Source organism: Streptomyces viridochromogenes, assembly GCF_001270495.1.
Taxonomy (GTDB): domain Bacteria; phylum Actinomycetota; class Actinomycetes; order Streptomycetales; family Streptomycetaceae; genus Streptomyces; species Streptomyces viridochromogenes_A.
Map to the genome: position 1 here is coordinate 175,086 of NZ_LGUR01000002.1, position 55,848 is coordinate 230,933.

A 55,848-nucleotide genomic window follows, 5' to 3' on the forward strand; every position below is an offset into this window, starting at 1 on the left:
AGTAATCTCAAACCGAGGGGATCGATCATGGAACTCAAGGGAAACCTCATTCGACTCGCCGGAGCGGGCGCGGCGATCGCATTCGGCTCGACGCTCCTGGTCGGCGGCGCGACCTCGGCGCAGGCGGCGCCGGTGAACTACCAGGTGATCAACGGCAACAGCAGCAACTCCTGCCTCCAGGTGAACATCTCGGGAGGCAAGGGAAACCTTGTCCTCGGCAACTGTGACCGCAGCGCGAAGCAGGTGTGGCAGATCGCCGGTGGCGTCTTCAGGAACCCGGCATCGGGCCACTGCCTCGACGGAAACGGCGCGGACGTCTACACGTTCCCGTGCAACGGTGGCGCGTATCAGAAGTGGACGACCACCTCCGGCAGTCCGAAGTCCATCAAGCACAACCAGAGCGGCAAGTACCTGGACGCGAACGGAACGGTCGGGGCCCAGGTCGTCTTCCAGCCCACCATCGGGACGGCGTCCCGCTGGGTGATCGACCAGGTGTGACGAACCGGCTGACCTCGTGAGTGCGGCGGGCCGGATCGTGATGGTCGGTCAGCCGGTCGTACCTGGACCGGATCGACTGCCGTCAACGGGGCGATCCGGTTCCGGCGTCACATCAGGGATCACTCCCGGAGGTGTCCATCCGGTCGGCCGTCAGTCGGCAGGCGGGAAGAACTGCTCCGTATGTTCGCCCAGTTCCGGCGGTGGCAGGTGGTAGCGCGCGGGTGAGGCACTGAGCCTGACGGGGTGGGCGACCTGTGGGAGACGGCCCCGGTGGATGGGCTCGGAGGAGCCACGATGCCGGGCAGCCCCAGCCGTTCCGCGTAAGCGAACGCCTCGTCGAGGGCGTTGACCGGGCCGGCTGGCACGCCGGCCCGCAGCAGGGCGGCGCACCAGTCGTCCGCACCCACGCCGGCCCGGCTCGCGGATGCCTGCGGTTCGGCAAGACCGTCATCTCCTGCTGGAGCGTCTCACCGCGGCTACGAGGGCTCGGCCGAGTGGGGCAGGTCCAGGAGGGCTCGCAGTGGAGCTGACGAGTGTGGGCCGGAGCGCCAGACCAGTGCTTTGGCGTAGGGGATGCGGGGCGTCACGGGGACTACGGCGACCCGCGGATCCCCCGTGATGCCCCGGGCCGCGCCCGCCGCGAGGGCGATGCCGACGCCGGCGGCGACGAGTTCCAGCTGCAGCGCGACGTGGTTGGTGGCGTAGGCCGGCCGGAACGGGACGTCCGCCTCCTCGAAGGCCGTGCGCAGTCGGGGGTACAGGCCGCTGTCCGGGCCGTAGGTGATCAGCGGAGTGGCGCGGACCTCGCTCAGGGACAGCGCCGCCTGTTGCGCCTGCGGCTGGTCGGAGGCGACCAGTGCGACGATCTCGTCGCGGACGAGGACCCGGTGTCCGAACCCCGGGTCGAGTCCCTCCGGCGGGACGGCGACGAACACCGCGTCCAGGGAGCCCTGCCGCACCTGGGGTACCAGGCCGGCGCTCGTCCCCTCGACGAGGTGCACGGTGACGCCGGGGTACAGCCGGTAGAACGTGCCGAGCAGCGCCGGGAGGCTGCTGCTCTCCACCCCGTCGGCCGCGCCGAGCGAAAGCGTCCCGGTGAGCAGGCCGGAGCGCGCGGCGAACTCGGCCTTCGCGGCGGCGACGGCCGACTGGTCCTTCGGCTTCGGCCGCGCCCAGTACGTCGAGGGCGACCTGGGAATTCCCGCTGCGGCGGCCGCGTCCCTGCAGTCAGCGGTTTGATCGTTCCGCCGACCGCCCGGGTCCGTCGACGAAGGCACCAAACGGTGCCCGCGGAGCTGCCAGCCTGTCAGCCCGCCAGCCGAGCCTTCCAGATCTCCTCGCTGGGCCATTGATGGGCCCAGTCGGCGGACACCTCCGCATAGTCGCGGTGGGCAGGCCGGGGTGCCTGAACCTCAATCAGGTCCTCGACGACGAATCCGCAGGACCGCAGCAGCCGGAGCATCTCGCCATGCGGCAGGATGAACTGCACGTGATTCCCCCACTCCAGCCGGGTCAGTCCGAACTGCTCCCGGAACAGGCGGGTGGATGCAGCCCCCTCGGGCGATGCGCACAGCGCGAACAGCGGTGAGTAGCGCATGAACACCAGCCGGCCGCCGGGAACGAGAAGCCGGGCTGCCTCCGGAATCCACCGGTAGGGGTCGCACCACAACGAGGCGCCGTATTCGCTGATCGCCAGGTCGAACGAGTCGTCCTCGTAGGGCACCTTCTCAGCATTGCCCAGGACGAGGGGGAAATCGAGGCCGAACTCCTCCTGCATCGCGCGAGCAGTGGCGAGTTGCTGCTCCGAGAGGTCGATCCCGACCGGTTGGGCCCCCGCTCTGGCCAGCCAGGCGGAAACGTAGGCCGTACCGCAGCCGAGCTCGATGGTGCGCATACCGGCGATGCCGTCGGGAAGTACGGTGACCTGCGGCTCAGGGGTGGCCCACAGTCCCCAGGACGGCTCCGTCCGCGACCAGTGATCACGGGCGAGCGGTGCGTGCCACGCAGCCGCCTCGTCATCCCAGAAGCGTCGGTTCTGCTCCAGATGGTCCGCCGGGCCGTCATGAGTCATGGAGGCATTCGATCGAAGGAGCAGGTGTTCCGGCAACGGAATTGGAGTTCCGGACATCGCAGGTATCGCTGGTCGGCCACCCCGGTCGCGGAAGCCTGGCGTCGCATCCGGCCACGCCCATGGGGTACGCGGGGCGACCGGACCGGCGGGGGCCTCCAGGCGCTCGCTGATAAAATAGGGGCACGCTTCGACATCGCCGGGGCCCGTACCAGCGAGGTACGGGCCCCGGACCGTTCCGGGGCGCCAGATCAGGAAGGCTCCCCCATGAACGCGAAGCCGTCGGCTTCTGGACACTCCCGTGCCGGTGCACCGCAGCGGGCGCCAGGATCGCAGGGCGAACCTTCGACGCCGCGGACGGTGTCCCCGGGCCTGCCTCCGGCCGCGTCCTTCGACGCACTCGGGCTGCCGTCGGAGCTGATGGAGACGATGGTCGGCTTCGGGGTGACGGAGCCCTTCCCGATCCAGGCGGCCACCCTGCCCAACGCGCTGGCCGGCCGCGACGTCCTCGGCCGCGCGCGGACCGGTTCCGGCAAGACGCTGGCCTTCGGGCTGCCGCTCCTCGTCCGGACCGCGGGCCTGCGAGCGGAGGCGAAGCGGCCGCTCGCGCTGGTCCTGGTGCCGACCCGGGAACTCGCACAGCAGGTGAGCGACGCGCTGGCCCCGTACGCGCACAAACTGAACGTGCGACTGGCGACGGTGGTCGGCGGGCTGTCGATCAACCGGCAGCAGGCGCTGCTGCGAACGGGAGCGGACGTGGTCATCGCGACACCGGGGCGGCTGGCCGACCTGGTGTCGCGCCGGGACTGCCACCTGGATCAGGTGCGGATCACGGTGCTGGACGAGGCGGACCAGATGTGCGACCTGGGTTTCCTGCCGCAGGTCACGGAAATCCTGGACCAGGTGCGCTCCGACGGGCAGCGGCTGCTGTTCTCGGCCACGCTCGACGGCAACGTCGACCAGTTGGTGCGGGACTACCTTGATGACCCGGTTCTCGCGTCGACCGACCCGGCGGCGGGGTCGGTCACCACGATGGAACACCATGTGCTGAACATCCACGCCGCCGACAAGTACGCGACCGCGACCGAGATCGCCGCGCGGGACGGTCGGGTACTGATGTTCCTGGACACCAAGGCCGGCGTGGACCAGTTCACGCGTCATCTGAGGGCAAGCGGAGTCCGGGCCGGCGCCCTGCACAGCGGGAAGTCGCAACCGCAACGCACGCACACGCTCGGCCAGTTCAAGGACGGTGAGATCACCGTACTGGTGGCCACCAACGTCGCCGCGCGGGGCATTCACATCGACACGCTCGACCTCGTCGTCAACGTCGACCCGCCGGCTGACGCGAAGGACTACCTCCACCGTGGCGGGCGCACGGCACGCGCCGGGGAATCCGGGACCGTGGTCACCCTGGTCACCCCCAACCAACGACGCGATGTGAACCGGATGATGTCCGACGCCGGGATCCGGCCGACGGTCACACAAGTGCGCTCCGGCGAGGCGATACTGACCACCATCACCGGCGCGAAACGCCCGCCGAACGGGACGAAGACCAACAGCGGCAACCTCCCCTTCCGCGGCCTCGGATCCCGTACGGGCCGCCCCGCGAAGGAGTCCCGCAAAGCCGCCGAGGCGCGCAAGGCGGCGGAAGCCCGCGCGGCGGCCCGGGTACGCAGGGGCCGCTGACGCCGGTCCAGCCGCTCGTGCGCCGGCCCCGTGGCGGGCTTCAGTCGGTGATGTACGACCCGTCCTTGATGTACTTGAAGGGTGCGCCGGGGCTCTCGCCCTTGCGGACCGCCTTGGGTGGGTCGAGACAGGAACCGGCTGCGGTCTCCGTGGTGGCGTGTTCCGGTCCCCCGTGTCCCGGGCAGGACACCCGGCCTGACGTCACTGGGAACCGACGTGCTGACGGCCGTACGGCGCTGACCGGGCGCACCAGAAGCCCACGGCTGCGCACACGCGTCCCTTTCCCGCTATCCGCGCTGCACGTAGCGCCGCCACTCGCGGCCGCCGTCGCGCGAGACCCACAGCCCTTCACCCGCCACCAGGTCATACGTCGCCGTCGTCGCGTCCGCGATGCCGTAGAGCGTCGTGCCGTCGACGCTGAACGACGTGAATTTCGCAGGCGTCCTCAACTCATGGAAGGCGTTGTTGGTGCGGTCGTCGGCGAGCCAGTAGCGGCCGCCTTCCTCACCGACGAGCAACCGTCCGTCGCTGAGCAGTTGAAGGACCAGTGCCTCGGGGCCACGCTTCAGGTCCCCGAAGGCAATGCCGCCGCCGAGAACCGTCTGCCAGTGCCCGCCGCCGTCCGTCGTCACCAGCAGGCCGCGCACGCCCTCGCCCCGGGTGAGGGACAGCGCCGCGGTGCCGCCCCGCGCGACGAGGTCGCCCCCTGTGTACTGCTTCGGGACGGCCCTGGAGCCAAGGGTGCGACCGTCGCGCTGCCAAACGACTCGGTTGGGTTCTTCGGTCAGGGGCTGGTCCAGGCTCCAGACGGTGCCCCGCTCGTCTACGGCGAGGCGGATGGCATCGTCCGGCACGTCGGCCGGAGGTGCGACGGTGTGCGTGGCGGGGCGGTAGATGAGGGTCGGCTCCGGCTCGGCGAGCAGTACGTCGCCAGGGCGGGTACGCAACGGGGAGTCGGCGATGACGACCGAGTGCCGCTTGCCGCGCACATCCAGCGCGTACGCTCCCTCGGTCCCATCGCCCGGGGGCACCCGCACAAAGCCCCCGCTCACCCCCTTGAAGGCGGCCAACGGCGCCTCCGCGTCCCCGTGTTCCGCGTGCTCGGCGACCGTCCGGCCGTCGGGGCCGACGATGCGCCAGGCCGAGGCAGCCGGCCCCTCGTCGTCCTCGACGTTGCCGGCGTCGTACGTCAGCAGCAGCGAACCGTCGCCGGCGCGGACCACTCCGGTGGGTGCGCCGGCCGCCTCGATGACGTCGGCCGGGCTCGGGTGCGGGTATTCGATGACCCGCTTGTATCTCGCCTCGCGGTCTGCGGAACGGCCGTCATCGACACCGCCGCCTGCCCGGCAGCCGGTCAGCGCAAGCGCCGCACCCGCCACGGCCACGAGTCCGACCGTCCGCTTACACCGTTTCGTCAGCCGCACCATTGCGACATCCTCACATGAGGGGGTGCACTACCCGCCCGAGGTCACGCTGCGCGGCTGGTCGGATCGGCTCGCTCAAGGGCCGGGTTCAGCCGGGTGTGATGCGGCCACGCCAGCCTCCGGACTCGCTCCCACGGTGCTCCACGTAGTCCTTGAAACGCCGCATGTCACCCTTCACACGCCGGTCGATGGTCCCCAGCATGTCCGCGGCCTTCTCCGCGGCTCCGCTCGGTTCGACGTCCATCACGAGTTCCACCCGGGTGTGGGTGTCGTCCACGCGCTGGAAGCGGACCGTGCCCCTCTGCCGGGTGTCACCACTGGTGGTGCGCCAGGTGATCCGCTCGTCGGCGAGCTGGTCGACTATCTCGGTATCGAACTCACGCCGAACCCCGCCGATGCTGGTGGTCCAGTGATTGTGGCGGTCGTCGAGCTGCGTGACCTCCTCCACGCCCTCCATGAAGTTCGGAAACTCCTCGAACTGTGTCCACTGGTTGTACGCGGTGCCGACCGGAACCTCGACTTCCACCGCTTCCTTGACCGTGCTCATATCGGTCCTCCTTTCACACCGCCGCGAGTACCCAGCAGCAGCCCACCTATCAAGTCGCCGACCGGGGAAGTGCGGTCTCAGGCAAGCGCAGCCATCTCGGCGTCTGCTACGACTCGCGCAGTGCGGCTCCGGAGAACGGGCGCGCCGCGGCGCCTTCCTTCGGCACCGATGGCGGCGTCCCGTACATGTGCCACGAAGCGGGAGAGCGGCTCGCTGGGGCCATCGCGGTGGCCCGGGGCCGACCGACCCGGCTGACCCGCCCCGGCAGGCCGACTCCCGTCCATGTCTTCTCAGCCCGCGTGCAGGATCCGGAAGCGCCCGGGTTCGACCGGATCTCGGTCAACGACCTGGATCGGCGGCCCCGCCCACTGCCAGACGCTGATGTCCGGCGTGCGGGAGAACTGGATCTTCCCTCGGGTGCCTTCGACTGCGACGTGCGGCCAGGATTCGGCTGTGCGCGCCCGGTCCGCGCCGTGTGAACGCAGCATCTCGGCCAGGACGGTGACCGTGTCGTAGCCCTCGAAGGCGACGAAGGAGGGCGCTTCCGGCAGCCGCTCGCGGAGGGCCGTCTCGACTCGGGCGCCGAGTGGGCTGAGGCGCTCGGGCAGGTAGCGCAGGAACGGGATCGCGGTGCCGTCGTCGCCCAGCAGCGTCGCCCATTCGGTGAACTCCGGTTGCCCGGCCGGAGCACCGATCATGATCTCGGTGAGGCGCTGGTCGCGGCGGACGGCCTTGACGATCGGCACTGCCGGCTCCGGGTGGCCGACCAGGAGAAGGAGGGCTGTCGCACCGTTGTCGACGAGTTCGTCGCACACGTCCGTGGGGGCGAGTGCCCGCATGTCGAGTTCGATGAGGGTGCCGCCGCGTGGAGCGAGGTAGTCCCGCAGGATGCGGGCCCCAGCTGCCCAGTAGGCGCTCGGCTGCGCTGCCACGGCGATTCGGCTGTGGCCCGCGCCGAGGAGGAAGTCCGCGTAGAGCTGCCAACCGCGGGACTGCGGCGGGGAGAGGCGCGCGACCCATCTCGTCGGCTGCTCGGTGAGGGCGTCGAGAACCGCTGACGAGCAGAGAAACGGCAGGCCGAGGGCGTCTGCCCTGGTGGCAGCGGTGCTGGCGACGACACTGTGATACTCCCCGGCCAGGGCGGCGACGCCCAGGCGAGCCAGTTCGTCAACGGCCGCCGCGGCCCTCTGCGGATCAGCCGCGGTGTCTCGGACGAGCAGCTCGAGTGGTCTTCCGCCGATCCCGCCGGCGTCATTGACGTCGCCGACGGCGAGTTCGAGTCCGGCGAGCAGGTGCCGGCCCGCCTCGACCCAGCCAGGCCGGGTCAGCGGAGCGAGAGCGCCGATCTGGACGGACGACCCGTCAGCCCGCTCCGCTCCAGGTGGCGCTGATGGCGTCTTCATGCGCTGGCGTCTCCCGCGTGCGGACTCGGACTCGGTGTGCCCGGATCGCGGAGTGGCAAGGCGCGGTGGTCCGCGTTCATCTCGTTTCGCCGGTCATTTCGCCGTGGCGAGCGCGTCTGGGTGATCATGCCGGACATTGCATCCACGACCATCGCTGACAGGCAACCCGTTATTCGGCCGATGCCCCTCCGAGGCGGGGCGGGCGCTGGGGGCTCATCGCCCAGCGGATGGTCCGGGTGAGGGCCTGGCCGGTGGGGCGTACGGCGAGGTCCTCGACGACCGGCACGCGGGGCAGCCACAGCATGCCGCGGGCCCAGGGCGGGAGCAGGACGACGGCGTTGGCGGCCAGCCCGCCGTAGAAGGGCCGCACGGCGAGGGGCAGGGGAGGTTGGAAGAGGAGGAAGCGGGCGGCGGCCCTGGCCTCGGGGGTGGCCCGCAGTTCCGGCCGGTAGGCGGTCAGGCGTTCGGCGAGTTCCTCGCGGTCGCGTGGGGGGTCGAGCACGCCCAGCGCTTCGGCGACACGCGCGGTGTCGGCGACGTAGGCGTCGTAGGCGGGGCCGTCCAGTGGGTGGGCTCCATAGCGTTGGTGGGCGCGCAGGAAGCTGTCCGTCTCGGCGGCGTGCACCCAGCCGAGCAGGTGGGGGTCGGCCGCGTGGTAGGGCACGCCCTCGGTCGTCGTGCCGCGGATGTGCTCGTGGATGGCGCGGACGTGGTCGACCGCTCGCTGAGCGTCGGCGGCGGTGCCGTAGGTCGTCACGGCCAGGAAGGTGCTGGTTCTCTGCAGCCGGCCCCAGGGGTCGCCGCGGTAGCCCGAGTGCCCGGCCACCGCCGCCATGGCGAGCGGATGAAGGGACTGCAGGAGCAGTGCGCTCAGCCCGCCGATGAACATCGAGGTGTCACCGTGCACCGTGCGGATCGGGCGGTCCGGTCCGAACCAGCGTGGGCCGGGGCTGTGATGGATGCGGGCGCGTGTCGCCGGGCCGTCGGGGCCGGCGACACGCCGGAACAGGGCCTGGCCCAGCTGTTCACGGACTGCGGTCAGCACGGTCGGCCTCCCCTCTGCTGTCTCCTGCGGCCAGTGTCCGCGATACCGGCTCGGATGCGGGCACGGTGGCGTCGTTCACCGGGCGGTGGGGGCGTGGCGGCGTGGGCCACGGTCCGATGTCGGCCATACGTAGGGCAGGTCGTCGGGTACGCCCGGGAACAGGCCGGCGTACACGTCGCGGTCCTTGCGGAGCAGTGCCGAGCGGTGGCTTTCGTGGAAGGCCTCGTCCCCGAGCCAGGGCGGCAGCTCGCCGACGGCGGCCAGTTCCGCCTGGTCCCGCACGCCATCGGTGGGCCGGTGTTCGGCCAGTCCTGCGACCAGGGAGGCGGCGCAGCTGTCCTGGTGTCCCTGTTCCCGCCAGACCCGACAGATCTCCAGGCCGTAGCGGACGAGTGCCTCCTCGTATCCGGTCCACATCCGTACGGCCGGATGGCGGCGCCACCCGTAGCCGGGCACGGTCAGGCCGCGCAGGACCTGCAACGCTTCGACGCGCTGCTTGCCCAGCCGACGCCGGTCCAGGAGCAGGGCCGTCTCACGGAAGTCGGGGCGGGGCAGGAAGGTCTGCATCAGTCACCGGCTCGCTTCTTGCGCAGTGCGGCCGACGGCCCCGGCGCGTCGGGGCCCGCTGCCTGTGCCTGTACTCGTGCGTGTACTCGTGCCTGTACTCGTGCCCGTCGGTCACGCCCGAGTGCCCTCTCCTCACAGGTCCAACCAGCGCTGTAGGTCCTGATCGACGCCGCCGCGGCCCGTGCACGCGCCGGAGCAGTCACCTCGCTGTCACAACAGGGCGGCGACCTTCGAGCGAACGACGTCCCAGGCGGCGGACGAGAGGTCGATGAGCTCCGTGCCCCGTAGCGCGTGCAGGGTCTGCGCCGCGTCGGCGGCACACATGGCGGTGCCGCTCAGCACGTCGTAGCCGTCACGGACGGCGACTCGAAGGCTGTGGTTTCCGTCATCGCCGGCGTGTACCGCCGCGGCGACCACGAGGGGCGGCGAGCCGCCCGCCTCTCCGGCCAGTTTGAAGAACGTGCTGGCGACCGGCTCACGCCAGCGGAGGCTGAGCAGGACGGGACGCTTGGCCACCACCTCGGACAGGTCCGTCTCGTGGACACCGTCGCCCTCCAGAACCGTCGCCCTGGCGTCCAGGACGATGGCCGCGGGCAGCAAGCAGCGCAGCGTGCTGCCGACGAGGTTGCCGCCGACCGTCGCGCTCCGCCGTACCGCCCCGGTGCCCACCTGGGCTGCGGCCAGACGCAGCGCGTCCGGAACCCGGTCGTCTATTCGATGCAGCACCACGGCGCCGCCCACGGTCGTGCGCTCCAGGACATTGGCCTCGGGCACCTCGCGCAGCGACATCGCCGTTGCGGGGAAACCGTCCCGCTGCCAAGTGGCCCAAAGGAGCGTCGCCCCACCGATCGGCACAGCCCCCTCGGCCAGGCACTCCTGTGCTTCGGACACAGACGTGGGCAGACGCAACAGCACGGACACCACCCTGCCTTCCTCAAGACTCGGAGAGAGGCGACAGGTGGTGCGTTTCGGCCACCCGCCCCGCGGTAAGACAATCTCTCCGCCGGGGGGCGCGTACAGGGCTCACGCAAGCACACGCGGCTTGCGCCGCCCGGAACCTGATGGATCTGAGTTGTTCCGTCTGAGCCGCGCGCTGTGGGGAACACGATGCGAATGAGCGATTCCGAGATTCCGCATGGCGACGGCCGGGCCGTGGACGTGTACCTGGACCTCCTGCGCATCCGGATGGACACGGAGGATTACCGCCTCCTGCTGCGCGCGGTGGAACCAGTCCTGAAGGCGATCGACGAGGAGCGCCTCTCCAGCTCCGACCTCGCACTCGACCCAGGGGCCGTCGACGAACTGCCCCAGGAGGTCCGTGACGAGGCCGCCCTCATCATCGCCACCGCCGTCACCGGCCGCCTGGACAACGAAGTGGTCGAGCTCGACGTCGACGAGACCGGCCCGGTCAGGATCGTCACCGATGCCACGACCGCCTCCGACCCCGCACGCCTCGGCGAGATCGCCGACTACATCAGGGAACGGCACAGGGAGACAGAAGAGCTACGGGGCATCGCCGAGGCGAGCGGGCTGCCCACGGACTTCTGAGCTGCCGCGGCAGCGGCTCGGCCCTGGTCCAGGCATCGCCCAACGACTTGATAGGCAAGTGAACACTTGCCTATGCTGGGGGCGTGGCCGACGACCTTTTCAAAGCCTTGGCCGATCCCACCCGCCGCACCATCCTCGACGAGCTCACGGAGAGATCGGGTCAGACGCTCTTCGAGATCTGCTCGCGGCTGAGCATGAAGCATCAGCTCGGCATCTCGCGCCAGGCGGTCTCCCAGCACCTCGCCGTGCTGGAGGCCGCCGGGCTCGTAGAGGTCAGGCGGGAGGGCCGCTACAAGTTCCACGACCTGAACACGGCCCCGCTGCGGCAGATCAGCGAGCGATGGCCCCTGCCCGACCCACCCGGCCCCGAGGAGAGCACCCCATGAGGATCCGTCTGACCAGCGTCTTCGTCGACGACCAGGCCAAGGCCCTGCACTTCTACACCGAGATCCTCGGCTTCGTGAAGAAGCACGACGTTCCGGTGGGCGAAACGGACCGGTGGCTGACCGTCGTCTCGCCCGAGGATCCCGGCGGCACCGAACTCCTCCTCGAACCCGTCGGCCACCCGGCCGCCAGAACCTACCGCGACACGCTCGTCCTTGACGGCATCCCGCTCGCCCAGTTCGCCGTCGACGACGTGAACGCGGAGTACGAGCGCCTGCAGGGCCTCGGCGTCCGCTTCATCCAGGAACCCCTGGAGATGGGCCCCGTGACCACCGCCGTCTTCGACGACACCTGCGGCAACCTGATCCAGATCGCGACACAGCCGGAGTAGGCGGTCGCCGACCTGGCGCTCGTGTCCAGACCGCGCCTATCACTCACCGGCAGATCAGTACTCGTTAGTACTCAGTACTCGTTGCGGCGCCGCAGCCCGAAGGGACGGCCGTCCGGGTCCACGAGCAGGCGATGCAGAGGCGTGCAGAGGGTCTTGGTCGTACGCGAAAGGCTCGGTGGGTGATAGGTGCGCAGGCGCCCTGGTGGCCTGGGGCCGCGGTGGCCGTTGTCGTGCCAGTCGTCCAGTGCGGCGGCGCTCGCCGCGAAGGCGTCGAAGGCGGTCAGGGGGTCGCAGAGCGAGTCCGGGGTGCGCGAGGTCCGGGGTGCTTCCAGGTCCAGGCCCAGGTCCAGGTGCTCGTGCGCGAGTTCCAGGCGCAGATTCCTGGCGAAGCCGCGTGCGCCGTCCCCGAGGCCTCCGGGGTCGCGCGGTTCGCGTGGGTCTGTGGTCTCGTCCAGGACGGCGCAGGTGAGTTCGGAGTCGTGGGTCCAGGAGCGGAGGTTGATGTTGTCCGATCCGACCGAGGCCCACACGTCGTCGATCACGCACACCTTGGCGTGGACGTACACCGGTGTCCCGACGTGGTTCTCCAGCCCGTACACCGCGACGCGCCCACCAGCGGCGCGGCGCAGGCTGTCCAGGGCAGTGATCCGGCCGACCAGGTTCATCGGGAGGGTGAGCCGGCCGTCTTGTTCGGGGACGGAGGGGATGACCGCGATCAGACGCAGGCCGGGGTTGGCGGTCAGGGCCTCGGCGAAGGCTTCGACCACGTGCGGAGACCACAGGTACTGGTCCTCCAGGTAGATCAGCGCCCGGGCCCGTCGCAGCGCCTTGCGGTAGCCGCGCGCGATGCTGCGCTCACCGTCAGGGGCGAAGTCGTAGCCGCGCAGCAGTCGGTTGGGGTAGGTGCGCAGGACCTGGAGGGTGTGGGTGCCGCACGGCTCGGGGTCGGGTGCCTCCGGTGGCAGCGTGTCGGCGCGGGTGTCCTCGCCGTGAGCGAGTTCCCGCAGGCGGACGAATGGGCTGCGGGTGAGCGGCGCGGGGTCCTTCCAGCGCTCGCGGAAGCAGGCCTCGATGTCGCCGACGGCCGGCCCGTGTATCGCGAGCTGGATGTCGTGCCACGGTGGATGCGGTCCGTACGCGGCGGCGATGGGCAGTGACTGCTGATCGCCGCGGTGCGTCGCGTCGTCATGGCGGTTGTGGCACAGGTCGATCCCGCCGACGAACGCGACGTCGAGCTCGGGGCGGTCCGGATGCCGGAGCACGACGAGTTTCTGGTGGTGGGAGCCGCCAGGGCGGACCCGCATGTCGAGCAGGCATTCGCCGCCTCCCGCTTCGACGGCCTCGCCGAGGTGGCGGTTCTCGGCCTCACTGAACTGGAAGCGGTCCAGATGGGAACGCCAGAGCAGCCCCTTGACGATCACTTGGCGTGCGGCGGCCTCGCCGAGGACGGTGCCGATCTCGGTGCCGGGGCCGTCAAGGCGCTCGTCGGGGTCGCCCCGCCAGTCGGTGAACAGCAGTTGGTCACCCGGGCGCTGCGCTCGGATCGCACTGAGGAGTTCCGGGAAGTACGTCGCGCCATGGATGAGGGGCCGCACCAGGTTTCCGTGCGACCAGGCCGCTCGATCCGAGCGGCGGCTGTCCAGACGTGTCGCGCTGTTGCCGCGTTCGCCCGGGGTCAGCAGCCAGTCGGTGAGTTCCAAAACCAGGTCCTCCAGAACCAAGTCCCCCGGAACCGGGCCCATGAGAACCGGGCATCCAGACAACACAAGCGGGTACCCCGTTCGCGGCTCCTCATCCTGGAGGCAGGATCCATGGGGCACCAGCAGGCCGGCGGGCCGGAAGGGCCTCGTGGCGGGAGCCGGTGGCGGACGCAGCCGTACTGATCGTGGGCGCGAGACCGAGCCGGACTACGCAGAGCGGCCGTCGGATGCCGCAGCGCCTGGTACACCGACCACCCCACGGCCACGAGAGGTACGGCCACCACGGCACCGATCACTCCCGCCGCGACCGCTCCGCCGACGACCGCCGGCGCGACCACCACCGGGTGCAGGCGGACGGCCCAGCTCATCACCACGACCTCACCCACAAGGGCCAGCCCACCGAGGACCAGGACGATGCCACCGATGAGCGCGGCGGCGACCGCGAGCGGGCGAGGCATGAATCGCGCCAGGAGGCCGGCCAGGGGACGGAGTACGGCCGTGACGACCAGACCGAGGAAGACGGCGACGGCGATCCGGTGAAACTGTCCGAGCACGGAAAAGGCAACCCGGACGACGACGCCGACGGCGATGATCCGCCATGCGTACGCAGCCGCGGTCCGCAGCGCGTCCGGCCCACGAGACTCGCCGCCGTTCACGCGTCCGAACGGCGAGACGGGCGGATCAGGGGCGCGGACATCTCATGCCCCTACCACCCTCCGGCCCGCGGCCCGCCCGGCCGCCCCCCCCATTCCCCCGAAGGCCGGTACTCACCGGGCAGGACAGACGCCGGGTCTCACCCCGCTCCGCCGACGCGCCGTCCGACGGTCGATCACGGCACGGTGCTGCGGACGCTGATCAGGTCGGTGACCGCCTGGAGGCCTCCGTCGGCGAGGGCGGCGCGTTGGCGCTCGGCGCCGGTCCCGTTGCGCAGGAGGCGGTGCACCAAGGCAGTCACCTGCCGGGTGTCGCCGGACGCGTCGAGTGCGGGAGCGACGTACCCGAGGAGCTGGTGCAGCATGTCGCGGGCAGAACGAGAGGCCCCGGCCGGGTCGACCAGGGTGCCGCAGAGCCCGTGGCGGGCGGCGTGCCACATGGCGGCCCGCAGCAGTTCGGGGTCGTGGTCGGACACGGGGTCCCCGGCTGCCGTTTCCGCCAGAGCGGTCTTCACGAGGGCCCGGATGATCCCGGCGAGCATGACCGCTTCGTCCGCGCCCAGCTGGACGTCCGCGCACCGTATCTCGACGGTGGGGTAGCGGGACGAGAGGCGGGCCTGCCAGTACACCTGGCCGGTGTCGGCGAGCAATCCGGCATCCAGCAGCCGTTGCACGCGCCGGTCGTAGTCGGCGGCGTCGTCGAAGAACGGGGGCATGCCGCTGACCGGCCAGCGGCCGAAGAGCACCGTGCGCCAGCTCGCGAAGCCGGTGTCCTGACCGTCCCACAGCGGGGAGTTCGCGGACATGGCGGTCAGCGTCGGCAGCCACGCCCGGATCCGGTTCAGGACCTGCACACCCTCCTCACGGCCGGGCACGGCGACGTGTACGTGCATGCCGTTGACCAGCTGCTCCGCCACGAGCTGGGGCGCCTTGTCGACCATGGCCCGGTAGCGGGCCTCGTCGGTGACGGCCACGGGACGACCGCGGCGCAGGGGTGATGCCCCGCAGGCAGCGATCCGGCAGCCATGTTCCTCGGCGGCCACCGCGACGGCTTGCCGCAGCCGCAGCAGGTGCCCTCCGGCCTCCTCAAGGGTGTCGCACACCGGGGTGGCCACCTCGACCTGCGACTGGAGCAGCTCGTGCTGCACCTCCCGGTCGGCCGCGAGGTCCCCCAGGCCCGCCGCGACCCGCACCTCACCCCCCTGGGGCACCGGCAGGCCGGTGGCCGGGTCGAGCAGCAGGTACTCCTCTTCCACGCCGATCGTCGTCATCGACCGCCCTCTTGTTTCCGCCCGGCTGCCGGGCCGGCTCCCGATGCGTCCGGCCGACGCACCTCACGCAGCGATGTTCACCGCGCGAGGCGGCACATACGTGGCCCTCCGAGTGCCGCGGCGAAGGCAGAACAAACCATGAGACAGTCCGGGACGCCGCAGCCGCCTGGAGCCACCCGTCAGGGCAGGATGGAGTCGACGTACCCGCCGTCCACGCGCAGTGCTCCGCCAGTAGTGGCCGAGGCCTGATCAGAGCTGAGGTAGACCACCATGTGGGCGATCTCCTCCGGTTCGATCAGGCGTTGCAGCAGGCTCTGCGGGCGGTGCTCCCGCATGAAGGCGCGCTGGGCCTCGTCCCAGGGCACACCGCGGTCCACCAGCTCGTAGACGAAGTCCTCCACACCGCCCGTGTGGGTGGGCCCGGCGATGACGGAGTTCACCGTCACGCCCGTGCCTGCCGCCTGCTTGGCGAACCCCCTGCTGACCGCGAGCAGCGCCGTCTTGGACATGCCGTAGTGGATCATCTCGGCCGGGGTGACGATCGCCGAGTCGCTGGCGATGTACTGCACACGCCCCCAGCCACGCTCGGTCATGCCCGGCAGGAACAGCCGCGTCAGGCGTACGGCGGACAGCACGTTCACCTCGAAGTAGCGCCGCCATTCCTCGTCGCTGATCTCCAGGGGATCCGCGGCACCGAAGACGCCGAGGTTGTTGATGAGGATGTCCACGTCCGGCAGCATCTCGGCCACCCGGTCCGCACCCTCCTGTGTGGTCACGTCCACCGGCACCGGCACCCACGACGCTCCGGGCACCTCCTGGTCCAGCTCGGCGACGCTGCGCTCCACACGCTCCGGGTTACGGCCGTTGACGCCCACGCGGACTCCCGCGCGAGCCAGACCGGCGGCGATCGCCGCGCCGATGCCCTGGGTGGAACCGGTGACCAGGGCGGTACGGCCCTTCAGATCGATCTGCATGCCCGGCAGCCCCTTTCCTGTGCCCTTTCGCCCTGCGGACGCCCTGCGGATTCGAGCGCCGGGTACCCAGGGAGATCAGTCGCCAAGCGATGAGCGGGGCGGCGGGCGGACGCCGGCTGCCCAAGACGCTGACCATGCCGATGCCGATGCCGATGCCGATGCCGATGCCGATGCCGAGACGGGTGGCCGGCCCGATGTGGGGTCCTCCCGTGGCTCTTCGCTGGGGATCTCCCCACCTCCGAACACCCAGCCTGCCGGATGGAGCACGTCACGCCCCGTGCCTAGCGTGATGCCGCGAGGACGGACCCCACGCGACCGCTCCCTGCGAAAGGACCACCGCCATGGCCGGATTCGGCTTGCGTTCTCCCAACTCCCCCGAAAGTCCCAGGTGTTCACGAGCCATCAAGTGGACCACTGGGGCGACCGCACTGTCGGTCGTCGGCGCCCTCGCGGTCGCCGCGTTACCCGCCTCCGCCTCCGCCTCCGCCTCCGCCCCTAGCTCCAGCTCCGCGACCCCCGACCCCCTCGCCCGTTATCACCACCAGCGCCTCGACTGGACGAGTTGCGTACGGGGTTCGGGCGACGCGATCGGCAGGGAGCTGGAGCAGGCGGGTGCCCAATGCGCCGACGTCAGCGTCCCGTTGAACTACGCCGACCCCGGCGGACGTACGATCACCGTCGCCATCTCCCGGATCCGGGCCACCGACACGGCACACCGCGTCGGCCCGCTGCTGCTCAACGGCGGCGGGCCCGGCGGGCAGACGCTCGGTGATCCGCCGTGGGTGCGCAAGGCGATGAAGGACGTCGGCGCGCGCTACGACCTGGTGGGAGTGGACCCTCGTTTCGTCGGCCGCAGCACCCCGCTGGACTGCAAGTGGCCCACCGGTTCCGCGTTCCGCGGCGCGGGCACCGACCGGGCCGGGTTCGACCGCATGGCCGCCTTCGCCGAGGAGCTCGCCCGCCGCTGCCGCGCCCACGAGGGCGCTGTGCTGCCGTACGTCAGCACCCGGAACACCGCGCGGGACCTGGACGTGATCCGCGCCGCGCTGGGTGAGCGCAGGATCTCCTATCTCGGCTACTCGTACGGGAGTTACCTCGGTTCGGTGTACGCCACGATGTTCCCAGGTCGCGTCGACCGGGTCGTACTCGACGGAGTCGTCGACCCCGACCGCTACGGGCCCCGGCTGCTGCGCGGCACGGAACCGGCCAACCGGCACGCCCTGCGCAACTGGGCCGCCTGGGTCGCCGCCCGCGACACGACGTACGGCCTGGGCCGCACCCGGCACGCGGTGCTGGCCACCGTGGACCGTGTCCAGGCCGCGGCCGCCCGCACACCGCTACGGCTGGGCGACCGCCGGGTGGACGCGCACGTTCTGCCCCTCGTCGTCTTCAACGGCCTCTCGCAGGACAACGCCCCTGCCTTCGCCGACTTCGCCGAGGCCGTGCGCGACCTGCGGCGCGCCTCGGACGGCCACACGGTCACCCCGTCGCCGTGGCTGTCCGACACCCTCTCGTTCCTGCTGACGTCGACCGACTCGCACTACGGCAGCGTGCAGACGGCGATCCTGTGCGGTGACGGGGCCGCGCCGCGCGACAAGGAGGTCTACTGGCGTGACGTCCAGCAGGAGCGTGCGCGCGACGCGCTGTTCGGCCCGGTCACTCAGTCCATCGGGCCGTGCGCCTACTGGGAGACACCGCGTGAGCGGCCGACCGTGATCCGGGACGACCTGCCTGCCCTCCTCGTCAACGCGACGGGAGATCCGCGCACGACGTACCAAAGCGCTGCCGCGGTACGCCGTGCATGGCCCAGTTCCCGACTTCTCACCCTGCGCGACGCGGACCAGCACGCGGTGTACGGCGTCTTCGGCAGCGCGTGCGTGGACGCCACCGTCAACGCCTACCTCGCCACAGGTGAACTGCCACGACGCGACGTGACCTGCGAGCGGCCCCGCTCCACGTCGTGACGTCGAGGCCGGCCGGATCGGCGGCTACCGGGTGAAGACGTCGTTCCGGGTGGACCCGGTGGAGCAGAGCTTCTTCTCGTCGGCCGTCATCTTGCGGGACTCGACCACGACCGCGTTGTGCTTGCCGTCCGTGCCGTTCGGGGCGGGGCCGGTGACCACGTCGGGTACGAACCAGTAGTAGTGGCCCCACTTGGGGTCGTCGTAGTGGGTCTGCCAGGTGCCGGATATCTGCCGCATCACCTGGGCACGGGAGATCCAGCCCACTTCTCCGGGCTGCACGGTCACGGTGAAGGTGCTGGTCTCCGTGTGCGAGCTCTGCCAGGTGTAGTTGTAGGTCGCGGTCACACTGGCGGTGATGATGCCTTCGATGCCTCCGCCGACGGTGACCGAGCCGCCCACCGAGTGGGAGGAGCCCACGGTGTCGGCCCACGCCATCGACTGAGAGGCGGGCGAGGCCGTGCAGTTGTAGAGCAGTTCGGAGACCTGGCGGGGCTTGCCGAGGTAAGCCTGGCCGATTTCCGGGGAGTTGAAGCTGCACTTGCCCGCTCCGGAAGCGCAGTCGGCCACGATCTGCTCCGCGGTGGGCTGGTCGTCGGCCGCGGCGGGCACGGCAGCCACCGCGATCGTCCCGAGCGCGGACGCCGTCAACGCCAGCGTGCGGCCGCCGGACCGCAGTGTGCGGCTCATCGTCATCGTTGTTGCCTCTCACCGTACGTGGGGGGTCGGTGCACACGCGGCCCCTGTTACGGCAGGGGCCGCAGTCACCGCGTGTTGCCCACGAGGCTCACGTAATCGACGGCCGAGCTACACCAAGAACTCGCAAAGTTGTAATTGATTTTCAAAAATGATGCACAGTCAATTTCATTGCCGGTAGCGCGACTTACGGAACTGCGCGTGCACCGATCCGTACCCCGCCGCCCTCCGGCGGGAACTCCAGCACCGGTGCAAGCCCGGAACTCCCGAGACCCGGGAGCGCGCTCGCGAAAACACCGTGCCGCGTTCGCTCCCGCAGGGGCAGAATCGGCCCCATGGCGGACATGCGAGCGTTCCGGGACGCGGTGACCAGCTGGGCCGCGGGCAGCTCCGGTGAACCGGCCACCGAGCTGGCCGTGCGGCTGCGCGTGCGTACCGCCGTACTGCTGGAAGGGCCGAGCGACCTCGCGGCCGTTGAGACGCTGGCCGCGCGCCATGGCCGGGACCTGCCCGCCGAGGGGGTCTGCGCCATGCCCATGGGCGGAGCGATGAGCGTCGGCCGCTACGCCGGCCTCCTCGGGCCGCCGGGACTGGGGCTGCGCCTCGCCGGACTGTGCGATGAGGGCGAGCAGCGCTTCTACGACCGCGGCCTGGAGCGGGCCCGCGTGCCGCGCCACGGATTCTTCGTGTGTGTGACGGACCTGGAGGACGAACTCATCCGGGCGCTGGGCGTGCCACGGGTCGAAAGGATCGTCGAGACGGAGGGCGATCTCCAAGCCTGGCAGACCTTCGTACGCCAGCCTGCGCAGCAGGGCCGACCCCCGGAGCAACAGATGCGGCGCTTCCTCGGCACGAAGAGAGGCCGCAAGATCCGCTACGGCCGCCTCCTCGTCGAGGCACTCACCCCGGAGCGGGTCCCTGCTCCCCTCGACAATCTGCTCGCGAGCCTGTGACCGGCCATCACAGGCACCATCGATGTGCGTCGCCGCCGCCCCGGCGGCCACCGGCAGCGGTGAGGCGAGCCCGCCACAGGTCACGCAGCAGCGCGATCTCCGCCATGCGGTGAATTGCCAGGCCGCGACGTCGGCGCGACTGATCCTCGGAGCGCCCCTGGCCGAGCTCTTGGTCAGCCCGGTCGGGCGGCCCTCGCGTTCGTCACCCCCGTCCGGGCGCCCCCGCACGCAGCCCGTCCATGACGATGTCCAGGAGTCGAGCGCTCTGGGTCTGCCAGTCCCCACGCGCACCGATCTGCCAGATGCCCGCGACGGCCAGGATGAAGTCGCCGGACGTCAGACTCGGACGGACGGTGCCGGCCTCGTGATTGGCCGCGAGCAGCGCCTCGATCGCCTCGACCACCAGCGCGTATCCCGGCTGGGCCGGGCCGTCCGTCGTACCGACGATCTGACGCATCGCATCCGACAGGCCGACCTTGGCGACGGCGAAGCGGGCGAGCTGATCCATCCATTCACGCAGGGCCTGATCGGGTGCCCGCGTTTCGAGCAGTTCCGTCGCGGCGTCGGCGAGCTGCTGCGCCTCGCGGCGGTAGACCTCCAGGACGAGCGCTTCACGGTTGGGGAAGTTGCGATAGAACGTTCCCTGTCCCACGCCCGCCTTCTTGGCGATCAAGCTCAGCGGGACGTCCACGGCACGCGTCAACTCGGCCAGCGCCACCTCCAGGATCCGCTCCCGATTGCGCTGTGCGTCCGAGCGCTGCGGCCCGTCGGTTCTGGACTCCACTCCCCCTCCTTTGCACGGCGGCGTCTACGCCACCTCCGCCCGGCATGGGGTACACCTCGCTCGACCTGACCGTGAAGTTCCTGAAGCGGATCACAGCGGACACGGGCAGGGTCCGGGCCATCGGAACGGTCGTCAGCCGGGGCCGGCGGACCGCGCTCGCCGAAGCCAGGCTGCTGGACGCGGAGGAGCGCCTGCTGGCCCACGCCACGAGCAGTTGCATGCTGTTCCCGGTGTGACAGGTCCCCTATATCGCGCTCCCCGGCGACATCGACGGTCGCCCCCGGAATACTGGTCGCCCATGGATGAGGTCGAAGTCGTCGTCGCCCATTCCGAGCGCGCGACCCTGCGCGTCGGCGACGTGTTCCTGAAGGTGGACGCCGATCAGGCGCGCATCGATGCCGAGGTCGAGGCGATGGCCCTGGTGCCGGTCCCGACCCCGAAGGTCCTGTGGCGCAAGCCGCCCGTGCTCGCGATCGCCGCGGTCCCGGGGACAGTGCTCGGCCGCCTCGGCGAACCGTCGACCGCGTCGTCGTCGGCGTGGGCCGCGGCGGGTGCCGCCGTCCGGAAGTTGCACGAGGCGCCGTTGCCGCCCCGGCCCGGTCGCGCCGGCCGGGGCCTCGAGGAGTTGGCGGCGGATCTCGACGGCGAGTGCGAGTGGCTCGTGACGAACGGCGTCCTGCCCGCCGACCTGGTCTCCCGCAACCGCCAGGTCGCCGAGGCCGCGCTCCGGCCGTGGGCTCCGATGTTCACACATGGCGACCTGCAGATCGCCCACGTGTTCGTCGACGGCGACGAGATCACGGGCATCATCGACTGGTCCGAGGCGGGCCAGGGTGATGCCCTGTTCGACCTCGCCACCCTGACGCTCGGCCACGAGGAGCACCTCGGCGACGTCATCGCCGGATACGGCACCGAAGTCGACCTCGACGTGATCCGCGCGTGGTGGTCGCTGCGCAGCCTGCTGGGGGTCCGCTGGCTGATGCAGCACGGCTTCGACCCGTTCATGCCGGGCTGCGAGGTCGACGTACTGAGATCCCGGATGTGAGGAGGGCGGCCCGAGCAGGCCACATCCTGGGGCTGGGGCACACGGCCTGTCCTTACGCCCGACAAGCGCGGTGCGGGGTGATCTGGAACCGGCGGACCTCGCCCCGGTGGACCTCTCGGTCATAGCCGCAGTCGGCCGCGGTGACGACGTGTCCCTGCCGTTCGGGCTCTGGGAGCACAGCGAGACACGCACCGTGCGAGCCGCCTCAACCGCCGCCGGACCCGACCGGAGCGGCGAGGCCGGGCCCTGTCCGGCGAATCCCGCCCGGACAGGCCCCGGCCCCAGGGAGAGCTCAGCGCTTGAGCGTGAAGGTGAAGTCGCCGGTCAGCTTGCCGGTCAGCCGGGCTGCCGAGACGAGCTTCCCCTCCGTGATCAGTCTCTCGACCTCGGCCCGCGAAAGACCGCACCCTTCAGCGACAAGCCGCACCGGCCGGACAGGGATCCGCGCCGCGAAGCGGACCGAGACGTCGATCACCTCACAGTCCAGGTGATCCGATCCGCCGGTGTCGAGGCGCCAGGCGTTGTCCCAGTCGAGGGATATGCGATTACGCCGCCGCAGGACCGGATCCTGGAGCAACTCGGCTGTCAGGCCGGGGTCGTTGTCATGCAGTCGGTCCAGCAGCTCGGGGCGTACGGAACGCACGTTCATCCGCTCCAGGACCGTGAGCTTCGCCGTTTCCCCGCAACCGGTACAGAGCACGAGGAGCCAGGCGTCGATGACCTTGTGGTTGGCGTTGACGCGGAACTTACCGCTCGCCCGAAAGCGCCCGGACGCACACGCGTGGCAACGGCGGAGGACGAGTGGCAGGCAGGTGGGCACGACGACCCAGTTGTTGAGCACAGAAGTACACCGGTTTCAGTGAGAAGTCCGCAGCAAAAAGCAGCGCGGCGCGCACATGTGATGCGCGGCGCGCGACAGATCAGCGCTCGGGAGGTCTCACAGGGTGTACAACGGCACGTCCTTTGCCAGACGACTTGGGCCGGCAGCACGGTAACGGCGTACAGCGGCGCCGCTCCACTGGTTTTCGAGGCGCCCGCCGAGGAGGTCGTAAAGCGTCTTCCGACGATGCAGGGTCGGGATGCGAAGGCCACAGACGGCCGCGCCGGGCGCCGGAGACGGCCCCGACCACCTCCAGCGGACCCGCGAACCCTCCTCGCGCGCCGGTCTCTCACCAATGTCCGCGGCGCACACCGGCAAGGCATCTCGACTCGCCGACCTGAAACTGGCACCGTAAACCGTCATGAAGCTGACCAAAACGGGGCAATCGGAAACCTCAGTGCGCTGGAGGCTCGTGCTGGCCAGCACCACCATGCTCTTCGTCGAGCTGGCGCTGATCAGATGGGCGGGCGCCAATGTCGTCCACCTCAGCTACTTCTCCAACTTCATCCTGCTGGGATCGTTCCTCGGCATCGGCATCGGGTTCCTGATCCCCGCCGAACGCGGACAGTGGCTCAAACGCTGGACGCCGATCCCGCTCGCGCTGCTGGTCATCCTCGTGCGCACGTATCCGGTGCAGGTGCGTCAGAGCAGCAGCGAGGTCATCTACTTCACCGCCGTGAAGACCACCGGCCTGCCCCAGTGGGTGACGCTGCCGGCCATCTTCCTGCTGACCGCGGTGATCATGGCCGGGATCGGCAAGATCACCGCCGATCTCTTCCGCCAGCTTCCCTCGCTCGACGCCTACCGCTACGACCTGCTCGGCAGCATCACCGGCTCGGTCTCCTTCGCCGTACTGTCCTGGCTCCGCGCCCCCTCGGTCGCGTGGGGCGTACTCGCCGCCGTGGCCCTGCTGGTCCTCGGCGGGCGCCGCAACACGCTGCTGTACGGCATCCCCCTCACGGCGATGGTCGCCGCGCTGTTCCTGGAGTCGACCACGGCCGGCGTCTCCTGGTCGCCGTACTACAAGATCGAGCTCAAGGAATCGCCGACCACCACCCGGACGTACCACATCTCCGCCAACGGCGTCCCGCACCAGAGCACCGCGCCCCTGCCGGAGCTGATGCGGGAGAACTCGCCCTATCGGCAGGCGTACGACCAGACGCCCCGCAACCCGCACAAGCGCGTCCTGGTCATCGGGGCCGGCAACGGCAACGACGTCGCGGTCGCGCTGGCACACGGAGCGGAGCGTGTGGACGCCGTCGAAATCGACCCCCGCCTCCAGGAGATCGGCGCGGACCTGCACCCGGCCAGGCCGTACGACGACCCCAGGGTGCATGTCTACATCGACGACGGACGGGCGTTCCTGGAGCGGACGAACGCCAAGTACGACCTCATCATCCTGGCGCTGCCGGACTCCCTGACGCTGGTGTCGGGCGCGAGCAACCTACGGCTGGAGAGCTACCTGTTCACTCGGCAGGCGTTCGAGGCGGCCCGCGATCACCTGAATCCGGACGGCGCGTTCGCCATGTACAACTACTACCGCAAGAGCTGGCTGGTCGACCGCTTCGCCGGTGACCTCCACGACCTGTACGGCCACGCGCCCTGTATGACGACGTTCAAGCGGAACGCGGCGGTGCTGGTGGCCGGGATGACCCCCGCCGACCAGGCGTGCAAGCAGATCTGGGAGCCCAGCGGCCCGGTGCCGGCGGCCGCGACCGACGACCACCCCTTCCCCTACCTGCTGCACCGGAACATCCCCTCGATCTACCTGGGCGCTCTGGGCGCGATCCTGCTGGTGACGCTGCTGGCGGTGCGCCTGACCGGGGTCCGCATCCGAAGCACGCTCCGCTACACCGACATGTTCCTGCTGGGCGCGGCCTTCATGCTGCTCGAAACGAAGAACGTGATCGGCTTCGCGCTGTACTTCGGTACGACCTGGCTGGTGAACGCCCTCGTCTTCTTCGGTGTCCTGCTCTCCGTCCTCGCCGCGGTCGAGGTCCGGCGCAGGTTGCGGCGGGTCAACCAACTGGTGCTGCAGATCATGCTCTTCGGCTCGCTCGCCGTGGCCTGGCTCGTTCCGGCGCAGGCCGTGCTGTCGCTGCCTCCGGCAGGCCGGCTCGCCGCCGCCATCGCCCTGGCCTTCGCACCGATCTTCTGCGCCAACCTCATCTTCTCCGACCGTCTCGCGCTGGCCCCCGACCCGACATCCGCGTTCGGCGCGAACCTGCTGGGCGCGCTGACCGGGGGTGCGCTCGAGTACCTGGCCCTGATGACGGGCTATCAGGCGCTGCTGCTGATCGTGGCCTTGCTGTACCTGGGCGCGTGTGTCGCCATGCGCTTCGCCGGACGCGGTCCCGGCGGGCCGGCAACGCGGATGCCGGACGAGACGGTGGCCGTCAAGAGCTAGCTGCAAAACTGCCGGATCGGGCGAGGTCCGCCTCCCCCGCCCCAAGGGCCGACACCTACGGCATCGTCGCGCCGGGCACTCGCTCCGCGATTCCGAGACTTGCTCTGTTATTACGGAATAACGTAGTGTTCGGCGCATGGCTGATGACTCCCTGCTGGAGCGGGTCGCCGCGCTCGAAGAACGCGTGTCGCGGCTGGAGTCGGGGCCGAACCCGACCCGTAACGACGTGTTCTGGGCACTGGAAGGGCTGCGCCGGCGGCTCACGGAGGACGGGCAAGTCCTCTTCACCGGCGCACTCGACCTGCCCACGGGCGAACACTACGAATGGCAGCAAGGCGCGGCGGTGACGGAACTGCTCGATGCGAACTGGGCGGATCACGCCGCGCCGTACGCGGCCTTGGGGCATCCGGTGCGGCTCACCCTGCTGCGCGCGGTACTGCGCGGAACCCGGTCTTCGACCGAGTTGCAGGAGACAGCCGGGCTCAACACCACCGGACAGCTCTACCACCACCTCAAACAACTCACCGCCGCCGGCTGGCTCCAGGCCGAGGGGCGCGGGCACTACGTGGTGCCCGCGGGGAGGGTGGTGCCGCTGCTCGTGCTGCTGTCCGCCGTGGTGCCGGCACCGAACCCGACGACAAGGAGTGGTACATGAACCGACGGAAGTTCCTGGGTGCGGCTACGGCCGGGGCCGGACTGTCGCTGTTACCCCGGCAGGCCATGGCAGCCGAGGGCGAACTCGCCGCGCTGGTGCGGCGATACCTGGACCGTGCGCTGGCCGCCGGCAGCCCGAGTGCGGTGTGCGGGGTCATCCGTGGCGCACACCGATACACAGCGGGCGCGTCCCAGGACGGCCCGGCACCGGGCGGCAGGACGGTGTTCCAGCTGGGCTCGATCGGCAAGACCCTCACCGCGACGGCCCTCGCGCGCGCCGTGTGCGCGGGCAGGGTCCGCCTCGACGCGCCGCTCGTCCTGCCTCCCGGGTTCCCCGTCCCGCGCAAGGGCCCGCGCCGTATTACCCTGGCCGACCTGGCGACCCACACCTCCGGGCTGCCCTCGCTGCCGCCGAATCTCCTGGCGAACGCGGATCCTTACGACCCGTACGCGCATTACACGCTGGACGACCTGGCCGACGGGCTGGCCGAAACGACCCTGAGCACCGCGCCGGGCAGCACCTACAGCTACTCCAATCTCGGGTTCGGGCTGCTGGCCCAGGCGCTGGCCTTCGACGAGGTCGAGGCGACGCTGCGGCGCAGCGTGACGGCGCCGCTGCGCCTGCGCGACACGACGACCGTCCTGCGGCCGGACATGGCCTCCCGCAAGGCGGTCGGGCATCTCGCCGGAGACCCCGTGCCCGACTGGCACGATCATGTACTCGCCGGCGCGGGCACCTCCGTCTACAGCACCGCCGACGACATGCTCCGCTTTCTCGGCGCCCAACTGCGCCCGGAGCGCTCGCCGTTGCGGGACGCGATCGAACTCGCCCAGCGCCCGCACTTCACCGTCGACGAGGACCTGCGAATCGGGCTCGGCTGGCACCTCAGTGCGCTGTCCGGGGGCCGGCCGATGACCTGGCACAACGGTGGCACCGGTGGATTCAGCACATGTGCGGCGTTCAGCAGGCGGAGCATGACGGCGGTGGTCATGATGGTGAACACCTTCAGCGAGGAGTCCGACAGTGAAGCCCGCCCGGTCGACGCGCTGACCTTCGCGCTGCTCTCCGAGCTCGATCAAGTCTGAGTTTCGACCGCGCCGCTTGCTGGTTCCGGTACCCCCTCACCGGCATGGGAGCCGTCTGCCAGCTCTCCACCGCGAGCACCGAACCCGCACCACTGACGGTGAGCCTGCTGCGAAGGCCGTCCCTCGGCTGCTCCGAACCGACGAACTTCGTCATCGAGGAAGGCCGCGTGCACGCGGGCTGAGCACTGCGCGATCAGATCAACTCAGGCTCGGCGCCGTCCAGTCGGCATGCCGCAGGACGGCGCGGACCGTCGCGCGGGAGGGCGCCAGCCGGAGCGCGGTGTTGCGGACGGCGACGGCCAGGGGGTGACTCAGCTGCTGGCCCATATGCCCGGCCTGCCGGGCGGCGCGTGCGACGGACTGGCTGCGCGGGCGGCGCTCGGCGTCGTAACGGGCCAGCGCTGATTCGACGGTGAGCTCGGTGGCGAGTGCGGCGGCGAGGGTCGCCGCGTCCTCCAGGGCCTGGCAGGCACCCTGGCCGAGGTTCGGCGTCATGGCATGGGCCGCGTCACCGAGCAGGGCGATCCGGCCCACGGTGAAGGTGGGCAGGGGTGTGGCCAGCTCGTGGATGTCGTGGTGCAGCACGGCATCGGGGCGGGTCGCTTCCAGCAGGCCGGGGATCGGATCATGCCAGGCGGCGAAGCGTTGGCGCAGCACGGCGAGGGCGTCCGCGTGCCGCACTCCGGGCGGCGAGTTGAGCACCGCGTGCCACTCGGCACGGTTGTCGGCGAACGCGATGTGCCCGAACTCCGCTCCCTGCCCCCAGGTCAGGGCGAAGTCGGTGTCCAACGCGACCGGGCGCCCGGTGATGGCGCGCAGGACGGTCGACCCGCTGTAGACGGGGCCGGGGTGATCGGGGAACAGCCGCACGCGCAGGCGGCTGCCCACCCCGTCGGCAGCCACGACCAGATCCGCCTCCAGCGCGCCGTCCTCAAGTGCCAACCGCACGCGGCCGGAGTCGGTACGGTCGGCGGACGCGGCCTCCGCCCCGACGACAAGGCACTCGGCGGGCAGCGCCGCACGCAGGAGCCTGTGCAGCTCGGCCCGCGGGATGCCGACGATCGGGGTGCCCAACTCGCGTTCCAGCGCGGCCCCGTCCATCCGGGCCAGCCAACCGCCACCGGGGGTTCGGGTGCCCCCGGTGTACTGAGGACGGGACGCCGCGCGCACCGCCTCACCGACGCCGAGGGCGTCCAGGGCCCGTATGCCATTGGCGTGCAGGGAGATGCCCGCGCCCACGTCGGCGAGGACGCGGGCACGTTCGACGACCGTCACTTCCCAGCCGACCAGGCGCAGACCGAGCGCGGCCGCCAGCCCGCCGATGCCCCCGCCGACCACGATCGCGCTCCCGCGTCTGCCGCCACTCCCTCCGCTCCGTCCGCTCGCCCCGCTCCCTCCACGCCTGCCACTCCTGCCGCCCATGCCCGGCCCCCTCGATTCGCCTCACCGATGTTTCTACAGATGTAGAAGGAAGAGTACCCAGCGTCTCTACAGGTGTAGAAAGAGGGGATGTCCACCGACCGACGCACTCTCCTCGCCGACATGGCCATCCACGTGCTCGCCGAGAGCGGGATCCGAGGGCTGACCCACCGCGCGGTGGACAGGGCGGCGAGCCTGCCGCCCGGCACCACCTCCGCCTACTTCCGCACCCGCCAGGCACTGCTCACGGCGCTGGTCCGGCGCCTGGTCGCACTCGACCAGGCCGAACTCCAGGACATCGGTGAGCGGACTCCGCTGCCACGGAGCGCCCAGGAACTGGCGGCCGGGATCGTCGCCTTGGCCGAGCTACGGCTCACCGGTGAGGGTCGGCGTCGCTCCCTGGCTCGTTACGCCTGCGCCATCGAGAGCGTGCACCTTCCGGAACTGCGGGAGATCCTCGTGCCGCGCGAGAACGCCGGCCGCCGAGTCGTATACGACTTCCTGACGGCGCGGGGCGTAGCGGAAGAAGACGCCGACGCTCGCACCATCACATTGCTGACCTGTGTGGACGGACTGGTCTTCGATCGCCTCGTGGGCGGCGGCACCGTCTCGGAGCAGGAGATCCAGGGGCTGGTGGCGGCGGCATTGCGATGACGGGCACAGGTACGGGCAGGCCGGCCGTGGACTGTGAACGACACCCCCCTGCTCCCCGGGTCACACGCCCCTTCCCCCCCCGGACACACACTCCCGTCTCAGGTGCGGTACGCCAGTCGGCGCAGGACCGTCTCGACGGGCCCGCGTCGGCCGGCGCGCTCCAGGGCGTACGCCCCGGCCACCGTCACCAGCCAGACGCCGACCGCGAAGAGCACCATGGTGGCGCTGGTCAGGTGCTCGCCGAGGCCGAGGCCCCAGGCCGCCAGCAGCGGGGAGAACATCAGCGAGTGGGCCAGGTAGCAGGACAGCGACCGCTTGCCGACCGCCGAAACCGCCACGACGGCCGTGCCGCCCCACCCGCTCGGCCGGCCGGGGCCGCGGTGGGTCCACCAATGCGCGAACAGCGCGACGGCGGCGACATAGCCGATCCCGGCGGCGTTCCCGGTGACATCCCGCAGGATGGTGAGCGCCCCCTCCTCGCTCTGGGCTTCGTCCGGCACCTTCATCGCGCCGACGTGGGCGAGCGCGGCGGGCAGCCCGCCCAGCCAGCCCACGGCGATTCCCCCGACCGCGGTGCGGCGCAGCAGCCCCAGATGGAGCCCGGGCTCCTCGAGGACGCGACGGCGTGCCGCCCAGAAGCCGAGCAGGAAGACGAGGTAGCCGCCGCCGACGAGCGCGAACGGGGCACCGACGAAGGTGACGAACAGACCGGTCGTCAGCCGGGTGCCGAGCGCCGCGAGGAAGTTCTCCTCCCCCGACGCGTACGCCTCGGAGCCCGGCTCCGCACCCGACTCCCCCAGGGACCCCAACTCGCCCCGCAGCAGGGCCGTGACGACCGGCACCGCCGCGAACAACACCAGTTGTACGGCCGCGATGCCGATCCACCACTTCAGCGCACGCTCGCCGCGCCTGACGAAGAGCCAGCCCAGTACGAGGCTCAGCACCCCGTAGTAGCCGACGATGTCACCGGCCATCAGCAGTGTGGCGTGCGACAGACCGATGACGATCAGCCACAGGCTGCGCCGTCGCAGGATCCCCACCGCGGCACGTTCCGAGGCTCCGGCCTCGACCTGGCGCAGGTAGAGCTGCATCATGCCGTAGCCGAAGAGAAAGGCGAAGAGCGGATACACCCGCAGATCCAACGCGGTGATCATGACGAACTGAGCCGCTCGGTCGGCCCATGAACCGTCGACCGGCTGCCACCCCGAAGGGCCGTGCCGAGCCGCCCAGAGGTGGAAGGCCGTGTTGGACACCACGATCAGCAGGAGCATCAACCCCCGCGCGAGATCGGGCGTGAGCGCCCGCTCCCCACTCCGCACGGCCCCGCGGGGCAGCCGCACCTTCCCAGCGCTCTCGGTGTTGTCGGCATCAGTCGTCGTCACACCGCCACGCTAAGAAGGCGTCCGGTACCAGGACATCCGCCTTCGGTCTCGCCGCGCGTGACCAAAGTATGGTGCCCGCGCACCAAAGGACCTCCGCGGGCTCGGCTCCGGCCCACGGAACGTTCGTCCAAGAAGCAGCCTCTTCAGCGGTTCCACGCCTCCGGGCCGCCGCCGCGCCACTCGATCAGCCCTGTCTGTCGCACGTACTCGGGATCCGCGTCCTCGATCCCCGCCCGGCGCAGGAACTCGGCGACGTCCAGAAGGCCGTAGGCCATCCCCAGGAACTGGTCGTCCACCCGCACCCGCCGGCCACCGTCCTCGGCGGGCGGGTACACGACGACGGGCTGCGTACTTGCCATGGGACCAGGGTGCGACGTGGGGCGCTCACCCGCATGTGGGGCGCCCGCCCCCCTCACATTGGGGCATAGAACTCATATGTCACTTGATGTGGCTCCCGAGCGACGATCCTGGGCGCCGCTGCTGGCGGTGTGTGCCGGGTATTTCATGGTGATCCTGGATGTGACGGTCCTCAACGTCGCCGTGCCGGTGATCGGCCGCGACCTGTCGACCTCGCTCACCGGGATCCAGTGGATCACCGACGGCTACACCCTGGTCTTCGCCGGGTTCCTGCTGACCGGCGGCGCACTCGGCGACCGGCTGGGCAACCGTCGGGTCTTCTGCGCGGGCGTGGCCGTGTTCACCGTGTCCTCGGCCGCGTGCGCGCTCGCGCCCAACGCCCCCTTCCTGGTGGTGGCCCGGTTCGTGGAGGGGCTCGGTGCGGCGCTGATCGTGCCCGGTTCCCTGGCCCTGCTCCAGCAGGCGTACCCCGGGGCGGCCGCACGCTCACGGGCCTTCGGGTTGTGGGGGTCGATGGCGGGCATCGCGGCCTCCGCCGGGCCGCTGCTGGGCGGGCTGCTCGTCTCCACCGTGGGCTGGCGCTGGGTGTTCCTCATCAACCTGCCCGTCGGGGCGGTCTGCCTGGTGCTGACGCTACGGCACGTGACGCGCTCACCCCGGCGCGCCGACCGGGCCCTGGACTGGCCGGCCCAGTGCGCAGTCGTGGCGGCGGTGGCGTTGCTGACCGCGTCGCTCAACGAGGCCGGACGGCGGGGCTGGTCCGACCCGGCCGTGCTCGCCGGGGCGGGGCTGGCCGTGCTGGTCGCCGTGGCGTTCGGGGTACGCGAGCGGCTGGCCCGGTCTCCCGTGCTGCCGCCGCACCTGCTGCGCTCCCGTGCGATGAGCGGCGGAGCGGCCATCGGCCTGCTGTTCAACTTCGGCTTCTACGGCATGGTGTTCACCGCCAGCCTGGCGTTCCAGCACCATCGTGGCTTCAGCGCCCTCGGCACCGGACTGGCGCTGTTCCCGGCGGTGGCGATGACCATGTTCGCCTCCGTCCTGTCCGGGCGGCTGTCCGGTCGCACCGGCGATCGTCCGCTGGTGGTCTGCGGCATGCTCCTGGCCGCCCTGGGGCTGGCCGGCTGGGCCGCGGCGGGAGCCGACCCCGCCTACGCGCTGCTGGTGGCCCCGATGATGGCCGCGGGGTTCGGTACGTCCTTCGCCCTCACCGGGTCGACCGCCACCGTGATGGGTGCCGCGCCCACGGCGTACTCCGGGGCCGCCTCCGCCCTGTTCAACACCGCCCGGCAGATCGGCAGCGCCACCGGCGTCGCCCTCGGCGGCAGCCTGCTCGCCTCGGCCACCGACTACGACACCGGGCTGCGCACCAGCATGGCCGCCGGCGCGCTCGCCTACCTGACGGCTGCCGTCCTCGCGTGGCTGTGCGTGCCACCGAAGTCCAAGGGGGCGTAGGGCACTTGAGGCCATGGAGCGGAGCGGGCCGACTTCTCCCAGCTAGGTCAGTCCACTGCTACGACCCCGTCAGCCCCCTGCCAGGACCCGGATCGTGCCCAGCCGCTCGTCGGCCGCGTCGGGCAGGTTCATACCGGCCCGGACACCGGTCCTCAGATAGCGCAGGACGGGCTCGGTGAGACGTTCGCCGGGGAGGACGGCGGGGATGCCGGGCGGATACGGCGTGATCATCTCGCCGGCGACCCTCCCCTCGGCCTTGTCCAGGGGTACGTCCGTATGGGGGCCGAAGTAGGCGTCGCGGGGCAGGCTGACCTGTTCCATGCGCAGGTCGGCCGGGGACGGCACGTCGACGCGTGGCGCGTCCCGCAGTTCGTCGGCGTTGTCGGCCAGTTCACGCAGGGCGGCCAGCAGACCGGCGGTGGTCCGGTCGTCGTCGGCGTGGGTGAGCTGGGCGCTGACGCGCCGGTGGTCGAAGAGGTGCGTGTCGACGTGGTGCCGCTCGCGCAGCCGGTCGGCGGCCCGATAGCCGGTGGTGTCCAGGGCTTGGATGTCGATCACGACCGGCAGGGGGTCGAATTCGGCGGCCAGTCCGGGACCGCAGAAGTCCGCCGCGTCGTTGACGTGGAGGCCGTCGATCTCCTCGATGGCGGCACGGGTGCGGTAGGCCAGTTCCAGCGCCCGGTCCATGAGTTCGTGGCCGTGCTGGACCATCTGGCGGCGCCATGCGTCGATTCCGGCGTACAGCAGGACGTTGGGGCTGGTGGTGCCGAGCAGATCGGCGCGCGCCGCGAGTTCGGCGGGGTCCAGGAGATCGCCCTGGAGGTGGAAGACCGAACCCTGTTCCAGACCGCTGCCCATCTTGTGGATGCTGGTGACACAGACATCGGCGCCCGCGTCCATGGCCCACGACGGCAGCGCGTCGTGGAAGGGCAGGTGTGCTCCCCACGCCTCGTCGACGATCAGGGGTTTGCCCCGGCGGTGGCAGACCTCGGCGACCCCGCGCAGGTCGGCCGCCGAACCGTACGGGGTCGGGCTGGTGACGAGGGCGCCGTCGGCATCGGGGTACGCGGTGAACGCCTTGTCGTAGGCGGCGGCCGACGGAGGATGGGCGAGGTTGCGTCGCGCGTCCCATTCCGGTTCGACCCACACCGGTCGGACGCCGGACAGGATGAGACCGGCGACCACGGACTTGTGGGCGTCCCGGCCGACCAGCAGGCTGTGGCCCGGGGAGGTCACCGTCAGCATGGCCGCCTTCACGGACAAGGAGCTGCCGCAGGTGGAGAAGAAGGTGTGCTCCGCGTGCACGGCGTCCGCCATCAGCTGCTCGGCCCGCTCCAGTACGCGCCCCCGGGAGAGGCGATCGTCCAGTCCTCCGTTGGCCAGTACGTCCCCGAGATACACGGCGTCACCGAGGACGGCTCGCGCCCTGGGGTCCGCACCGCGCGCCTGTTTGTGACCGGGTGGGCTGAAGCCCAGCTCGTCGGCCTCGTGGTAGCGGGAGAGGGCGTCCAGGACGGGCGCCTCGTCGTGGTGGGGACGCATGCTTCCGGAGTTCCCAGGGCGAGCATGTGCATGCCTCACTAGGCCCGATGCCGACCAGGACCCCCGCCGCGGCTGCCGACAGCACCGCGGTCGGGCCCGCACGCAGCAACAGGCCGCCGAGGGCAGCGCCGGCGAGGACCGCCACGAGCGCGGGTGGGCCGCCGTGGCCATTCGCTCAGTCGGCCTTCCTTACCGCGGCGTCGAGGAGCGGCCCGAGTTCCCGGGTCACGATCGTCAGGGCGCGGACGTCGCGTTCGGTGCGGGCTATGAGGATCGCCTCCTCCAGAGTGCTGATCATGGGCGTGGCGAGGGCGCCGGCCCGCCGCGGACAGATGCCGGGCCCGGGTGACCAGGCGGCGCCGACCGTTCCCCGACGCCGAGACCGGTGTGCAGTGCCCGGCTGCTGCACGGGCACCGACCGGCCGTCGACGAGGCCCTCGACGACGGCCGGATCCTCCGTCTCGGTGACACCGACCGGGAGGTCTACGGACGCCCTGACACACTCCCGGCCACCTCCAGCTGTGACAGCCGGAGAAGCGGCTGCCGGCCGTCGTTGACGCGCTGTCAGACCACGACGTCGGCTGGGTGGACCCCGCCCTCGACGGACCCGACGTGACCGCCCCGCGCTCGGCTCCCTGCAGCGGCCTGCCTCTCCCCTCGTGCGGGCCGGGGGTTAACCCCACCCCCGGTCCGGATGACCGCCCCATCGCGACGGCGCACCCTCCGCGGCCATCCTGGGACAGCACAGGCAGGCCCGAGGGGGCACCGGTGCTCCGTACACGACGGCGACGGCTCTCACGACCGAGGATGCACACGTGATCAAGCGGAAGCGTGCGATGGGCGGCTTACTCACCCTGGCCGTGGCGGCCGGCGTCGCGGTGGGGGCGGCTCCGCAGGACGAAGTGCCCCGGCAGAACACCTCCGCCACGGTCACGCCCGCCGATTCCGCCACCCGTACGTCCGACCACGATCGCCTGCGCGCGCTCCTGCGGCGGCTGACCACGGTCGACGGCGGGCCCGGCGCGCTCGTCGAGATGCGGGACCGGCGCGGCAGCGTGGTGCTGACCAGCGGTGTCGCGGACGTGACGAGCCATGCGCCGATCCACCGTGGCAGCAGGTTCCGGATCGGCAGCATGACCAAGACGTTCGTGGCGACGGTGCTGCTCCAGCTGGTGGGAGAGCGTCGCGTCGTCCTCGACGCGCCGGTGGAGCGCTACCTGCCCGGCGTGGTCCGCGGACACGGCAACGACGGACGGGTGGTGACCGTCCGTCAGCTGCTCCAGCACACCAGCGGCATCCCGGACGTCCTCGACCACCTCAGCCCGCGGGAGATCCTCGAGGACCCGCTGGCCCACCACGACATGCGTGACCTCGTGGACATCGCGCTGGCCCACCCCCCGACCTTCGAGCCGGGCACCGGGTGGCGCTACTCCAACACCGGCTACCTGCTGGCCGGCATGATCATCGAGAAGGTGACGGGGCACTCGTACCGGGACGAGATCCGCCGGCGCGTCATCGCTCCGCTCGGCCTGCGCGAGACGTATCTGCCCGGTGACTCCTCGGCGATTCCCGGACCGCATCCGCGCGGGTACGCACGGCCCGGTGAGGACGCGCCGCTCAGGGACATCACCGCGATCAACCCCTCGGTCGGGGGCCCGGCCGCCGAGATGATCTCCAGTGGCACCGACGTCAACCGCTTCCTGGACGCGCTCCTGCGCGGCAGGCTGCTGCGCCCGGCCGAACTCCGGGAGATGATGCGGACCCGCCCGACCGGCAACCCGGACGGCCGGGCGTACGGCCTCGGGCTGGAGAGCAGGCCGCTGCCCTGCGGCGGCCTCTACTGGGGGCACACCGGCGACTTCCCCGGCTTCGAGACGGCGGGCGGTGCCACCCTCGACGGCAGGCAGGCGACGGTCATGGTGAACCTCGGTCCGGGTGGTCCGGACGCGCAGAGCGCCGACATGCGGTCCGCCGTCCGGACGGCGCTCTGCGCGGGCCGATCGCGGGATCAGGGCACCCGGTGACACCGGGCGCCCTCCTTCATCCCGGGCTCATACCGGGCCGGCCGGGCCGTTGCCCTGGATCGCCTTCGGGGACTCGTCCGGGGTGGTCACCTCCGCCGGGCGCGGTACCGACAGGTCGCGGCGCCGGGCGATCCAGGCGGCGGCCGGCTCGGTGAAGCGGGCGGTGAGCGGGCCGAGGACGACGAGGATCAGCACGTAGGCGGTGGCCAGCGGGCCCAGGGAGGGCTCGATACCGGCGGTGACGGCGAGCCCGGCGATGACGATGGAGAACTCGCCGCGGGCGACCAGCGTGCCACCGGCTCGCCAGCGGCCCTTGAGACCCACTCCGGCGCGCTTGGCGGCCCAGTAGCCGGTGGCGATCTTCGTGGCGGCCGTGACCACGGCCAGCGCGAGGGCGGGCAGCAGCACGGGCGGGATGCTGGCGGGGTCGGTGTGCAGGCCGAAGAAGACGAAGAACACGGCGGCGAACAGATCCCGCAGCGGGGCCAGGAGGTTGTGCGCTCCCTCGGCGACCTCGCCGGACAGCGCGATGCCGACCAGGAACGCGCCCACGGCCGCCGAGACCTGGAGCTGCTGGGCGATCCCGGCGACCAGCAGGGTCAGGCCGAGGACGACGAGCAGCAGCTTCTCAGAGTCGTCGCTGGAGACGAAGCGGGAGATGTGGCGCCCGTAGCGCACGGCCAGCAGCAGGACGACGCCGGCCATGCCGAGGGCGATGGCCAGGGTGAGGCTGCCCGCCGCGAGCCCGGCTCCGGCGAGCAGGGCGGTGAGGATCGGCAGGTAGACGGCCATGGAGAGGTCTTCGAGGACCAGGATGCTCAGGATGACCGGGGTCTCGCGGTTGCCGAGCCGGCCGAGGTCACCGAGGACCTTCGCGATGACACCGGAGGAGGAGATCCAGGTGACGCCGGCGAGTACGACGGCGGCGACCGGGCCCCAGCCCAGCAGCAGGGCCATGGCCGCGCCCGGCAGGGCGTTGAGCGCGGCGTCGACGAGACCGGCCGGGTACTGGGTCTTGAGGTTGGAGACGAGGTCGCTGGCCGTGTATTCGAGGCCGAGCATGAGCAGCAGCAGGATGACGCCGATCTCGGCGCCGATCGCGACGAACTCCTCGCTCGTGCCGAGCGGCAGCAGACCGCCCTCGCCGAACGCGAGCCCGGCCAGCAGATAGAGGGGTATCGGGGAGAACCGCAGTCGCCCGGCCAGCCGGCCGAGGAGTCCCAGTCCGAGGATGATCGCGCCGAACTCGATCAGGAAGATCGCGGAGGAGTGCATCGCTCAGTCCCGTCCGAGTATCTCGGCGGCCGCCTCCACACCCTCGCGGGTGCCGATCACGATCAGGATGTCGCCGCCGGCCAGCCGGAAGTCCGGCGTCGGCGAGGGGATCGCCTGCGCGCGCCGGAGCACCGCGACGAGGGAGGCACCGGTCTCGGTGCGCATCCTGGTGTCCCCCAGGACCCGCCCGTTCCAGTAGGAGGCCGCGGACAGCTCTATGCGCTCCGCCACCAGTCCCAGGTCGGTCGTGGACAGCAGGTTCGGACTGTGGTGGGACGGAGCCAGCGCGTCGATCAGGGAGGCCGACTCCGGCTCGGTCAGACGCAGCGACTGCGCACACGCGTCCGGGTCGTCGGAGCGGTAGACGTTCACCGTCCGGGTTCCGTCCCGGTGCGCGATCACCGACAGGTGCCGATGTTCCCGCGTGGTGAGGTCGTACTGGACACCGATACCCGGCAAGGGTGTGGTGCTCATCCGCGGAGCAGGCACAACCCCTCCCTCCCTCTTCGTTGCGACCGTGGTGCGCGCGCGACGGACCGGCCTGCCGGTCCACCGCGGCGAGGATCATCGTGCCAGGTGCGAACGGGCCGGGAACATGGGTGTCAGCACGGATGGACGTGCCCCGGCGCCAGCGGTCAGAGTGGTGCGGGGCAGTGGGCTCCGCCGCAGGCCCCCCCGTGGGACCGGTCGGCGGCGGCAGGAGACAGTGGAGGTGAGGGGCACCGGGAAGGAAGAACGCGATCATGACGTTGTACTGGCGGATCTTCCTGCTCAACGCGGCGGTGTTCGTCGCCGCGGTCCTGCTGCTCCTCGGTCCGGTCACCGTCTCCACCCCGGTCCTGTTCGGCGAGGCGGCCAACTGGCCTCGTTCATCGGCCATGACACGCTCGACCGTCTGCCGGGGATCTCCGTGCCGACGCTCGTGCTGGCCGGTGAACTCGACCTCGCCACGCCACCGCGCTTCGGTCGCGCGGTAGCGGAGCGAATCCCGGGCGCCGAGTTCGAGGTCATGCCCGGGGAGGCCCATCAGCCCTTCCAGGAGGCCCCGGACATGTTCAACGCCCGTGTGGACGCCTTCTGGCGCCAGGTCGGCCACGACAGACGGTAGCGCTCACGGCGATGATGTTCGCGGTCGCGAGTGGGTCTTCCACGGCACGGCCATGGCCCTGGGCATCGGCTTCCTGTGCGCCCTGCGCCACCCGGGCGGGCGGTGACGCCCGAAGACCTCCCCCGACATCCGCCCCGGCGTCGGTCAGGTGTCGTACGGCAGGTCGCCGGGCTCCAGTCGCGTGGGCCCGGCTCCGGCCGTGAGGCGGCGGTAGGCGGCGCGGGCGTGGAGCAGGCGCGCCAGGCCCGTGCCGACGAGGGCGGCGGCGAGCAGGCAGGTCAGCCAGAAGGTGTCGCGGTGCGCGACCCAGGTGAGGATGCCGGCGGGCGGGATGGCGAAGCCGTTGAGGAACAGCCAGCACAGCAAGGCGGTGCCGGGGGCCGCGGTGAAGCGCGCGCACAGTCCCAGCAGGGCTGCGAGCAGGGACAGCACGGCCAGGGCGAGCCCGGGGCGATCGGTGCCCACGAGGAAGTTGAGGACCGCCACCAGCACCAGGGCCCCGCCGAAGGCCGCGGCCCACACCAGCGGGGTGGCGACGGGCCGTGGGACCGGCCTGGCACCGCTGCTGAGGGACACCCACTCGATCATGCTGACGTTTCCTCCCCATCTCCCCGATGCGGACGGAGGCGGGGCTCCGGCCCCCGGCATCGGCGCCGTGGATCCTGGCCCAGGCATTGTTCCAGGCGGCCCACGCCGCCTTCCCGGCGGTCAACTCCGGTCCCTCGTTAGGGTGTCATCAAAGGTTGTCCAGAGAAACACCCGAACCGGACAGGGGGCAGTCGTGGGTGTTCCGCGTCTGAGCAGTACGCAGTTGCCGGGGATCGGGGTCCGTTACGACCTCACGACCCGGGAGCAGCGTCTTCTGTCGGTGGTCGCGCACCGGGACGGGGCGCGGACGCTGAACGCGTACCGGCAGGACGATCCGGACGCGTGCGCGTTGTCGGTACGGATGACCTCGGGAGAGGCGGAGGCCCTCATCGATGCCCTGATGCCTGCGCACCACAGCCCGAGCCTGCTCTCCACCACCGAACTGGGCCTGGTGGCCGAGCGGATCGAGTTGTCGTCGGTCTCGCACTGGAACGGGCGGGTGCTGGGCGACACCCGGATGCGTACCGAGACCGGCGTGTCCGTCGTGGCCGTCCTGCGACGCGCCGAGGCGATCCCCTCCCCCGGGCCGGACTTCCGGCTGGCGGGCGGCGACACCCTGATCGTGATCGGCACCCGTGAGGGCGTGGACGCGGCCGCCGGGATCCTCGCCCGGGAGTGACCGGTGCGGCTCAACCGTTCGCATGGGCGACCTCGGTGGGCTCGGCCGCGGTGGTTGTGTCCGGCAGTTCACGGGCCCGGCGGCGCGAGAGGCGGCGGGCGAGGGGCTCGGTCCAGCGGGCCGCGAGCGGACCGAGGACGACCAGGATCAGGACGTAGGCCGTGGCCAGTGGGCCGATGCGCGGTTCGACGCCGACGGTGAGTCCGGCGATGACGATGGAGAACTCGCCCCGCGCCACCAGGGTTCCGCCGGCCCGCCAGCGTCCCTTGGACGAGATCCCGGCCCGGCGGGCGGCCCAGTAGCCGGTGGCGATCTTCGTGAGGGTCGTGACGACGGCCAGCGCGAGGGCGGGCACGAGTACGGGTGGGATGTCCGCGGGGTTGGTGTGCAGGCCGAAGAAGACGAAGAACACGGCGGCGAACAGGTCCCGCAGCGGCATGAGGAGGTTGCCCGCCCCTTCGGCGACCTCGCCGGACAGGGCGATGCCGACCAGGAACGCCCCGACCGCCGCCGACACCTGGAGCTGCTGGGCGATGCCCGCGACGAGCAGCGTGAGGCCGAAGACCACCAGCAGGAGCATCTCGGCGCTGTCCGAGGAGACCGCACGGCTGATCAGACGGCCGTGCCGCAGCGCCACGTACAGCACGCCACCGACCGTGCCCAGGGCGATCAGCAGGGTCACCGCGCCGCCCGCCAGGCTCACCCCGGCCAGCAGGGCGGTGAGGATCGGCAGGTAGACGGCCATGGAGAGGTCTTCCAGGACCAGCACGCCCAGCACGACGGGGGTCTCACGGTTGCCGAGCCGGCGCAGATCGCCGAGGACCTTGGCGATGACGCCGGACGAGGAGATCCAGGTGACGCCGGCCAGGGCGACGGCGGCGATCGGGCCCCAGCCCAGCAGCAGGGCCATCGCGGCGCCTGGGGCGGCGTTGAGGACGAAGTCGACCGCGCCGGAGGGGTATTGGGTCTTGAGGGTGGCGACCAGTTCCGAGGCGCTGTACTCCAGGCCGAGCAGGAGCAGCAGCAGGATGACGCCGATCTCGGCTCCCGTGGCGACGAACTCCTCACTGGCCTGCAGGGGCAGGATGCCGCCGTGACCGAAGGCGAGTCCGGCGAGGAGGTACAGAGGTATGGGCGAGAAGCCCACCCGGCCGGCGAAGCGGCCCAGCAGCCCCAGGACGAGGATGATCGCCCCGAGTTCGATGAGCATGGCAGCGGTGTTGTGCACGGGCGTCGGACCTCCGTGATCGGTTCGGCGGCGTCTGTGCCTTTTGCGGGTGCAGGCGGCCGGGTTTGAGCTCCGGACGGGGCCCTTGGCCGTTGTTGCCGGTACGCGCGCGTTCGCCGACGCCGGTCGGCCTGGTGGCCACTCCCGGCGAGACGGTGCTGAGATTCGTGTCCCGTGGCTGCCCTCGACGGCTCAGTGAGCGGTACGACGGGGCCGTGCCCTGACAGCGGGCTCGGGCGGGGCGCTCGTCAGCGCGCGGAGCGCCCGTTCGCCTCGGCGGCGCTGCCGGTATCAGGAACGCCGTCGCGGGCGGCGTTCTCGACGCGCACAGGGACGCTCACGCGCACGGAGATGACTCGGCTCATCTCACGCCCCCCATCACGTCCGCCGGAAATCGGCGACGACCACCCAACGACTGAGCGAGCCCTCGCTCAGCGGAGCGTAAGGGCTCGGTAAAGGATTCTAGCGCACCCCAACAGTCGATAATCGTACGGACATTGATCCGCCGTCATGCGCCGGAACTCGACGCACGAGCTCAGCACAGGGGCTCAGCGGAGAGGCTCAGAGGAAGGGCGGCAGGCGGCGCTCCGGTCGCGTGCGATGCGGGTCGAGCAACTGCACCGCGATGCCGGCGAGGACCAGTCCCGTGGCGATGAGCAGGCCGTCGGCCAGAGCCACGCCGGTGACCAGTACGGCCACGGCGCCAAGCAGCATCCACCAGGCGCCGGTACGGCGGTACTCGCGGGGCGGCGCGGGCCGCCCCGCGCTCAGCGCCTCGGCGAAGCGGGGATCGTCCCGTGCGAGTCGTGCTTCGAGAGCGACCAGGCGCTCGTCGTCGGACTGGGGCAAGGCTCCTCCTTCCCGGAACCCGTCACCGCCCTGGGACGGGTGAGACGGTGGGCCTATGGGCCATGGGTGGTGGCTTCTGCGACGCGGGGCGCCGTGCACGGTCGGGCAGGCTGTCGGCGCACCACACGTCCGCCGGTCGGGGGCACGTCACCGGTTCTGCCCACAGCCCGGCATCGCCTCTCCCGTCCCGCTCCAGCCATCACGCCCACCAGTCATCCTTCCTGGCGGCGGACACGCACAAACGCTCGACGGAGGACCTGCACGAACCCTGCCGACGGCATCCGGCGGCCCTGCACCGAGGTACCCGGAGACAGCACCTCGGTGCGGTGGGCCGTCAGGCCGTCTGCGGCTGGAGGAAGCGGGCCAGCAGGTCGTCCAGCGTCACCATGCCGGTGAGCCGGCCCGACGCGTCACGGACCACGGCGAGGGTCGACCGGCGGCGGCGCAGCAGGTCGATCGCGGCGGCGACCGTGGCGTCCTCGGTCAACTCGGGTACCGGGCGGGCCAGTGAGCGGGCGTCGGCGGGTCGTTCGCGGGCGCGGGCGACCAGGGCGTCGCGGGCGTGCACCGAGCCGACGACTGTGCCGTGGTCGCGGACCAGGAGCCGGGTGCGGTCGACCTCGGCGGCCAGGCGGAGGATCTCGTCGGCGTCGGCGCTCGCGTCGATCCAGGAGATGTCGGCGGCCGGCACCTGGAGTGCGCGTACCGGCGTCTCGGGCTCCGTCAGTGAACGGGTCAGCAGCTCCGAATCCGTCTCGCTGATGAGGCCGAGCCGTTCGGACTCCTCGACCAGGTGGGTGAGTTGCTCGCGGTTGTGGACCGAGGCCAGCTCGTCGCGCGGGGTGACGCGGCACAGCCGTACCAGACCGTTGCTCAGCTTGTTGAGCGCCCAGATCAGCGGGCGTACGGCCTTCACCACACCCCGGAAGGGGGGTGCGAGCAGCATCGCCGAGCGCTCGGGGTGGGCGATGGCCCAGGACTTGGGTGCCATCTCGCCGAGCACCATGTGCAGGAACACCACGACGATCATGGCGACGGCGAACGCGACGCCGTAGCTGAGGGCGCTGGGCAGGCCCAGGTCGTGCAGCAGCGGGTCGAGTTCGTGCGAGATCGCGGGCTTGGACACCGATCCCAGGCCCAGCGTGCACACGGTGATGCCGAGTTGGGCGCCGGCCAGCATCAGCGACAGCTCGCGCATACCTGCCACGGCCGCCTTGGCGCCGCGCTGTCCCTCGGCCGCGGCCTTCTCCATACGGTGCCGTTTCGCGGCGACCAGCGCGAACTCGGCGGCGACGAAGAAACCGCTGCCGATCAGCAGCAGCACGGTGACGAAGACCGCCATCGGGAAACTCATGCCGGCTCCTCCGTCTTCTCCGCCGGCTCCGCCACCAGCCGCTGGACGCGTACCCGGTCCGGCACGTGCCGGTCGAGGGTGCGTACGTCGATCACCGCGCTGTCACCGTCGGACAGCGCGACCGTGAGCCGGTCACCGATGGTGGGGAAGCGGCCGAGCCGGTCCACGATGAGGCCGGCCACGGTGTCGTAGTCCTCCTCCTCGGGCAGGTCGATGCCGGTGACGTCGGCGACTTCGTCCAGGCGCCGTCGCGCGTCCACCAGCCAGCCCTGGCCGTCCGCGACCGCGATCTCGGTGACGGTGTCGGACTCGTCGGCGATGTCGCCGACCAGTTCCTCCGCGATGTCCTCGTAGGTGACGATGCCGGCCACCCCGCCGTGCTCGTCGAGGACCACGGCGAACTCGTCGTCCCGCTCGCGCATCTGCTCCACGGCGTCGGGCAGCGGCAGGGTGTCGGGCAGCAGCAGCGGTCGCCGGGCCGCCGCACCGGCCGTGGTGGCTGCCCGCCGGTCGGCGGGCAGCGCCATCAGCTCCCGTACGCCGAGCACACCCGCGACGTCGTCCGGGTGGTCGCCGAGGACCGGATAGTTGGAGTGGCCGTGCTTGGCGATGAGGTCGACCGCCTCGGCGGCGGTGGCGTCCTTGCGGACGAAGACCGCGTCGGCGCGCGGCACCATCACCTCGTCGAGCGTCCGGTCGGAGAACTCCAGGGCGTGGTCGAGCAGCTCGGCGGTCGCGCGCGGCAGCCGGCCCTGTTCGTGGGACTCGCCGATCAGATGGCCCAGTTCCTCCAGGGTGGCGCCGTGGTGCAGCTCCTCCACCGGCTCGATGCCGACCTTGCGCAGCAGCCGGTTCGCGGCGCCGTCGAAGACCCGCACGATCGGGCCGACGACCTTCAGGTACGCCAGCGTGGAGCCGGCCAGTGACTTCGCGAGCCGTTCCGGGACGGCGATGGCGAGGTTCTTCGGGGCCAGCTCGCCCAGCACCATCTGCACGACCGTGGCCAGCACGAAGGCGAGCACGACGGAGATGCCGCCGACGGCGCCGTCGGGGATGCCCATACCGGTCAGGACGGGCTTGAGCAGCGCGGACACCGACGGCTCGGCGATGAAGCCGACGACCAGACCGGTCACGGTGATGCCCAGCTGGGCGCCCGAGAGCATGAAGGACAGGCGTTCCAGCACCTTCAGGGCGCGGGCTGCCTTCCGGTTTCCGGCCTCGGCCTCACGGGCCAGGGCGAGCCGGTCGGCGGAGACGTACGCGAATTCCTGAGCGACGAAGTAGCCGGTGCCGGCGGTCAGGACGAAGACGGCCAGCAGGCCGAGTGCGGCGCTCAACGGCGTGTCGACAGGGAGGGGACACCCCGCCGTGTGCCGTGCTCAGGGAGAACCTGGCGGGGTGGTCGGGGACTGTGCCCCGAGGGGTCCGTCGGTCTGGCGGACACTTAGCAGCTCCTTGTCTTGGTGTTCCTCCGTTCAACGATTCTGGCCGAATCGGGGTTCCCGGTCCCGTAAGGCGTGCGTCGTCCACGGGTTCGTCACACGGCGGAAGACCCGCTGGACAGCGGGGGTACACAGGGCGGTCATGACCGCCACGGCGATCAGGGTGACGGTGATCTCACCGGCGGGGTGGCGGATCCAGGCGGGGTCGTACCAGCCCCAGTGCTTGGCGGCCTGGGCGACGAAGCCGTGCAGCAGGAAGCCGGACAGCGTGCCGGCCCCCAGCACGGTGAACCACGTCCGGCGCCCGGGAACCCAGGCGAGGAAGCAGGCGGACAGGGCGACGGAGCAGCCGAACGCGGCCAGGGTCATCACGGGGCCGTACCAGGCGGGCGCGGCGAGTTCCTCGGCGCTCTCGCTGTGGAAGAACCAGGCGTAGTTCATCCACGAGACCGCCCAGTACGCGACCGCGAGGGCACAGGCGAGGACCGGCAGGGCCAGGACGCGCGCCGTGCGGCGGCGGACGAGCCGGAAGTGCTCCGGCTTCAGCAGCAGGCCGAGCACGAAGTACGGCAGGAACTGCAGGACACGTTGCAGACCGAGGTCGTCACCGATGGAGGGCGAGAGGGTGGCGAGCATCGCGACGGCGAGAGCGAGCGGCAGCGGCCACCGCACGAGCCGCCAGACCGGGGACGTCAGCCGCCAGATGAACAGCGCCGCCAGGAACCAGGTCAGGTACAGCGGGTCCAGCAGGCTGACCGGCCGGTCGGGATCATCGCTGGTCCACCGCGTGAACAGGGTGTACGCCACCTCGAAGACCACATAGGGAACCGCCACCCCGGTCAGCAGGCGTCCGAGCCTGCGCGGTTCCGCTTCGAAGCCGCGCGAGAAGTAGCCCGAGACCAGGGCGAACAGCGGCATGTGGAAGGCGTATACGAGCATGTACAGCGCGGTGACGGTCCGGCTGCCGTCCCGCAGCGGCTCCCAGGCGTGGCCCGCCGCCACCAGCAGGATCGCCAGGTACTTGGCGTTGTCGAGGAAGGGGTCCCGCTGCTCGGCCTGTCTCTCTCCCGCCCCTGCGGACGGCAGCGGCTGCTGCCGTCGCTCCGGTGCGCGTGTGACAGTGGGTACGGGTGTGGCATCAGCGGACATCGCCAGCACCCTAAGCACACTTCCCTGCGGCAGATCAACCACACCGTTGGCCAACGCACACGTCTGAGCCACCCCGTGCACGGCTCGCACGGGGTGGCTCGGAGGTCATGGCCCAACAGGTCATGGTTCAGGGATCACGCGGTGGCCGGAGCGGGGCCGACGAGCTCCGAGAGCACGTCCTCCATGGTCACGAACCCGATCACCTTGCCGCCCTCCCCCAGGACGCCCGCGAGATGGCTGCCCTCGGCGCGCAGGGCGGTGAGGGTGTCGTCGAGCGGGGTGTCGATACGGACCCGGGTCACCGGATGCAGGACGCCGGCCGGGAAGGGGCGGTCGCGGTCGGCGACGCCGAGGGTGTCCTTGATGTGCAGGTAGCCGAGGAGGGCGCCCTCGGGGCCGGTGACCGGGAAGCGGGAGTAGCCCGCGTCGGCGGCCACGCGCTCCAGCCCGGCCGGGGTGACGGTGTGGTCGACGGTGCGCATGCGCCGCGCCGGGACGAGGATCTCGCCCACCGGGCGCGTACCCAGCTCCAGCGCGTCACGCAGGCGCTCGCCGTCGGCCGGGGTCAGCAGCCCGGCCTCGCCGGACTCGACGACCATGCGTGCCAGTTGGCCGTCGGTGAAGACGGCATCCACCTCGTCCTTCGGCTCGACGCGCAGCAGCTTCAGCAGGGCGTTGGCGAAGGCGTTGATGCCGAACACGAACGGCCGCAGGGCCCGGGTCAGGGCCACCAGGGGCGGCCCGAGCAGCAGGGCGCTGGTCACCGGGGCGGCGAGGGCGATGTTCTTCGGCACCATCTCGCCGATCAGCATGTGCAGATAGGTGGCGACGGTCAGCGCGATCACGAACGCGACCGGGTGCACCAGGGCGTGCGGCAGCCGGACCGCCTCGAAGCCGGGCTCCAGCAGGTGGGCGATGGCCGGTTCGGCGACCGCGCCCAGGACCAGCGAGGAGACGGTGATGCCGAGTTGGGCGGTGGCCATCATCGCGGAGAGGTGCTCCAGGGCCCACAGGGTCATCCTGGCCCGTTTGTCGCCCTCGTGGGCCCGGGGTTCGATCTGGCTGCGGCGCACGGAGACAAGGGCGAACTCGGCACCGACGAAGAAGGCGTTGGTCAACAGGGTCAGGGCGCCGATGGCCAGTTGGAGAGCGGTCATCGGGCGTCCTCCGCGAGTTCGGCCGGCCGTGCGAGGGCCGGTGCGGTGATGCGGATCCGGTCGGCGCGGTGATGGTCCACGTCGAGGACGTCCAGCTGCCAGCCGTCCAGGTCGAGCAGGTCCCCCTTGGCGGGGATGCGGGCCAGCCGGGTGGCGATCAGTCCGGCGACGGTCTCATACGGACCGTCCGGCGCGGTCAGCCCGATCGCGGCCAGCTCGTCGAGGCGTACGCCGCCGTCCGCCTCCCAGACCGCGCGTCCGTCGTGTGTCGTCGGGGCGGGCAGCAGGTCGAGGGCCTCGACCGGGTCGTGCTCGTCGCGCACCTCGCCGACGACCTCCTCCACGATGTCCTCCATCGTCGCCACGCCGGCCGTACCGCCGTACTCGTCGATGACGACGGCCATGGTGCGGGTGACCCGCAGGCGTTCCAGCAACCGGTCGGCGGTCAGGCTGTCGGGGACGAGGAGGGGATCGGTGGCCAGGTCGGTGACCGGTGTGACGAGCCGCTTCCCGGGCGCCAGGGCGAGGACGTCGCGGATGTGGACGGTGCCGATGACCTCGTCGAGGCTGTCGCGGTAGACGGGGAAGCGGGACAGACCGGTGGCGTGGGTGAGGTTGGCGGCGTCGGCGGCCGTCGCGTGCGCTTCGAGCGCCTTGACGTCGACCCTCGGGGTCATCACGTTCTCGGCGGTCAGCTCGCTCAGGTGCAGGGTGCGGACGAACAGTTCGGCGGAGTCGGGCTCCAGCGCGCCCTGGGCCGCCGAGTGCCGGGCGAGGGCGACGAGTTCCTCGGGGCTGCGGGCCGAGGCCAGCTCCTCGGCGGGCTCCAGACCGAAGCGGCGTACGACGCGGTTCGCGGTGTTGTTCAGGTGGTGGATGAACGGGCCGAAGGCGGCCGTGAAGCCGCGCTGCGGGCCCGCGACCACCTTGGCGACGGACAGTGGCCGGGAGATCGCCCAGTTCTTCGGCACCAGCTCGCCGACCACCATCAGCACGACGGTGGAGACGACCACGCCCAGCACGGTCGCCGCGGAGGAGGCCGCCCCGCCCAGGCCGACCGTCCGAAGCGGTCCGCGGAGCAGTGCCGCGAGCGACGGCTCGGCGAGCATGCCGATCACCAGGGAGGTGACGGTGATGCCGAGCTGGGCGCCGGAGAGCTGGAAGGTCAGGTGTCGTACGGCCTTCAGCGCGCCCTCGGCGCCGCGCTCGCCGGACTCGGCGGCACGCTCCAGTTCACCGCGTTCGACGGTGGTCAGCGAGAACTCGGCCGCGACGAACAGGGCGCAGGCCAGAGTGAGGAGGAGGGCCAGCAGGAGCAGCAGGACCTCGGTCACCGTGCCACCCCCCTTCCCTCGTGCGCGTGGGGCGTGCGGGGCATGGCACGGCTGGTACTGGGAGGCTCACCCATCGCGCGCTCGTGTCTCCTTCTCGGTTCGGCGGACATCTCGGTCGGCGGACGCCGGTTCGGAGGGAGCGCAGGGCATCCGCTCCCTCCGACCCTATGCTTCTACTCGCTTGTAGAGAACGGCTCGGCCTTCCCGGTTGTTCCCAACCGCGGGCGCGGCCGGGCTCGCGGTCGGCGCCGCCGGCGGCACGGTCGCGGCCGAAGTCGTCGACGAGGTCGGGGACTTCTTCGAGGGCGAGGAGGAGCGAGGGGAGGACGAGGGGGGTCGAGTCGGCACCTGATAACTTCTACATTGCTGTAGAAGTTAACGACGTAGGGAGTCCTCATGGCCCTGTGGGACCGCATCAAGGAGTCCGCATCGACGATGCAGACCCAGCTGGTGGCGAAGAAGAACGACCTCAAGAGCGGTGCCTTCCGCGACGCGAGCATGGCGATGTGCGCGCTCGTCGCCGCGGCCGACGGCACCGTCGACCCCTCCGAGCGTCAACGCGTCGCCCAACTGATCGCCGGCAACGAGGTGTTGCAGAACTTCCCCGCCGACGACCTGCGCCGCCGGTTCGAGGAGAACCTGAACCGGCTCACCACCGACTTCGACTTCGGCAAGGTGAGCGTGATGCAGGAGATCGCCAAGGCGAGGAAGAAGCCCGCCGAGGCGCGTGCCGTGATCCAGATCGGCATCGTCATCGGCGGCGCCGACGGCGACTTCGACAAGGACGAGCAGGCCGTGGTCCGGGAGGCGTGCTACGCGCTCGACCTGCCGCCGCACGAGTTCGACCTCTGAGCGACCGGCACTCGCCCTCGCCGCGCGCCGGGCGGACGCGAGCGGCGTCCACCCGGCGCGGCGGGTCAGCAGATCAGCAGTCAGCGAATCAGCCGACCAGTCGGCCAGTCGGCCAGTCGGCGAGTCGGCGAGTCGGCGAGTCGGTCAGTCGGTCAGTCGGTCAGTCGGTCAGCGAATCTCGTCGAGTTCGAGATCACTGCCGACGACCAGGGTGACCACACCCGCCGCGGCATCCGACGCCTGCGTGGCCCGGACCCCGGTCAACCGGCCGGCCAGCGCCTCGGCCTGCTTCTCCAGGCCCGCGGGGTAGGTGACCGTCGTCCTGCCGGTGTTCTCCGGGGCGTTGCCCTTGCCGACGACGGTGACGCCTGCCCTGCCCAGCTTCTCGGCGACGGTGGCGGCCCGTCCCGAGACTCCGGTGCCGTTGAGGACCTGGACGCGCACGGAGGACGCGTACACGGGGTTCTTCGTGTCCGCCTCCAGCCGCTTCTTGTCGATCTCCTTGTCCTTGGCCAGGGAGGTGAACAGGTCGGCGGCCTGCGGGTACTGCCACGCGACGTTGGCCAGGTCGCTGGCCACGTCGGCCTCGCGCGGGTAGTTGGGCACGGTGAGGAACGCCAGACGATCGCTCGGGATGCCCTTGAGTTCCGAGGCGAGTGAGGTCAGCGGCTTGATGCCGGCCAGGTCGGGGTCCGTGGTCAGGGACTTGGTGGCGGACCCCAGGAAGCCGTACAGCGCCTTCGGGCTGGTCAGTTTCGCCTGCGCCTTCTCGACCAGAGCGTTCATGAACTCCTGCTGGCGTCCGATGCGTCCGATGTCGGAGCCGTCGCCGACACCGTAGCGGACCCGTACATAGCCGAGGGCCTGCTCGCCCCCGACGGTCTGGCAGCCGGCGTCCATGTCCAGGCGGGCCTTCTTGGAGTGGATGGCCTGCTCCGGGCAGACCTCTATGCCGTCCAGGGCGTCGACCATGCCCTTGAAGCCCTGGAAGTCGACGGACATGAAGTGGTCGATGCGCAGGCCCGTGTTGGCCTCGACCGTCTTGATGGAGCAGGCGGCGGCCCCGGCGACCTCGCCGTTGCTGCCGCCGAGCGCGAACGCCTCGTTGATCTTGGCGTGGTGCGGTGCGGAGTCGCTCCCGTCGCCCTTGTCGCAGGCCGGTATCTCCACCCAGGAGTCACGCGGGAACGACACCACCGCGGCCCACTCCCGGTTCGCGGGGACGTGCAGCACCATCAGCGTGTCCGACTGCATGGTCGTCAGGTCCTTGCCGTACTCGGCGTTGGCGCCGTCGCGGCTGTCGGAGCCGACGACCAGGATGTTCTTCGAGCCCGGGCTGAGGTTCTCGGGGCGCTCCCCGCCGATCTTGTCGTCGACGTCGGCGGACTTGATGTTGCTGTCGAGGTCGTTGTAGACCCAGGCGCCGACTCCGGCGATGCCGAGGACGACCACCGAGGTCACCCCCGCGCTCCACGCCAGGATCCGCCCCCGCCGCGTCAGCCGGGCCTTCCCCGCACCGCTGCCCGACGTACGTCGCCGCCGCCCTGTTCCGCTCACCCGCGCCCCCTCTGTAGATGTACATGCCTGGTTGTACGGCCGAAAGGCCCCGGCCCCCTCACCATGAACAGACGACGATCTTCGCGACATCCGTTGCCCGGACCTCAGGAATTTCTCGCGTCCCCCGGATCCGCTAGGCGATCAGAGCGGCGTCGCCGCCCGCAGGATGAGGACCATCGTCACCGCCGAGTTCGCGGACGACATCGCCGAGGCGGCCGTCCCCGCGGCCGCGCACCACGCCGCCAGACCCACCGAGGTGAACAGCGACGGCCAGCGGCGCACCAGCGGAGCGGGCCCGAGCAGCGCGGCCACCCGGCGCGGCACCGGCCCCGGCGCCGCGAAGCCCGCCAGCGTCGCGACCTGGGTGCCTCGGGACACCAGCGCCGCCTTGCCGATCGCGCTCGCCACCGTCCGACGACTGCCGACCGCCCGGGCCGCCTCTTCGTCGGCCCACCGCTCCGCTGTGTACGACACCGCCGTACACAGCGGGCGCAGGAACGGGTTGGCCCGCGCGGCGAGTTGGACGGAGAGCAGGAAACGGTGGTGCCGCGCGGCCAGATGGGCCCGCTCGTGAGCGAACAGGGCCCTGCGTTCGGCGGGTTCGAGGCGGTCCAGCAGGGCCGTGGTCACCACCACGCGGTCCCGGCGCCCGCCCGGCAGCGCGTAGGCGTAGGGCACCTCGTCGGGGAGTACGGCGACTCCCGTCGCCGGCAGTCCCGCCAGCGCCCGGTGGGCCTGTCGGCGCACCCGGCCGTGCCGCCACAGGGTCCGCCCGCAGGCCACGACCACCGCGCACAGCGCCGGGATCGCTGCCTTGCCGACGACCTCGTCGAACGGTACCGCGGCCCGCACCTCGGGGTCGGACCAGCCGTCCGGCAGTGGGTTTCCGGGCAGTTGGGCGGTGCCCACCACCATCACCAGACCCAGGCAGAGCGTGCTGCACATGGCCATCACCGCGGCCACCGCGGTGAGCAACCGCGTCGCGGTACGAGGATGCAGATGCTGTTCGGCCAGGCGCGCGATCGGCCATGCCGTCAGCGGCAGGACGAGCGGCAGAAAGACGAAGACCCCCATGAGGTGTCAGGCTTCCCCTTCGCTCCCGGACTCACCCAGCAGTTCACGCAGCAGCCGCTCGTCGTCCGGCCCCAGACCGGTGACGAAGCTGGCCAGTACGGCCTCCCGGTCGCTCTCGCCGTCGAGCACCTTGCGCATCCGGTGCGCGGCGAGGCCCGCCTGGTCCGACGCCGACGTCCAGGCGAAGGACCGGCCCGCGCGCTCCCGGGTCACCGCGCCCTTGGCCAGCAGGCGGGTCAGGATCGTGATCACCGTCGTGTAGGCGAGGTCCCCGCCGAGCCGCTCCTGCACCCAGCCGGCCGTCGCCGGCCCGTCCGCCTCCTGCAGCGCCGACAGGACCAGCGCCTCCAGCTCGCCCTGTCCCCGGCGCCCGGAACGCTGCCGGTGATCCGCCATGCCCTGTCTCCCCTCCGCTGACCCGTGTGTCATGTGCGATACATCGAGCGCTCCATCGTAAGGAAAGCAGAGTAAGAAGTGAGAAGGCCGCCCGCCATTTATTCTACAGTGTTGTAGATTCCGAGCGGCGGGCAGGGCCACGTCTCCGGGCCGACCGTGGGATGCTGCTCTACCTGCACCAACCCGCTCCTCCCCGGCTCACCAGAAGGACAGGACCCTCATGTTCGGACTGAGCGAACTCGCGATCATCCTCCTCGTCGTCATAGCCGTCCTCTGCGCGAAGAAGCTGCCCGAACTGACGCGTTCCGCGGGCAAGTCGGCGCGCATCCTCAAGGCCGAGGCCAGGGCGATGAAGGACGAGGACGACCCGGCGACACCCCGCGTGATCCAGGGGGAGACCGTCACCCCGGACGAGCCGAAGCCCCAGGGCACGCAGCAGCACCGACAGTGACCGGGGGAACTCGCCTGCGGTCCGGGTGAGCAGGACATAGAGGCATGCGATGCGATGCAAGGTGAGGCCCGGCCCGGGCTGCCCGGGCCGGGCCTCACCTCTCGGCCGACGCTCAGCAGGAGCCGACCCACTCGATCTTCTCGACGTGCCGCTCGATGAAGCCGGCGCTCTCGCCGGGCTCCACGATCTCACTGTCCGTCTTGTGGTACGTCATGCAGTCGGTGTGCTTCGTGTTCGGGCTCGTCGGATAGTGGAAGGTGTACCGGACGTGGTCGGCGCCGGGGAAGCGCTTCCCGTTGTTGAAGACCGCCTGGGTCGAGAACTCGCCTCCGTACCAGTTGCCGGCCGTCTTGAAGACGATGGGCGAGGTGACGCTCGCCGACTGGTAGAAGCAGACGTAGCCGGACGGGCAGCCGTAGAGCGTCGCGGACGGGCTCGCCTGTGCGGTACCGGTGCCGGCCAGACCGGCGGCCAGGGCGAGCGCCCCGGTCGCGGCGAGTACGCCAAGAGTGCGCTTGGACATGGGTTCCCCCTCATGGTCGTGTCTGAGCCCGGCCATCGTCTCCGGCCGGCGGACCCAGGTGAACCTCTGCCCTCATAGGTTCCGGCACGAGGACGCCGGTGGTAACGCCGAAGCCCACGCACTTCCGGGTCGCATTCGCCTCTTTGATCACCCATTCCGTCGTTGAGGTGAAAAACAGGGTTAAATAGGCCAGTTGACCGCTCCGCCCGTAGCGTGATCACTGTGCTTTCCGCTGCGCGCGTTCAGTTCGACCAGTTCGATGCAGGCCCGAGTACGCCACTACCTCATCGGCCCCGCCTACGCCATCTCCCTCGTCACCGGACCCCGCGACCACGAATAGGCCCTTCCGGCTTCACCCGCTGACGCCGACGCGGATCGCGCTCCCCCGCACGGGAGTTGGCGGCGCTCACCGCTCGGCATGACCTCATGGTCGCTCGACTGCACAGGGTTCCGGGATTGGGGTGTGGGGATGGTGGGAGATTTGTCCGTAAAGGACGACGAGGGCCATAAGGGCGATAAGGGCTCGGACGCGAGCGCGGGCGCCAGCGCGGAGGCGGGCACCTTCGCGATCGTGGGTCTGGGGTGCCGACTGCCCGGCGGGATCGTGGACCTGGCCGGGTTGTGGGAGGCGCTGGAGGCGGGGCGCGATCTCGTCGGGGAGATCCCGGAGGACCGGTTCGAGGCCGCGCGGTTCGTCGACACCGCGATGCCGAGGCCGGGGAAGTCGTACACCGCCAGAGGCGGATTCCTGGCGGACATCGCGCAGTTCGACGCGGACTACTTCGGGATCTCGCCGCGGGAGGCGGCACAGATGGACCCCCAGCACCGGCTGCTGCTGGAGACGGCCGTCGAGGCGCTGGACGACGCGGGGATCGACCCCGGAACGCTGGCGGGCTCCGACACCTGCGTGTTCATCGGCATCTCGGACTTCTCCTACGCCGGGCTGCAGATGATCAGGGCCCGGCAGATGAACGCCTATTCCATGGCGGGCGGCGCCCACTCGATCGCGGCGAACCGGCTCTCGCACTTCTTCGACCTGCGCGGGCCGAGCATGGTGATCGACACCGCCTGCTCGTCGTCGCTGGTGGCCGTGGAACGCGCCTGCCGGGAGCTGGCGTCGGGCGGCAGCCGCGTGGCGCTCGCGGGCGGGGTCAACCTGCTGCTCAGCCCGAACGGGTTCGTCGGATTCAGCCAGGCGTCGATGCTGTCGAAGCGGGGCCGCTGCGCGGCGTTCTCGGCGGACGCGGACGGGTTCGTCCGGGCCGAGGGCGCGGGCGTGGTCGTACTGAAGCCGCTGGCTGACGCCGTCGCCGACGGGGACCGGATCCATGGCGTGATCGCCGCGTCGGGCAGCAACTGCGACGGGCGCACCGCCGGGCTGTCCCTGCCCAGTGCGCGGGCGCAGGAGGATCTGCTGCGGCAGGTGTACGAGCGGGCGGGCATCGCGCCCGACGAAGTGGTGTACGTGGAGGCGCACGGCACCGGTACGCAGGCGGGCGATCCGGCCGAGTGCGCCGCGCTGGGCCGGGTGCTGGGTGTGGCGCGGTCGGTGGGGCCGTTGCCCATCGGCTCGGTGAAGTCGAACGTGGGCCATCTGGAGCCGGCGTCGGGCATGGCGGGGCTGTTCAAGGCCCTGGCGGTGCTGCGGCACGGCACGATCCCCGCGTCGCTGCACCTGGAACCGCTCAATCCGGGCATCGACTTCGCCGGGCTGGGGCTGGAGCCGGTCGAGCGGGCGCGTCCGCTGGCAGCGCCGGAGGGTCGGCGCTTCGTGGGCGTCAACTCCTTCGGGTTCGGCGGGGCGAACGCCCATGTGGTCGTCGGCCCGCCGCCGGTGGCCGTGCCACGACCCCGTGTCGAAGCGGCGGCCGTACGGATCCCGGCGGCCGGACTGCCGGTGATCGCTTCGGGTCGTACCCCACAAGCGGCCGTGGAGGCGGCACGACGGCTGGCCGCCCGGCTGACGGGCGTGGCCGCGTCGGAGCCGTCGTCCGAGGAGCCGTCGTCGGAGGGGTTGTCGGAGTTCTACGACATCGCCGCCACCACCGGCGTCCGCCGGGCCAGGCACCGCTACCGCCGGGTGGCGCTGGCCGCGACGCCGCGCGAGGCCGCACGGATCCTGTCGGGCGGGGACGTGCCGGGTGAGGGTGTTGCGGGCGCAGGTGTGACGGGCGAGGGCGTGACGGGTGAGGCGGTCGAGCGTGGCCGGGTCGCGCTGGTCTTCGCGGGCAACGGCTCGCAGTGGGCCGGGATGGCGGCCGATCTGCTGGACGACGCGGTGTTCCGCGCCGAAGTGGACGCGGTCGACGGCGCGTTGGCGCCCCGGCTCGGCTGGTCCGTCGCCGCGGCACTGGGCCGGCCCGTCGACGAGTGGGGTCTGGAGGCCACCGAGGTGTCCCAGCCACTGCTGTTCGCGGTGCAGGCCGGCATCACGGCTGTGCTGCGCGAGCGGGGCGTGAGGTGGAGGCTCGCGCTCGGGCACAGCGTCGGGGAGGTCGCCGCCGCGTACGCCGTCGGCGCGCTGACGCTCCAGGAGGCGGCGTGGGTGGTCGCGGAGCGCAGCCGGGCCCAGGCGGTCACGGCCGGCCGGGGCCGCATGGCCGCGGTCGGGCTGTCGGCGGCCGAGGCGGAGAAGGTCCTGTCGGCGCACCCGGGGCTGGTCGTGGCGGCCGTGAACAGTGGCAGGGACGTGACGCTCGCCGGGCCCGTCGACCAACTCAAGTCACTGGGCGACGAGTTGGCGGCGCGAGAGGTGTTCTTCCGGCTCATGGACCTCGACTACGCCTTCCACAGTCCGGTCATGGAGCGGATCCGGACCCCGCTGGCCGCCGGTCTCGCCGGGTTGGCCCCGCAGGGGGACACCGGGGCTCTGATCTCCACGGTCACCGGCGGGCCGGTACCCGAGTCCGGCCTGGACGCCGAGTACTGGTGGCGCAACGTCCGCGAGCCGGTCCGGTTCGCCGCCGCCGTCCAACACGCCCTGGACACGGGCGTCGACGTACTGCTGGAGGTCGGCCCGCATCCCGTCCTGCGCACGTTTCTGCACCGGATCGCCGCCGGACACGGCCGGGTGGCCCTGCTCGCCGCCCTGCGCCGCGACACCGCAGGGCCGACCGCGCTGCGCCGCTCGGTGGAAGCGCTGATCGCCGCCGGGGCGGAGATGGACTGGGCGCGCTGGTTCCCCCGCCCCCCGCGGGTGGCGGATCTCCCCGCCTACCCGTGGCAGCGGAAACGGCACTGGAGCGGCACCCCGCAGCAGTGGGTCATCAGCAGCGGCTCGGGACGGCTGGACCACCCCCTGCTGGGCGAGCGGCTGCCTACGGCGGAGCCCTCGTGGCAGGGGCCGGTCGAACCGGCGCTGGTGCCCTGGCTGGTCG

At 71.1% G+C, this 55,848-nt stretch carries 54 protein-coding genes and 4 pseudogenes (1 of these 58 cut by a window edge); 23 read left to right on the forward strand and 35 right to left on the reverse strand.

Annotated elements, in window-relative coordinates; genetic code table 11:
• Positions 1-27: 27 nt before the first annotated feature.
• Positions 28-498 carry an RICIN domain-containing protein gene (locus tag ADK36_RS00750; protein WP_048579747.1) on the forward strand — a complete coding sequence of 157 codons (471 nt, stop codon included), beginning with the start codon at positions 28-30 and terminating at the stop codon, positions 496-498.
• A gap of 476 nt (positions 499-974) precedes the next feature.
• On the opposite strand, the gene ADK36_RS00755 is transcribed toward ADK36_RS00750, so the two are convergent.
• Positions 975-1,775 (reverse strand): LysR family transcriptional regulator substrate-binding protein, encoded by an 801-nt coding sequence (locus ADK36_RS00755; protein WP_078950803.1) that lies wholly within the window; start codon positions 1,773-1,775, stop codon positions 975-977.
• A gap of 29 nt (positions 1,776-1,804) precedes the next feature.
• Complete coding sequence (locus ADK36_RS00765; RefSeq protein WP_048579744.1) at positions 1,805-2,569, reverse strand: class I SAM-dependent methyltransferase; 765 nt, start codon at positions 2,567-2,569, stop codon at positions 1,805-1,807.
• A 264-nt stretch (positions 2,570-2,833) separates the two neighbouring features.
• Between ADK36_RS00765 and ADK36_RS00770 the strand changes: the two genes are divergently transcribed.
• The gene (locus ADK36_RS00770) at positions 2,834-4,252 is read left to right on the forward strand and encodes a DEAD/DEAH box helicase (RefSeq protein WP_048579743.1); all 1,419 of its coding nucleotides are present in this window, start codon (positions 2,834-2,836) and stop codon (positions 4,250-4,252) included.
• A 40-nt stretch (positions 4,253-4,292) separates the two neighbouring features.
• Here ADK36_RS00770 and ADK36_RS48635 read toward each other — a convergent pair whose 3' ends face one another.
• The 7 genes from ADK36_RS48635 to ADK36_RS00800 all read right to left on the reverse strand — a co-directional run bounded on the left by ADK36_RS48635 (position 4,293) and on the right by ADK36_RS00800 (position 10,153).
• A complete protein-coding gene (locus ADK36_RS48635) occupies positions 4,293-4,442 on the reverse strand; it encodes a hypothetical protein (RefSeq protein WP_159029089.1) in 150 nt (49 codons plus the stop codon).
• 97 nt (positions 4,443-4,539) lie between these two features.
• Positions 4,540-5,679 carry a hypothetical protein gene (locus ADK36_RS00775; RefSeq protein ID WP_053195912.1) on the reverse strand — a complete coding sequence of 380 codons (1,140 nt, stop codon included), beginning with the start codon at positions 5,677-5,679 and terminating at the stop codon, positions 4,540-4,542.
• 85 nt (positions 5,680-5,764) lie between these two features.
• Entirely contained in the window at positions 5,765-6,223 is a 459-nt protein-coding gene (locus ADK36_RS00780) for an SRPBCC family protein (protein ID WP_048579741.1), read from the reverse strand.
• Positions 6,224-6,513: 290 nt separating this feature from the next.
• Positions 6,514-7,626, reverse strand: a complete 1,113-nt coding sequence (locus tag ADK36_RS00785; protein WP_048579740.1) for an ABC transporter substrate-binding protein — start codon at positions 7,624-7,626, stop codon at positions 6,514-6,516.
• A gap of 169 nt (positions 7,627-7,795) precedes the next feature.
• The gene (locus tag ADK36_RS00790) at positions 7,796-8,671 is read right to left on the reverse strand and encodes an oxygenase MpaB family protein (protein ID WP_048579739.1); all 876 of its coding nucleotides are present in this window, start codon (positions 8,669-8,671) and stop codon (positions 7,796-7,798) included.
• Positions 8,672-8,746: 75 nt separating this feature from the next.
• Positions 8,747-9,238, reverse strand: coding sequence for an MSMEG_6728 family protein (locus tag ADK36_RS00795; RefSeq protein ID WP_048579738.1), 492 nt, complete (start codon positions 9,236-9,238; stop codon positions 8,747-8,749).
• 210 nt (positions 9,239-9,448) lie between these two features.
• A complete protein-coding gene (locus tag ADK36_RS00800) occupies positions 9,449-10,153 on the reverse strand; it encodes an FAD binding domain-containing protein (protein WP_078916056.1) in 705 nt (234 codons plus the stop codon).
• Positions 10,154-10,351: 198 nt separating this feature from the next.
• Between ADK36_RS00800 and ADK36_RS00805 the strand changes: the two genes are divergently transcribed.
• The 3 genes from ADK36_RS00805 to ADK36_RS00815 all read left to right on the forward strand — a co-directional run bounded on the left by ADK36_RS00805 (position 10,352) and on the right by ADK36_RS00815 (position 11,561).
• Positions 10,352-10,786: a hypothetical protein gene (locus tag ADK36_RS00805; RefSeq protein WP_048579737.1), complete on the forward strand. Its 435-nt coding sequence runs from the start codon at positions 10,352-10,354 to the stop codon at positions 10,784-10,786.
• An 83-nt stretch (positions 10,787-10,869) separates the two neighbouring features.
• The gene (locus ADK36_RS00810) at positions 10,870-11,172 is read left to right on the forward strand and encodes an ArsR/SmtB family transcription factor (protein WP_048579736.1); all 303 of its coding nucleotides are present in this window, start codon (positions 10,870-10,872) and stop codon (positions 11,170-11,172) included.
• Positions 11,169-11,561, forward strand: a complete 393-nt coding sequence (locus tag ADK36_RS00815) for a VOC family protein (RefSeq protein WP_048579735.1) — start codon at positions 11,169-11,171, stop codon at positions 11,559-11,561. Before ADK36_RS00810 ends, ADK36_RS00815 begins: the two co-directional genes overlap by 4 nt.
• A gap of 71 nt (positions 11,562-11,632) precedes the next feature.
• On the opposite strand, the gene ADK36_RS00820 is transcribed toward ADK36_RS00815, so the two are convergent.
• From ADK36_RS00820 to ADK36_RS00835, 4 genes and pseudogenes are all read right to left on the reverse strand, one after another.
• Positions 11,633-13,261 carry a phospholipase D family protein gene (locus ADK36_RS00820; protein ID WP_048579734.1) on the reverse strand — a complete coding sequence of 543 codons (1,629 nt, stop codon included), beginning with the start codon at positions 13,259-13,261 and terminating at the stop codon, positions 11,633-11,635.
• Positions 13,262-13,632: 371 nt separating this feature from the next.
• Positions 13,633-13,917 (reverse strand): annotated as a pseudogene (locus tag ADK36_RS51375) (AI-2E family transporter); the annotation flags it as partial.
• 173 nt (positions 13,918-14,090) lie between these two features.
• Positions 14,091-15,185, reverse strand: coding sequence for a carboxylate-amine ligase (locus tag ADK36_RS00830; protein ID WP_053195913.1), 1,095 nt, complete (start codon positions 15,183-15,185; stop codon positions 14,091-14,093).
• A gap of 179 nt (positions 15,186-15,364) precedes the next feature.
• Positions 15,365-16,159: an SDR family NAD(P)-dependent oxidoreductase gene (locus tag ADK36_RS00835; protein ID WP_048579731.1), complete on the reverse strand. Its 795-nt coding sequence runs from the start codon at positions 16,157-16,159 to the stop codon at positions 15,365-15,367.
• 341 nt (positions 16,160-16,500) lie between these two features.
• Between ADK36_RS00835 and ADK36_RS00840 the strand changes: the two genes are divergently transcribed.
• Entirely contained in the window at positions 16,501-18,123 is a 1,623-nt protein-coding gene (locus ADK36_RS00840; protein ID WP_078916036.1) for an alpha/beta hydrolase, read from the forward strand.
• Between the two features lie 24 nt (positions 18,124-18,147).
• Here the strand turns inward: ADK36_RS00840 and ADK36_RS00845 are convergent, their stop codons facing one another.
• Positions 18,148-18,810 (reverse strand): hypothetical protein, encoded by a 663-nt coding sequence (locus ADK36_RS00845; RefSeq protein ID WP_234329609.1) that lies wholly within the window; start codon positions 18,808-18,810, stop codon positions 18,148-18,150.
• A 341-nt stretch (positions 18,811-19,151) separates the two neighbouring features.
• Here ADK36_RS00845 and ADK36_RS00850 point away from each other — a divergent pair, with 341 nt between their 5' ends.
• Entirely contained in the window at positions 19,152-19,769 is a 618-nt protein-coding gene (locus ADK36_RS00850; RefSeq protein ID WP_048579729.1) for a TOPRIM nucleotidyl transferase/hydrolase domain-containing protein, read from the forward strand.
• A 202-nt stretch (positions 19,770-19,971) separates the two neighbouring features.
• Here ADK36_RS00850 and ADK36_RS00855 read toward each other — a convergent pair whose 3' ends face one another.
• Positions 19,972-20,553, reverse strand: coding sequence for a TetR/AcrR family transcriptional regulator (locus tag ADK36_RS00855; protein ID WP_048579728.1), 582 nt, complete (start codon positions 20,551-20,553; stop codon positions 19,972-19,974).
• A gap of 35 nt (positions 20,554-20,588) precedes the next feature.
• Between ADK36_RS00855 and ADK36_RS00860 the strand changes: the two are divergent.
• Positions 20,589-20,789 (forward strand): annotated as a pseudogene (locus tag ADK36_RS00860) (PaaI family thioesterase); the annotation flags it as partial.
• Between the two features lie 62 nt (positions 20,790-20,851).
• Entirely contained in the window at positions 20,852-21,598 is a 747-nt protein-coding gene (locus tag ADK36_RS00865; RefSeq protein WP_053195915.1) for a phosphotransferase family protein, read from the forward strand.
• Positions 21,599-21,890: 292 nt separating this feature from the next.
• Here the strand turns inward: ADK36_RS00865 and ADK36_RS00870 are convergent, their stop codons facing one another.
• Positions 21,891-22,439 carry a DUF1062 domain-containing protein gene (locus tag ADK36_RS00870; protein ID WP_048579726.1) on the reverse strand — a complete coding sequence of 183 codons (549 nt, stop codon included), beginning with the start codon at positions 22,437-22,439 and terminating at the stop codon, positions 21,891-21,893.
• Positions 22,440-22,890: 451 nt separating this feature from the next.
• Between ADK36_RS00870 and ADK36_RS00875 the strand changes: the two genes are divergently transcribed.
• From ADK36_RS00875 to ADK36_RS48640, 4 genes are all read left to right on the forward strand, one after another.
• Positions 22,891-24,885, forward strand: a complete 1,995-nt coding sequence (locus ADK36_RS00875) for a spermidine synthase (protein WP_234329610.1) — start codon at positions 22,891-22,893, stop codon at positions 24,883-24,885.
• Positions 24,886-25,021: 136 nt separating this feature from the next.
• Positions 25,022-25,540, forward strand: coding sequence for an ArsR/SmtB family transcription factor (locus tag ADK36_RS00880; RefSeq protein WP_048579724.1), 519 nt, complete (start codon positions 25,022-25,024; stop codon positions 25,538-25,540).
• Positions 25,537-26,625 carry a serine hydrolase domain-containing protein gene (locus tag ADK36_RS00885; RefSeq protein WP_053195916.1) on the forward strand — a complete coding sequence of 363 codons (1,089 nt, stop codon included), beginning with the start codon at positions 25,537-25,539 and terminating at the stop codon, positions 26,623-26,625. The genes ADK36_RS00880 and ADK36_RS00885 overlap by 4 nt, the downstream gene beginning before the upstream one ends.
• A gap of 44 nt (positions 26,626-26,669) precedes the next feature.
• A complete protein-coding gene (locus tag ADK36_RS48640; RefSeq protein WP_159029088.1) occupies positions 26,670-26,807 on the forward strand; it encodes a hypothetical protein in 138 nt (45 codons plus the stop codon).
• Between the two features lie 16 nt (positions 26,808-26,823).
• Here the strand turns inward: ADK36_RS48640 and ADK36_RS00890 are convergent, their stop codons facing one another.
• Entirely contained in the window at positions 26,824-27,963 is a 1,140-nt protein-coding gene (locus ADK36_RS00890) for an FAD-dependent monooxygenase (protein ID WP_234438060.1), read from the reverse strand.
• 171 nt (positions 27,964-28,134) lie between these two features.
• Here ADK36_RS00890 and ADK36_RS00895 point away from each other — a divergent pair, with 171 nt between their 5' ends.
• Positions 28,135-28,698: a TetR/AcrR family transcriptional regulator gene (locus tag ADK36_RS00895; protein ID WP_048579722.1), complete on the forward strand. Its 564-nt coding sequence runs from the start codon at positions 28,135-28,137 to the stop codon at positions 28,696-28,698.
• Between the two features lie 98 nt (positions 28,699-28,796).
• On the opposite strand, the gene ADK36_RS00900 is transcribed toward ADK36_RS00895, so the two are convergent.
• Complete coding sequence (locus tag ADK36_RS00900) at positions 28,797-30,080, reverse strand: DUF418 domain-containing protein (RefSeq protein ID WP_078942623.1); 1,284 nt, start codon at positions 30,078-30,080, stop codon at positions 28,797-28,799.
• A 143-nt stretch (positions 30,081-30,223) separates the two neighbouring features.
• Complete coding sequence (locus ADK36_RS00905) at positions 30,224-30,439, reverse strand: hypothetical protein (RefSeq protein ID WP_030052320.1); 216 nt, start codon at positions 30,437-30,439, stop codon at positions 30,224-30,226.
• A gap of 76 nt (positions 30,440-30,515) precedes the next feature.
• On the opposite strand from ADK36_RS00905, the gene ADK36_RS00910 reads away from it, so the two are divergent.
• Positions 30,516-31,889: an MFS transporter gene (locus ADK36_RS00910; RefSeq protein ID WP_053195917.1), complete on the forward strand. Its 1,374-nt coding sequence runs from the start codon at positions 30,516-30,518 to the stop codon at positions 31,887-31,889.
• A 69-nt stretch (positions 31,890-31,958) separates the two neighbouring features.
• Here the strand turns inward: ADK36_RS00910 and ADK36_RS00915 are convergent, their stop codons facing one another.
• Both ADK36_RS00915 and ADK36_RS45670 read right to left on the reverse strand, forming a co-directional pair.
• The gene (locus ADK36_RS00915) at positions 31,959-33,431 is read right to left on the reverse strand and encodes an aminotransferase class I/II-fold pyridoxal phosphate-dependent enzyme (protein WP_048579719.1); all 1,473 of its coding nucleotides are present in this window, start codon (positions 33,429-33,431) and stop codon (positions 31,959-31,961) included.
• A gap of 175 nt (positions 33,432-33,606) precedes the next feature.
• Positions 33,607-33,759: pseudogene (locus ADK36_RS45670) on the reverse strand (TetR/AcrR family transcriptional regulator); the annotation flags it as partial.
• A gap of 487 nt (positions 33,760-34,246) precedes the next feature.
• Between ADK36_RS45670 and ADK36_RS00920 the strand changes: the two are divergent.
• Entirely contained in the window at positions 34,247-35,455 is a 1,209-nt protein-coding gene (locus tag ADK36_RS00920) for a serine hydrolase domain-containing protein (protein WP_053195919.1), read from the forward strand.
• Between the two features lie 27 nt (positions 35,456-35,482).
• Here the strand turns inward: ADK36_RS00920 and ADK36_RS00925 are convergent, their stop codons facing one another.
• Together ADK36_RS00925 and ADK36_RS00930 are read right to left on the reverse strand one after the other, a co-directional pair.
• Positions 35,483-36,730, reverse strand: coding sequence for a cation:proton antiporter (locus ADK36_RS00925; protein WP_048579717.1), 1,248 nt, complete (start codon positions 36,728-36,730; stop codon positions 35,483-35,485).
• A 3-nt stretch (positions 36,731-36,733) separates the two neighbouring features.
• Positions 36,734-37,204 carry a cation:proton antiporter regulatory subunit gene (locus ADK36_RS00930; protein ID WP_048579716.1) on the reverse strand — a complete coding sequence of 157 codons (471 nt, stop codon included), beginning with the start codon at positions 37,202-37,204 and terminating at the stop codon, positions 36,734-36,736.
• 269 nt (positions 37,205-37,473) lie between these two features.
• On the opposite strand from ADK36_RS00930, the pseudogene ADK36_RS49865 reads away from it, so the two are divergent.
• Positions 37,474-37,584: pseudogene (locus tag ADK36_RS49865) on the forward strand (sensor histidine kinase); the annotation flags it as partial.
• Positions 37,585-37,640: 56 nt separating this feature from the next.
• Positions 37,641-37,838, forward strand: coding sequence for an alpha/beta fold hydrolase (locus tag ADK36_RS45675; protein ID WP_234329633.1), 198 nt, complete (start codon positions 37,641-37,643; stop codon positions 37,836-37,838).
• Between the two features lie 144 nt (positions 37,839-37,982).
• Here ADK36_RS45675 and ADK36_RS00940 read toward each other — a convergent pair whose 3' ends face one another.
• Positions 37,983-38,426, reverse strand: coding sequence for a hypothetical protein (locus ADK36_RS00940; protein WP_048579713.1), 444 nt, complete (start codon positions 38,424-38,426; stop codon positions 37,983-37,985).
• Positions 38,427-38,619: 193 nt separating this feature from the next.
• Here ADK36_RS00940 and ADK36_RS00945 point away from each other — a divergent pair, with 193 nt between their 5' ends.
• On the forward strand, positions 38,620-39,105 hold the full coding sequence (locus tag ADK36_RS00945) for a cation:proton antiporter regulatory subunit (RefSeq protein ID WP_048579712.1): 486 nt from the start codon (positions 38,620-38,622) through the stop codon (positions 39,103-39,105).
• A 10-nt stretch (positions 39,106-39,115) separates the two neighbouring features.
• On the opposite strand, the gene ADK36_RS00950 is transcribed toward ADK36_RS00945, so the two are convergent.
• The 7 genes from ADK36_RS00950 to ADK36_RS00980 all read right to left on the reverse strand — a co-directional run bounded on the left by ADK36_RS00950 (position 39,116) and on the right by ADK36_RS00980 (position 47,618).
• Positions 39,116-40,333 carry a cation:proton antiporter gene (locus ADK36_RS00950; RefSeq protein ID WP_048579711.1) on the reverse strand — a complete coding sequence of 406 codons (1,218 nt, stop codon included), beginning with the start codon at positions 40,331-40,333 and terminating at the stop codon, positions 39,116-39,118.
• Positions 40,334-40,894: 561 nt separating this feature from the next.
• Complete coding sequence (locus ADK36_RS00955; protein ID WP_048579710.1) at positions 40,895-41,182, reverse strand: DUF3040 domain-containing protein; 288 nt, start codon at positions 41,180-41,182, stop codon at positions 40,895-40,897.
• A gap of 334 nt (positions 41,183-41,516) precedes the next feature.
• Entirely contained in the window at positions 41,517-42,536 is a 1,020-nt protein-coding gene (locus ADK36_RS00960) for a hemolysin family protein (protein WP_048579709.1), read from the reverse strand.
• Positions 42,533-43,873, reverse strand: coding sequence for a hemolysin family protein (locus tag ADK36_RS00965; RefSeq protein ID WP_048579708.1), 1,341 nt, complete (start codon positions 43,871-43,873; stop codon positions 42,533-42,535). The genes ADK36_RS00960 and ADK36_RS00965 overlap by 4 nt, the downstream gene beginning before the upstream one ends.
• Positions 43,874-44,011: 138 nt before the next feature.
• A complete protein-coding gene (locus ADK36_RS00970) occupies positions 44,012-45,127 on the reverse strand; it encodes an acyltransferase family protein (protein ID WP_048579873.1) in 1,116 nt (371 codons plus the stop codon).
• 134 nt (positions 45,128-45,261) lie between these two features.
• A complete protein-coding gene (locus tag ADK36_RS00975) occupies positions 45,262-46,284 on the reverse strand; it encodes a hemolysin family protein (RefSeq protein ID WP_048579707.1) in 1,023 nt (340 codons plus the stop codon).
• On the reverse strand, positions 46,281-47,618 hold the full coding sequence (locus ADK36_RS00980) for a hemolysin family protein (RefSeq protein ID WP_048579706.1): 1,338 nt from the start codon (positions 47,616-47,618) through the stop codon (positions 46,281-46,283). Before ADK36_RS00980 ends, ADK36_RS00975 begins: the two co-directional genes overlap by 4 nt.
• A 208-nt stretch (positions 47,619-47,826) precedes the next feature.
• Between ADK36_RS00980 and ADK36_RS47655 the strand changes: the two genes are divergently transcribed.
• Positions 47,827-47,970 (forward strand): hypothetical protein, encoded by a 144-nt coding sequence (locus ADK36_RS47655; protein WP_267887381.1) that lies wholly within the window; start codon positions 47,827-47,829, stop codon positions 47,968-47,970.
• Between the two features lie 44 nt (positions 47,971-48,014).
• Positions 48,015-48,470, forward strand: coding sequence for a tellurite resistance TerB family protein (locus ADK36_RS00985; protein WP_048579705.1), 456 nt, complete (start codon positions 48,015-48,017; stop codon positions 48,468-48,470).
• 168 nt (positions 48,471-48,638) lie between these two features.
• Here the strand turns inward: ADK36_RS00985 and ADK36_RS00990 are convergent, their stop codons facing one another.
• The 3 genes from ADK36_RS00990 to ADK36_RS01000 all read right to left on the reverse strand — a co-directional run bounded on the left by ADK36_RS00990 (position 48,639) and on the right by ADK36_RS01000 (position 51,497).
• Positions 48,639-49,970, reverse strand: coding sequence for an LCP family protein (locus tag ADK36_RS00990; protein WP_425315280.1), 1,332 nt, complete (start codon positions 49,968-49,970; stop codon positions 48,639-48,641).
• Positions 49,971-50,168: 198 nt separating this feature from the next.
• Positions 50,169-51,101, reverse strand: a complete 933-nt coding sequence (locus tag ADK36_RS00995) for a M56 family metallopeptidase (protein WP_048579704.1) — start codon at positions 51,099-51,101, stop codon at positions 50,169-50,171.
• 6 nt (positions 51,102-51,107) lie between these two features.
• Positions 51,108-51,497, reverse strand: a complete 390-nt coding sequence (locus ADK36_RS01000; protein ID WP_048579703.1) for a BlaI/MecI/CopY family transcriptional regulator — start codon at positions 51,495-51,497, stop codon at positions 51,108-51,110.
• Positions 51,498-51,717: 220 nt separating this feature from the next.
• On the opposite strand from ADK36_RS01000, the gene ADK36_RS01005 reads away from it, so the two are divergent.
• Complete coding sequence (locus ADK36_RS01005; RefSeq protein ID WP_048579702.1) at positions 51,718-51,948, forward strand: twin-arginine translocase TatA/TatE family subunit; 231 nt, start codon at positions 51,718-51,720, stop codon at positions 51,946-51,948.
• A gap of 112 nt (positions 51,949-52,060) precedes the next feature.
• Here the strand turns inward: ADK36_RS01005 and ADK36_RS01010 are convergent, their stop codons facing one another.
• Positions 52,061-52,471: a hypothetical protein gene (locus ADK36_RS01010; RefSeq protein ID WP_048579701.1), complete on the reverse strand. Its 411-nt coding sequence runs from the start codon at positions 52,469-52,471 to the stop codon at positions 52,061-52,063.
• Positions 52,472-52,952: 481 nt separating this feature from the next.
• Between ADK36_RS01010 and ADK36_RS01015 the strand changes: the two genes are divergently transcribed.
• On the forward strand, positions 52,953-55,848 hold the start of the coding sequence (locus ADK36_RS01015; protein WP_234329611.1) for a type I polyketide synthase. 4,727 nt of this gene lie beyond the right edge of the window; 2,896 of the gene's 7,623 nt are visible here — the first part of the coding sequence; it begins with the start codon at positions 52,953-52,955; its stop codon lies beyond the right edge, outside the window.

Excerpts from the sequence above, each read along its gene's own strand:
- ADK36_RS00815 (WP_048579735.1), top strand. The coding sequence starts at position 11,169 with ATGAGGATCCGTCTGACCAGCGTCTTCGTCGACGACCAGGCCAAGGCC.
- ADK36_RS00770 (WP_048579743.1), top strand. The coding sequence starts at position 2,834 with ATGAACGCGAAGCCGTCGGCTTCTGGACACTCCCGTGCCGGTGCACCG.
- ADK36_RS01000 (WP_048579703.1), bottom strand. The coding sequence starts at position 51,497 with ATGGCGGATCACCGGCAGCGTTCCGGGCGCCGGGGACAGGGCGAGCTG.
- ADK36_RS00850 (WP_048579729.1), top strand. The coding sequence starts at position 19,152 with ATGGCGGACATGCGAGCGTTCCGGGACGCGGTGACCAGCTGGGCCGCG.
- ADK36_RS00895 (WP_048579722.1), top strand. The coding sequence starts at position 28,135 with ATGTCCACCGACCGACGCACTCTCCTCGCCGACATGGCCATCCACGTG.
- ADK36_RS00775 (WP_053195912.1), bottom strand. The coding sequence starts at position 5,679 with ATGGTGCGGCTGACGAAACGGTGTAAGCGGACGGTCGGACTCGTGGCC.
- ADK36_RS00970 (WP_048579873.1), bottom strand. The coding sequence starts at position 45,127 with ATGTCCGCTGATGCCACACCCGTACCCACTGTCACACGCGCACCGGAG.
- ADK36_RS00880 (WP_048579724.1), top strand. The coding sequence starts at position 25,022 with ATGGCTGATGACTCCCTGCTGGAGCGGGTCGCCGCGCTCGAAGAACGC.
- ADK36_RS00865 (WP_053195915.1), top strand. The coding sequence starts at position 20,852 with ATGGATGAGGTCGAAGTCGTCGTCGCCCATTCCGAGCGCGCGACCCTG.
- ADK36_RS00885 (WP_053195916.1), top strand. The coding sequence starts at position 25,537 with ATGAACCGACGGAAGTTCCTGGGTGCGGCTACGGCCGGGGCCGGACTG.
- ADK36_RS00995 (WP_048579704.1), bottom strand. The coding sequence starts at position 51,101 with ATGGGGGTCTTCGTCTTTCTGCCGCTCGTCCTGCCGCTGACGGCATGG.
- ADK36_RS01005 (WP_048579702.1), top strand. The coding sequence starts at position 51,718 with ATGTTCGGACTGAGCGAACTCGCGATCATCCTCCTCGTCGTCATAGCC.
- ADK36_RS00845 (WP_234329609.1), bottom strand. The coding sequence starts at position 18,810 with ATGAGCCGCACACTGCGGTCCGGCGGCCGCACGCTGGCGTTGACGGCG.
- ADK36_RS00795 (WP_048579738.1), bottom strand. The coding sequence starts at position 9,238 with ATGCAGACCTTCCTGCCCCGCCCCGACTTCCGTGAGACGGCCCTGCTC.
- ADK36_RS00985 (WP_048579705.1), top strand. The coding sequence starts at position 48,015 with ATGGCCCTGTGGGACCGCATCAAGGAGTCCGCATCGACGATGCAGACC.
- ADK36_RS00905 (WP_030052320.1), bottom strand. The coding sequence starts at position 30,439 with ATGGCAAGTACGCAGCCCGTCGTCGTGTACCCGCCCGCCGAGGACGGT.
- ADK36_RS00835 (WP_048579731.1), bottom strand. The coding sequence starts at position 16,159 with ATGCAGATCGATCTGAAGGGCCGTACCGCCCTGGTCACCGGTTCCACC.
- ADK36_RS00805 (WP_048579737.1), top strand. The coding sequence starts at position 10,352 with ATGAGCGATTCCGAGATTCCGCATGGCGACGGCCGGGCCGTGGACGTG.
- ADK36_RS00750 (WP_048579747.1), top strand. The coding sequence starts at position 28 with ATGGAACTCAAGGGAAACCTCATTCGACTCGCCGGAGCGGGCGCGGCG.
- ADK36_RS01010 (WP_048579701.1), bottom strand. The coding sequence starts at position 52,471 with ATGTCCAAGCGCACTCTTGGCGTACTCGCCGCGACCGGGGCGCTCGCC.
- ADK36_RS48640 (WP_159029088.1), top strand. The coding sequence starts at position 26,670 with ATGGGAGCCGTCTGCCAGCTCTCCACCGCGAGCACCGAACCCGCACCA.
- ADK36_RS00785 (WP_048579740.1), bottom strand. The coding sequence starts at position 7,626 with ATGAAGACGCCATCAGCGCCACCTGGAGCGGAGCGGGCTGACGGGTCG.
- ADK36_RS00975 (WP_048579707.1), bottom strand. The coding sequence starts at position 46,284 with ATGACCGCTCTCCAACTGGCCATCGGCGCCCTGACCCTGTTGACCAAC.
- ADK36_RS00780 (WP_048579741.1), bottom strand. The coding sequence starts at position 6,223 with ATGAGCACGGTCAAGGAAGCGGTGGAAGTCGAGGTTCCGGTCGGCACC.
- ADK36_RS00840 (WP_078916036.1), top strand. The coding sequence starts at position 16,501 with ATGGCCGGATTCGGCTTGCGTTCTCCCAACTCCCCCGAAAGTCCCAGG.
- ADK36_RS00925 (WP_048579717.1), bottom strand. The coding sequence starts at position 36,730 with ATGCACTCCTCCGCGATCTTCCTGATCGAGTTCGGCGCGATCATCCTC.
- ADK36_RS00915 (WP_048579719.1), bottom strand. The coding sequence starts at position 33,431 with ATGCGTCCCCACCACGACGAGGCGCCCGTCCTGGACGCCCTCTCCCGC.
- ADK36_RS00930 (WP_048579716.1), bottom strand. The coding sequence starts at position 37,204 with ATGAGCACCACACCCTTGCCGGGTATCGGTGTCCAGTACGACCTCACC.
- ADK36_RS00830 (WP_053195913.1), bottom strand. The coding sequence starts at position 15,185 with ATGACGACGATCGGCGTGGAAGAGGAGTACCTGCTGCTCGACCCGGCC.
- ADK36_RS00910 (WP_053195917.1), top strand. The coding sequence starts at position 30,516 with ATGTCACTTGATGTGGCTCCCGAGCGACGATCCTGGGCGCCGCTGCTG.
- ADK36_RS00940 (WP_048579713.1), bottom strand. The coding sequence starts at position 38,426 with ATGATCGAGTGGGTGTCCCTCAGCAGCGGTGCCAGGCCGGTCCCACGG.
- ADK36_RS00765 (WP_048579744.1), bottom strand. The coding sequence starts at position 2,569 with ATGACTCATGACGGCCCGGCGGACCATCTGGAGCAGAACCGACGCTTC.
- ADK36_RS00960 (WP_048579709.1), bottom strand. The coding sequence starts at position 42,536 with ATGAGTTTCCCGATGGCGGTCTTCGTCACCGTGCTGCTGCTGATCGGC.